This window comes from Acidovorax sp. LjRoot194 (assembly GCF_964253015.1).
Taxonomy (GTDB): domain Bacteria; phylum Pseudomonadota; class Gammaproteobacteria; order Burkholderiales; family Burkholderiaceae_C; genus Acidovorax.
Genome location: NZ_CAXUQB020000001.1, coordinates 1236652 through 1294322 on the forward strand (window position 1 = coordinate 1236652; position 57671 = coordinate 1294322).

Consider the following 57671-nt stretch of genomic DNA (forward strand, 5'->3'; position numbering starts at 1 on the left):
CGCCGACCCGCGCCGCGACCCCGCGGCGCAGTTCGTGCACGAGGCGAAGGCCGGGGACCTGGCGCTGGAGGCCATGGCCGGCGGCGCGGGCTCCAGCATTGGCCGGGGCGGCATGATCACCAAGATTCTCGCGGCCAAGCGGGCGGCAGGCTCGGGCGCCTCCACCGTCATCGCGTGGGGCCGCGAGCCCGACGTGCTGGTGCGGCTCGTTAGCGGCGATGCCCTGGGCACGCTGCTGGTGGCGCAGACGCAAAAGAAGCAGGCCCGCAAGCAATGGATGGCCGACCACCTGCAGATGCGCGGCGCCGTGGTGGTGGACGCCGGTGCGGCCGCCAAGGTGCGCGACGAGGGCAAGAGCCTGCTGCCCATCGGCATGGTGTCGGTAGAAGGCCACTTCTCGCGCGGAGACGTCATTGCCGTGCGCGACGCGTCCGGCGTGGAGATCGCTCGGGGGCTGGCCAACTACGCCGCGGCCGAGGCACGCTTGCTGTGCCGCAAGCCGTCGAGCGAGTTCGAGAAGCTGCTGGGCTATGTGGCCGAAGCGGAAATGGTGCACCGCGACAACCTAGTGCTGGCGGCCGCCCCGCTCGCTCGCTGATTCTGATCCTGCGCCGCTCTGGCGTACCTGATCGCCCAACTGGCACCCTGCGGTCGCGAACCGTGTTGGATTTGCGACGGTGCTGACACTGAGGCTCCAAGGCCCCGAGATATTGATATCTGGCAGTTCTGAGGCGCTGAAGGTGTACGCGAACGCGGTGCAACTACCCTGCTGCTAGCCCCACCAACAAAAATGCCTGCATGGATATGCAGGCATTTTTTGTTTCAGCTTACCGCTTCACCAAAGTGCAGCAGTCCGCGCAGCAATCAATCAGTCACCGCGGTGCCGTAGTCACCGGACCCGGCGGTAGCGCATCCAGCTCCGCCGGCATGCTGTTTTGCGGGTCCGGGTCGAAACTCGCCCCAGGCGGCAGTTCCATGCCCGGGTTGAGCAGCATCGAGCCCGTGCGAAACATCGCCCCCGCATGCTCGCCCTCGCGGGTGCGCATGCCGCTGCGCAGATACCGGTTGCGCTGTTCGTGGCGCGGCAGGTAGCGGGCCAGTTCCGTCAGCGCCATTTCGTAGACGCCGCGTTTGAACTCGACCACCACATCCAGTGGCACCCAATAGTCGTTCCAGCGCCAGGCGTCGAACTCCGGGTGGTTGGTTGCACGCAGGTTCAAGTCCCAGTCGTGGCCCATCAGTTGCAGCAGGTACCAGATTTGTTTCTGCCCTTTGTAGTGTCCGCGCGCATCGCGGCGTATGTACCGGTCAGGCACCTCGTAGCGCAACCAGTCCCGGGTGCGGGCCACCACGCGCACGTGATTGGGCAATAATCCCACCTCTTCGTGCAGTTCTCGAAACATGGCCTGCTCGGGGGTTTCGCCCCGGTCAATGCCGCCCTGCGGGAACTGCCAGCTGTGGGTGCGTATGCGCTTGCCCCAGAACACCTGGTTCTTCTGGTTGAGCAGGATGATGCCGACGTTCGGCCGAAAGCCGTCCCGGTCAAGCATAATCAAACCCCAATTTTTAAACTGTGTCCATTATGCACGGCGCCTAGCGTGCGGCAAGTGGGCTGCTCCCTTCTGCCCGAAATCGATCCGATGAAAGCCTCCCAGTTCTTTATTTCCACCTTGAAGGAAGCTCCGGCGGATGCCGAAGTGGTCAGCCACAAGCTCATGACGCGGGCGGGCATGATCAAGAAGCTCGGCGCGGGTATCTACAACTACATGCCGATGGGCCTTCGGGTGATCCGCAAGGTCGAGGCGATCGTGCGCGAAGAGATGAACCGCGCGGGCGCCGTGGAGCTGACCATGCCGGTGGTGCAGCCTGCCGAGTTCTGGCAGGAGACGGGCCGGTTCGACAAGATGGGCCCCGAGCTGCTGCGCATCCAGGACCGCCATGGCCGCGACTTCGTCGTGCAGCCCACCAGCGAAGAAGTGGTCACTGACATCGCCCGCCAGGAGCTCAAGAGCTACAAGCAGTTGCCCAAGAACTTCTACCAGATCCAGACCAAGTTCCGGGACGAGCGCCGTCCGCGCTTCGGCCTGATGCGTGGGCGTGAATTCATCATGAAGGACGCCTACAGCTTCGACAAGGACCAGACAGCCGCCAAGGCCAGCTACCAGGTCATGGCCAAGGCCTACCGTCAGATCTTCGACCGCTTCGGCCTGACCTACCGTGCCGTGGCCGCCGACAGCGGCGCCATCGGGGGTGACCTGTCCGAAGAGTTCCAGGTGATCGCCGCCACCGGCGAAGACGCCATCGTCTACTGCCCCGCCAGCGACTACGCGGCCAACATGGAAAAGGCCGAGGCGCTGGCGCCTGCCGGCCCCCGCCCCGCGCCTGCCAAGGCGATGGAAAAGACGCCCACGCCCGGCAAGGCCACCTGCGCTGACGTGGCCGAGCTGCTGGGTGTGCCGCTCAAGACCACGGTGAAGTCGCTGGTGCTGGCCACCGACGAAACCAACGACGCCGGCGAGATCGTCAAGAGCCAGGTCTGGCTGCTGCTGCTGCGCGGCGACCACGACATGAACGAGATCAAGGTCTCCAAGGTGCCGGGGCTGGAGGCCAACTTCCGCTTCGCCACGCTCACCGAGATCGAAGAGCACTTCGGCTGCAAGCCCGGCTACCTGGGTCCCATCGGTTTGAAGAAGCCCTTGAAGATCGTGGCAGACCGCGATGTCGCTGTCATGGCCGACTGGATCTGCGGCGCCAACGAGGTGGACTTCCACATCACCGGCGTGAACTGGGGCCGCGACCTGCCCGAGCCCGACGCCATTGCCGACATCCGCAACGTCGTGGCGGGCGACCTGTCGCCCGACGGCAAGGGCGAGCTGGCCATCGAGCGCGGCATCGAGGTGGGCCACGTGTTCTACCTGGGCACCAAGTACAGCAAGGGCATGAACGCCACGTTTCTGGGCGACGACGGCAAGCCGGCGTTCTTCGAGATGGGCTGCTACGGCATCGGCGTCACGCGCCTGCCTGCGGCGGCCATCGAGCAGAACCACGACGAGCGCGGCATCATCTGGCCCGACGCGATTGCGCCGTTCACCCTGGTCATCTGCCCCGTGGGCATGGACCGCAGCGAGGCCGTCAAGGCCACGGCCGAACAGCTTTATGCCGACCTGCTGGCGGCCGGTGTGGACGTGATCCTGGACGACCGCGGCGAGCGCCCCGGCGCCATGTTCGCCGACTGGGAATTGATCGGTGTGCCGCACCGCGTGACCATCGGGGACAAGAGCCTCAAGGAAGGCGTGGTCGAGTACCAGCACCGCCGCGATACGGCGGCCACCAAGGTGGCTGTGGCAGACATACTGGCCCACGTGAAGGGCCGCATGGCTCCATGAACCCGCGTTGGGTTGTCGATGCTGACGGCCTGCGCACCCCTGCAGAGGGGCTGTCGCAGGGCTTGTGCCAGGACGTGCCTCAAAACGTGTCTCAGAGCGTGCCGCAGGGTCTGTCGCGCCGTGGCTGGCTGATGGCGGCCTCGTCCCTGGCGGCGCCGGCAGGATGGCTGGCGGCGCCACAGGTGGCGCATGCGGGCGGGCAGCTGGAAGAGCCGCTCATGGACTCGGTGCGCAGCGCGCTCAGCTCGGCCATCGCCAACCACGCGCCGCCTGAGCCCGAGTTCTTCACCACCGAGGCCCGCATCCACTACCTGCGCTGGCTGGGCACCATGAGCGACCGGCTGCGCCGCCGCAAGCCTGAGTGGGAGATCCGCCGCGATTTTCTGCAGACCGTCTGGTACGAGTCCAAACGCGCGGGCCTGGATGTGTCGCTGGTGCTGGGCCTGGTGCAGGTCGAGAGCGCGTTTCGCAAGTTTGCCGTGTCCAGCGTGGGCGCGCGTGGCTACATGCAGGTCATGCCGTTCTGGACGCGCGTGATCGGCGACGGCGATGCCGGCAAGCTGTTCCACATGCAGACCAACCTGCGCTTTGGCTGCGTGATCCTGCGCCACTACGTGGACCGCGAGCGCGGCGACCTGTTCATGGCCCTGGGCCGCTACAACGGCAGCCGTGGGCGCTCGCCGTACCCGGATGCGGTGTTCGGCGCGCAGCGCAATTGGCTGTTCGGCGAAAAGCCGCAGCTGCCTGCGGGTTGAGCATCTGTGGAAAGTGGCCGGTGGTGGAGCTGGTTTATCGGGCTGGTGGACCCCGGACGATGATCGTTGGTCGTTGATCGTTGACAGCGGACTCACTACAAACTGGTTGCTATCGTATTTGTAGCTGCTGGCGCTTGCCTATCAAGCGGTAGCGGTCGATTTGATATCAATCCGGTCTGCCCAGCCGACTTGCGCACACCACGCCACACCCAAGGCCACCACGGTAGGACCGCACAAGCCTGCCGAGAACTACCTCACCGCCGCCGTCGATCCGCCATCCGCCTTGGCCGCGACCGGCGTTGCTGCCGGTGCCGACGCCAGGCTGGCATCGGCCTGCGGCACCCCCAGGCGCGACACCATCACCTGATCGATGCGGTAGCTGTCCACGTCCAACACTTCAAACTTGTAGCCGCCCCAGCTCACGCTGTCGGTGCGGCGCGGCACGCGGCGCAGCATCACCATCAAGAAGCCGGCCAGCGTCTCGTATTCGTCGGCATGGGGCAGCTCGTCGAGCGACAGCGCGTGCAGCACGTCCTGCACCGGCGTCACGCCGTCGATGAGCCACGAGTTTTCATCGCGGCGCACGATCTGCTCCTCGTCCGCCGGGCCCACCACCAGGTCGCCCATCACCGTGCTCATCACATCATTGAGGGTGACCACGCCCACCACCAGGCTGTACTCATTCACGATCAGCGCGAAATCCTCGTGCACCTGGCGGAACTGCTCCAGCACCTCGGACAGCGTGAGCCGGTCAGGCACGATGAGCACCTTGCGCACCAGGCTGTCGTCCGCCAGCGAGATGGGCTGGTTGTTCAGCACGCGCTGGAACAGGTCCTTCGCGTCCACATAGCCCACCACATGGTCGATGTCGCCCTCGCACACCGGGTAGGTCGAAAACGGCTCGGCCGCAATGCGCAGGCGGATGACGGAGTCGGGTTCGTCGCGCAGAAAAAACGCGATGCGGTCGCGCGGCGACATGGCGCTCGAGACCATGCGGGTATCGAGCTCGAACACATTGGTGATGACCTGCTGCTCGCGCGCCGCCAGCACCCCCGCGCGGGCGCCTGCTTCCATCATGGCCAGGATGTCGTCGGAGGTGATGCGATCATCCCGCAGCGACGACAGGCCCAGCACCCGAAACAGCGCATCCGCGCTGCGGCTGTACAGCCACACCACCGGGCGCAGCAGCGTCATGCACCACGCCATGGGCTGCGCCAGGCGCACCACCATGCGCTCCGGCTCGGCCATGCCCAGGCGCTTGGGGAACAGGTCGGCAAACAGGATGAACAGCGATGTGATGACCGCGAACGACGCCAGGAACCCGGTGGTCTGCGCCGTCTTGTCCGAGAACCACAGCTCGAAGAGTGCGGTGAAGTGCGGGCTCAGTGCCCCCTCGCCGACGATACCGCCCAGGATGGCCACCGCGTTCTGCCCCACCTGCACCACCGTGAAGTAGTCGCCCGGCTGCTCCTGCATGCGCAGCACGCGGTCGGCCCGCGAATCTCCTTCGTCCGCCATCTGCCGCAGCCGCAGCCGGCGTGCGGCCGCCAGCGAAATTTCGGCCATGGAAAAGAAGGCGCTGGCTGCAATCAGCAGCCCGATCACGAAGAGGCTTTGGGACAGGGTCATGGGAGGGAAAGGGTGGCGCACGGCTCGGCGCTGCGGCCATCCGAGTGTATCTGCGCGCCCTGCAGGCGAAAACCCGTAGCTGCGCACGCAGCGCACGCCGCGAACGCATCGACTGCAGCACGCTCAGTAGCGCACGTGTGCGGCTTCACCCAGGCCCCTATAGAGCACGCACCCGTCTGCGGCCGCGCGGCCCTGCAGCGCGGCCGCAGCGCGTTCAGTGCCTCCGCCTGCTACTGCATGAACCCGATGCGGTTGCGTGAGGCGGCGGCCCGGGGCATGTCGGCGACCTCGACCGTGGAGCGGCGGTCCAGCCGGGCGTTGCCAAAGCCGGTCATCAGCGCGCGGCGCATTTCGCGCGGCGGCATCTGGGCCAGGTGGTCCAGTACGTCGGCCTGTGGTTCGGGGTCGAGCAGCCGGCCCCAGTCGTGGCCGTTGCGGATGCCGGCGTACAGGATATTTGCGATGGTGCGCGCCTGGTCCAGCGTGGGGGCCTCCACCTCGAACACATTCATGCGGTTCAGGATGGGGTCCGGGATGCCGCGCGTGTCGTTGGCGGTGGTGATCCAGATCACCTGGCTGGCATCGATGGCCACCTCGGCGAACTCGTCGGTAAAGCTCTGGGCCGTGTCGTGCTCCAGCAGACTGTACAGCGCGCCCAGCGGGTCGTACTGCGCGTCTGCGGCGGCCTTGTCGATTTCGTCCACCACGATGACGGGGTTGGCGTATTCGCCCTCCACCAGGGCTTCGAACACCTTGCCGGGGCGGGCACCCTTCCACTGCGCGGACGAGCCCGACAGCAGCCAGCCTGCGGTCATGGAGCTCATCGGCAGCAGGTTCATGCCCGTGCCCAGCAGCGCGGCCAAGTGGCGCGCAAAGTGCGTCTTGCCGATGCCGGGCGGGCCCAGCAGCAGCATGGGCGTGACCTCCAGGCCGTCGCTGCTGTCCTGGGCCAGTGCAACGTGACGCCGCACATCGTCCAGCACTTCGGTGAAGTTGGGCAGCTGCTCGTACAGGCTGGCCATGTCGGGCACGCCCGACGGCTTGACTTGAAAGCGCTCGGGTCCGCGCTCCAGCATGCGTTCGTACACGGTGCGCAGGGTTTCGTACTCGCGCTGGTTGCCGGACTCCTGCAGCCGTGCGAGCTTGCGCTCGACGTCGCCGGGGTGGAACACATTGCGCATCTGGGCCACCGGCAAGCGCAGGGCGGGTGGCTGGGGAACAAGGCTATGGCTGGTCATTGCATGCTCCTTCGTGATGTGGGTCACGCAATCATTCAAGCACACAACATGCCCGCCGCAGCACCGGATAAGCCCCTGATCGGTGCGCTTGTTACCAGCGCTGTTGTTGCCACGCAAAAACCGGGCAGCCCTTGCAGTGATTGGCCAAGCAAAAAGCCGCCCGAAGGCGGCCTGTGCCGGCAGTGCGCAAGGGCATGCCGCGGTGGTGGCCGGTGCGGCGCCGAAGAAGGCGCCGCCGGGGTTGTCAGCCCTCGGTGCCCAGCACCTGCTTGAGCTCGCCCGACTCGTACATCTCCATCATGATGTCCGAGCCGCCGATGAACTCGCCCTTGACGTACAGCTGCGGGATGGTGGGCCAGTTGCTGTATTCCTTGATGCCCTGGCGGATTTCCTCGTCTTCCAGCACGTTCACCGTGATCAGGCTCTTGGTGTCCACGCCGCTGGCTTTGAGGATCTGGATGGCCCGGCCGGAGAAGCCGCACATGGGGAAGCTGGCGTTGCCCTTCATGAAGAGCAGGACCTCGCTGGATTTGACGAGGGCGTCGATGCGTTGTTGGGTGTCGCTCATGGGATGTCCGTTAGGTTGAGGCGCAGATGGGCTGCATTATCCCAGTTTGACGGCGGAGTCGCGCGCCCGCGTCAGCCTGCCAACTTTCGCAGTGCGGTTTCCATTTTGGCCACTGCCGCCGCTTCGGTCTCCAGCTTCTTGAGCAGCACGTTGACCTTGTCCAGGCTGGCCTGCGTCGTGGCCTGCACGTTGGAGCCCACGAACGACACTTCCTTGGGGTTTTGCTCCACGTAGGTCACCAGCTCCATGGTGGCGGCCAGCATGCCCTGGGTGGCCGGCAGCAACTGCAGCATCAGCGCGGCCAGCTGCGTGACGAGCTTGTCGAACGCCGCGTCGTACACCACCCGCAGGTCGTCCGGCTGGGTCAGCGCCTTCTTCGCCGCGTTCGCGCGGTCCAGGCGCGCCTGCACTTCCTGCTGCGCCTGGGGCAGGTGCGCCAGCAGTTCGTTGACCTGGGTGCGCTTGGCAATCAACTGCGGCAGCGTGCGCGTGTTCTGCAGCGCGGTCATCATGCGCGTCAGCGGGGCCTCGTTCATCTCCTGGTTGAAGGCGGTGATGATGTCGTAGTGCGCCGCGTACGCACCGAACGCCTTGCGTTGCTGCTCGTTCAGCTTGGGCACGGCCGCGCGCTGGGTGTTGAGCACGCGGGTCTGCAGGAATTCGATGAACGCCTTGCGCTCGCCGGGCTCGGCGCTGCACCCGTTCAAGGTCAGGGCGGCACCCAGGGAGAGGGCGCCCAGTCGGGTCAGGGCTGCGCGGCGGGAGGCGATGTCAAGCATGGTGTCTCGCAAATGAAACCGGCCCGGAATGCGGGCCGCAGAATGTATGGGAAGGTGGCTGGGAGTGCCGTCAGGCAAGCAGGCACTCGGTGCGGTGGCGTAGCCCCGGCATCCAGTACCCCTTCGGTGCGAATGAGGCAGCACGAAGTTGCGATGTGGGGGCCGGTGATTATTGAATCGACCGCGCCCGGTGGGCGGACCTCGTTTGTAACCATTGGTGGCCGGCGGTGGCCGGCGGTGGCTGGACGGGGTTATGGGCGGCAGGCAGGGCCGCGCTCCATCCACGGCCGCCGCCAGGCCTCCCCCGTCACTACATCCAGCGCCCGCCCGAGCAGCGCTCGATGCCCGCCAGGTCCTGCCGGCTGCTGACCGCGGCGAAGCCCGCTGCGCGCAGCAGATCGCGCACTACCTCGGCCTGGTCATACCCGTGCTCCAGCAGCAGCCAGCCACCCGCCACCAGATGCGCTGGCGCCTGGGTCACGATGGTCCGGATGTCCTCCAGCCCGTCTGCGCCGCTGGCCAGGGCCTGCAGGGGCTCGTGGGTCAGGGCGGCCAGGTGCGGGTCCTCTGCGGCGATGTAGGGCGGGTTGGAGACGATGGCGTCGAACACCACGCTGTCCAGGCCGGCCATCCAGTTGCCCTGCCGGAAGTGCACGGGCAGGCCCAGCCGGGTGGCGTTGGCCTGCGCCACGGCCAGGGCGTCGCTGCTGGCGTCCACCGCCAGCACCTGGGCGGTGGGGCGTTGGCTTTGCAGGGCCAGAGCGATGGCGCCGCTGCCCGTGCCCAGGTCCGCCAGCCGCGGTGCGGTCAGTGGGGCGATCAGCTCCAGGGCCCAGTCCACCAGCGTTTCGGTGTCGGGGCGCGGGTCCAGCACCCGGGCGTCCACCTGCAGCGCCAGGCCGTAGAACTCCTTGCGGCCGGTGAGGTACGCCACGGGCTCGCCCGCCACGCGGCGCTGGCACAGGGCGATGAATTGCGCCTGCACGGCGTCATCGAGCCCATCGGTGTCGTGCGCCAGCAGCCAGGCGCGGCCGGCATCGGGGCGGCCCAGCGCGTGCAGCAGCAGCAGTTGGGCGTCGATGCGGGCTAGGCCCAGGGTGTGGGCTTGGGCCAGGGCCTGGGCCAGGGTGGGTGTGTTCACGATGGTGTTGATCGATGCTGGCGACGGAAAGCTATTCGGGCTGGACTTTTCAACGCAAACTGGCCGTTCGGGCTGAGCCTGTCGAAGCCTCGCGCCGCGCTTGGACAAGCTCAGCGGAACGGATGGATGAAGAAGGATGCAGAGCGTGGAATCCCATCCAGGCAGAGTGTCTGGATGCGTGTCGATCAGACAGCACTCAGCTCCAGCTCTTCCAGTTGCTCGGCCTCGCGCGCATGGGCCAGGGCCTGCAGCACGTCGGCCAGGTCGCCTTCCATCACGTACAGCAGCTTGTACAGCGTGAGGTTGATGCGGTGGTCCGTCAGCCGCCCCTGCGGAAAGTTGTACGTGCGGATGCGGTCGCTGCGGTCGCCGCTGCCGATCAGGCCCTTGCGCAGCGCGGCCTCCTTGGCGGCGCGCTCGCTGCGGTCCTTTTCTTGAATCCGCGCCTGCAGCACCTGCAGCGCCTTGGCCTTGTTGGCGTGCTGGCTGCGGCCGTCCTGGCACTCGGCCACGATGCCGGTGGGCAAGTGCACCACGCGCACGGCCGAATCCGTCTTGTTGATGTGCTGGCCGCCCGCGCCCGATGCGCGGAAGGTGTCGATGCGCAGGTCGGCCGGGTTGAGCTTGATGGCCTCGTGCTCGTCCGGCTCGGGCATCACGGCCACGGTGCAGGCGCTGGTGTGGATGCGGCCCTGCGTCTCGGTGGCGGGCACGCGCTGCACGCGGTGGCCGCCGGATTCGAACTTGAGCGCGCCGTATACGTGGTCCCCCTCGATGCGCAGCACGATCTCCTTGTAGCCACCCAGCTCGGCCGCGTTCTCGCTCACCACCTCCACCTTCCAGCCCACGTTGGCGGCGTAGCGGGTGTACATGCGCGTGAGGTCACCCGCGAACAGGGCCGACTCGTCGCCGCCCGTGCCCGCGCGGATTTCGACGAAGGCGTTGCGCGCGTCGTCCGGGTCCTTGGGCAACAGCAGGCGCTGCAGTTCGTCTTCGAGCTGCAGCAGTTCGGCTTCGGCCCCGGTGATTTCTTCCTGTGCCATCTCGGCCATGTCGGGGTCGGCCAGCATCTCGCGGGCGCCGGCCAGGTCGGCCTCGCGCTGCTGGTAGCGGGCGTAGCGGCCGGCAATCTGCGTGACTTCGGCATGCTCGCGCGAGATGGTGCGGTACTGCGCCATGTCGCTCATGATGTCCTCGCGCGAGAGCAGGAAGTCGAGTTCGCCCAGGCGCTGCGCATAGCGCTCCAGCTGGCTTCGGAGAAAGGGTTTCATGCGAGGAAGGTAAAAATGGGTTTGCTACTGATTTTGTAGCTGCTGGCGCTTGTCTATCAAGCGCTGAGGGCCGATTGGACTTGCAATCGGGGCGGGCTGTGCAGCGGGCGAGCGCCGCTACAACCCGTGGGGCGGCTTGGCTTGCGAGCGCAGGAACAGGCGCGAGACGGTCTGGGCCGTCTGGGCGCGCACCTCGGCGTCACCCGCCCGCAGCTCGGCCAGGGTGCCGTGCAGCATCTTTTGCGTGAGGCCGCGCGACAGCGCCTCCAGCACGGCGTCCACGTCCTCGCCCTTGGCCAGCAGCTTCTTGGCGCGTGCGATCTCCAGCGCGCGCCATTCGTCGGTCTGGGCGTTGAGCTGCTGGATCAGCGGCACCACGCCACCGGCCTCGCCCACGGGGCTGCGCAGCTCCATCCAGTGCATGAAGCTCTGCACGCCCGCGTCGATGATGGCTTCGGCCTGGGCCACGGCGGCCTGGCGGTTGGCCTGCGCCGTCTGCACCACGCTGGCCAGGTCGTCCACGGTGTACAGGTACACGTCGCCCAGGGCCTTGACCTCGGGCTCGATGTCGCGCGGCACGGCCAGGTCGACCATGAACATGGGGCGGTGGCGGCGCTTCTTGAGGGCGCGCTCCACGGCGCCCAGGCCGATGATGGGCAGGCTGCTGGCAGTGCAGCTGATGACGGCGTCGAACTCGTGCAGGCGCTCGGGCAGGTCGGCCAGGCGCATCACCTCGCCGCCGAAGCGGGTGGCGAGCTTTTCGCCGCGCTCGAGCGTGCGATTGGCAATGGCGATCTGCTTGGGGTTCTTGGCCGCGAAGTGCGTGGCGCACAGCTCGATCATCTCGCCCGCGCCCACGAACAGCACGCGGATCTTGGAGAGGTCTTCGAACAGCTGGCTGGCCAGCCGCACCGACGCGGCCGCCATGCTGATGCTGTGCGCGCCGATCTCGGTGCTGGTGCGCACCTCCTTCGCGACGGCAAAGCTGCGCTGGAACAGCTGGTTGAGCGTGGTGCCCAACGCGCCGGCGGTTTCGGCGGCGCGCACGGCGTCCTTCATCTGGCCCAGGATCTGCGCCTCGCCCAGCACCATCGAGTCGAGCCCGCTGGCCACGCGGAAGGCGTGGCGCGCGACCAGGCTGTCTTCCAGCGTGTAGGAGTGCGATCGCAGCAGTGCGGGGCTCACGCCGCCGCTTTGCGCCAGCCAGCCCAGCGTGTGGTCCAGCGCCGGGCCGGGCGTGGAGGTGGCGCAATAAATTTCGGTGCGGTTGCAGGTGGAGATGATGGCGGTCTCCACCCCCGGATGGCGGCTGGTGCCGCCCAGCGACTGGCGCAGGCCCTGCAGCGTGGGCTCGATCTGATCGAGCGCGAACGCGAACCTGCCGCGCAGGTCGAGGGGCGCGGTGGTGTGGTTGATCCCGAGGGCCCAGACTGCCATAGCCGCCAATTATAAAATTGTTGGCTGGTGTAAGCAGCGTTGCTTGCCAAAGCCTTGATTTGGGTCAATTCCATGGGTCCTCTCGACATCTTCAACCACACCCTCAATTTCATGGCGCCCGCCGCTGCGCTGGCGCTGGTGCTGGTGTTGTCTGGCCGGTTTTTCGGCGCCCCGGGCGGTGCGGCACTGGCGCGCTGGCGCCAGTTCGCCGTGGTTTTTGGGGTCGGCCTTGTGGTGCTGGGCGGCGGCCTGCTGGTGTGGGGCCGCGACGGAAAAATGCTGACCTATGCCGCTCTGGTGGTGGGTTGCGCGACCACGCAGTGGGTGCTGCTGCGCGGCTGGCGCTAAGGGCGCTCGCCAGGGGATGCGGTCAGCCCAGCTTGTGCCGTGCCTGCAGCAGTCCCAGGCCCAGTGCGATGAAGGTTGCGCCCACGAAGCGGTTGAACAGCTTGGCGTGCGCCACGACGTGGCCCTTCACCAGCGCGATCAGCGCCACGTAGAACGCGTGCGAGACCAGCGCCCAGATGGCGAAAGTCGTGGTCAACAGCAGGTACTGCATCCACAGCGGCTCGCCGGGCACGATGAACTGCGGAAACAGGGCCGAGAAGAACAGGATGGCCTTGGGGTTGGTCAGCGACACGCCCAGGCCTTGTGTCAGCAGTTGCCAGTTCTTGCGCTCTCGCCGCTCCACAGGCGCCAGGCCCGCATCGTTGCCGATCAGCGGGTCCTTGCTGCGCCAGCGCTTGATACCCAGCCAGATCAGGTACATCGCACCGACCACTTTCATGACCAGAAACGCATCCGCCGACAGGCTCAGAATGGTCCCCATGCCGATCATCGCCAGCCCCGACACGGCGAAGATCCCGATCACGCTGCCCAGTGAGCTGAACACCGTCCGCCTTGGCCCGACGTCGACCGAGTTCGATACCGCCAGCAGCACGGCCGGGCCGGGCGTAAAACACATCAGCAGCGAGACGCCGCAAAACAGGAGCCAGTGGGCGAAGGTCATGGTGAGGGTGTTTCAGTGGCTGCGGACAGAGCGGTTTTTGGGGACGAGCGGGCAGCCCTTGCAACGGGTCGCTTGCGGGTAACACCCCGTGCCAGCCCCTGAAAGCCAGCCTAAGCTGCAAGCTTTCTGTTCAGCAACCCCAATAAGGAGATCTTCGCATGCGCCTGCGCACCTGCCTGGCTGTCGCCGCCCTGGCCTTTTTGTCGTCCGCAGCCGCCCTGGCCCAGGGCTTCCCGTCCAAGCCGATCCGCATCGTTGTGGGCTTTCCGGCGGGCGGGCCCCTCGACCAGCACGCGCGGTTGCTCACCGACAAGCTGCAGGCCGTGCTGGGCCAGCCGGTGCTGGTCGACTACAAGGCCGGCGCGGGCGGCACGGTGGGCGCGCAGGACGTGATGAAGGCCCCGCCGGACGGCCACACGCTCATGCTGGCCAACACCGGCGTGATGGTGATCAACCCGGCGCTGTACAGCCGCCTGCCGTACGCCACGCTCAAGGACTTCACGCCCATCGCGCGCACCGCCATGCAGCCGCTGGCGCTGCTGGTCAACACCAACGTGCCCGCCAAGAACCTGCAGGAGTTCATGGCGTACGCCAAGTCGCGCCCGGGGCAGGTCAACTTCGGCTCGGCGGGCAATGGCGGCATCAGCCACCTGGTGCCCGAGATGTTCAAGACCGCCACGGGCCTCTTCATGGTGCACATCCCGTACCGCGGCAGCGCACCCGCGTTCACCGACCTGATCGGCGGCCAGGTGCAGTTCATGGCCGAGAGCATTCCGCAGGCCGCCTCGTACCACAAGCAGGGCAAGGTGCGCGCCCTGGCCGTGACCAGCCGCGAGCGCAACCCCGCGCTGCCCGAGGTGCCCACGGTGATCGAAAGCGGCATCAAGGGCTTCGAGGTCGTGGGCTTCTACGGCTTTCTCGCCCCGGCCGGCACGCCCAAGGACGTGGTGGCCAAGCTCAGCGATGCATTCGGCCAGGTGATGCAGTCCCCGGACGTGAAGAACCGCATGGTGAGCCAGGGCGCCGACCCGGCATTTCTGGGCTCGGAGGACTTTGCGAAGTTCCTGGCGAGTGAAATGCCGCGCTGGGCGGATGCGGTGAAGAAGTCCGGGGCGAAGCTGGATTAGGCAGAGGCCGTGGGGTCGTGCGCCCGCATGCGCATCCCCATCCCCATCCCCATCCCCATCCCCATCCCCATCCGTCCACGCTGAGCCTGTCGAAGCGCCGCGCAAGGCTTCGACAAGCTCAGCCCGAACGGTGGGTGAGAAGGTTGGTGGGCTGGCGTATTGGCAGTCAGGTCTGGAGGCTGTGCGCGGCTACCACCCCACCCAACCTCTCAACCATCCCATCACCCACCACCCGTTCACGCTGAGCTTGTCGAAGCGCAGCGCCAGGCCTCAGCAAGCCCAGCCCCGCCAGCGTGTGATGTTGATGAAAAAAGCCTTCTACCGCGCACACAGCAAGCGCAATTAGCTATGAATAACGTAGCACCTACCCCGGCGCACCCTGCTGCGGCTGCGGCACGCTGACCGTCGACAACGGGCCTGCAGCCGCCACCGGCGCATACGGCGCCACCGCCGTCGTGGCCGGTGGCGACAGCGCCAGCCCTGCGTCGCGCAGCGCGGCGAGGATGGTGAACAGCAGATCGCTGCGCACGCCGCCCGCGTTGCGCGGGTTGCTCACATAGCCGATGGCCAGAAAGGTCAGCGTGCCGTTCAGGATGCCTTCGAGCTGCACGATGGGCTCGGGGTTGTCCAGCACGCCCTCGTGCTCTTCAAAGGCTTTGAGGATCAGGTCGCGCATGCGCGCGGCGTCCGTGTCCAGCGGGGCGGGCAGGCGCAGCAGCACCCGGCCCGGCGCGCCGGCCAGCGTCATGTTGCGCACGGTCTTGGTGATGAACTCCGAGTTGGGCACGATGACGGTGGAGCGGTCGCCCAGCTGGATCTCGGTGGCGCGCACGTTCACGCGGCGCACGTCGCCTTCGGTCTCGCCCAGCACCACCCAGTCGCCTACCTTCACCGGGCGCTCGGCCAGCAGGATCAGGCCCGAGATGAAGTTCTGCACGATGGCCTGCAGTCCGAAGCCGATGCCCACCGACAGCGCGCTGGCCACCCACGCGATGCGCTCCACGCTGATGCCCAGGCCCGCCAGCGCCACCGCGATCACCAGCACGCCGCCCACGTAGCCCAGCAGCGTGACGATGGAGCTGCGCATGCCCGGCTCGAGCGAGGTGTTGGGAAAGTAGCGGTCGCTCAGCCAGCGCTTGAGCACGCGGATCATCAGCAGCCCCGCCACCACCACGGCCAGCGCGGTCAGCAGCGCCTGCGGCGCCAGCGTGATGTCGCCCACCTTGAGGCTGTGGTCCACGGTGCTGCCCCGGCGAAAGACCTCATCGAACCCGGTGCCGAACGGCGCCATGAGCGCGATCACCATGTAGAAGAACAGCGCCACGCGCAGCACGCCCGACACCAGCACGGAGGCTTGGTCGAGCAGCTTGGCATCGAGCCCCAGGCCCTTGTGCAGCCGCTCGCCGAAGCCGCCCTTGGACGACAGCACGGCCTCGCACACGTCGTCCGCCAGCTGGAACAAGAGGTAGGTGGTGGCGAACACCACGCCCGTCCACAGCATCTGCCGCGTGAGCGTGCCGGCCAGCGCGACATAGCCGAACACCACCAGCAGCACCGTGGCCAGCGTGGCCACGCCCGCCGCAGCCACCAAGAGGCCGACCCAGATCGGGCGGGGGGGCGCATCGGCAGGAGGGGCTGCGCCGTCGGCCGCGTGGCTGGCGTCCTGCTGCGCTGCATCCGCCGCCACAGGCCCGCCGGGGCTGGCGCGCAGGTGGCGCAGCGCCAGGGCCACGATGGCCGAGAGCAGCAGGGCCGTGGCCGCGTGCACGGTGACCTCGGCCGCCAGGCTCGCGCCCACGATGCCGTTGACCTCGTTCACCACGCCGCTGGCCGATGCCACGATGGCCACCGACCAGGGGTAGGGGCTCAGCCGCCGCGCCAGCTCGTCCGACAGGCCCGGCAGGCGCCAGGAGCTGCGCTTGCGCGCCAGCAACGCGTGCCCCAGCCCGACGATGAAGGCCGCGAACACCGCCTGCCGCACGGTGGCCTGCGCCAGCGCCCGCAGGCGGTCGTTGAAGTTGCCGTCCACCTCCAGCCCCGTCCAGGCCAGCTGGGCCGCCATACCGATGATGAGCACGTAGACCAGCACCGAGGTCGAGGCCAGCAGCGAGCGGCGCAGCCGCCCCGCCGGCAGCCGCGCGGGCGCCAGGCGCACCAGCACGCGCTCGGCCAGCCAGGTGCCGGCCACGGCCAGCAGCACGGCGCCGATGAGGCTCAGCCAGAAGACCGAGCGGTGGTCCGGGGCCAGGGCCACGGCGGTCGCGTCGCGCAGGTCGTTGCCCAGCAGCTGCAGCCGGGCCAGGTCGCCGGGTGCGGCGTTGCGCAGCGCGCGCCAGAAGGTGCTGCCCAGCGGCGAATCGGTGCGCGTGGTCAGGGCGGCCTGGAACTGCTCGCGCCGCTGGCGCAGCAGCTCGGTGCCGCGCTGCTCGGCATCCACGCTGATGAGGCGCGCGAGCTTGAGATCACCGTCCACCACCGCGCGCTGCTTGCCCAGGCTGGCGCGTTGCTCGGCCACGTCCGGGGCGTCGGGCGTGGCGCCTTTCTCGGGCGCGGGGCCCAGGCCCGACAGGCGCGAGTCGATGTCGGCCAGCTCTTCGGTGCGGCGGGTGGTCAGTTGCTCCGCCGCCTTGCCGATGGCGTTGACGTCGGACAGCAGCTTGCGCCCGTCGTCCTCTTCGCCCAGCTTTTGCGGTATGGCGTCGAGCTGCCGGCGCAGCTCGTCCACCGTGGGCAGCGGTACCTCTGCCGCGGCCGGTTTGCTGGCGGTGGTGGCGGCCGCGGGGGCGGCTTTGGTCTGTCCCTGCGCGTTGGCGGTGGTGGCGGCAGTGCCCATCGCGCCCGCCAGGCACAGCATGGCGATCAGGCGGGGCAGGCACCAGCGCCAAACAGCGGCCCGGCGGTGGTGGGCGGGTAACTCCCCGTGCGGCCGCGCAGGCTCGGTGGCCGCCGTCATTGTCGCGGTGGGTTGTGGGGTGGTGGCAGCGGCAGCGCGCGGGCGAAGGGTGGCCGCAGCGGCACGGCGCAGGAAAAGCAGTGGCATCCGCCGATTGTCGGCGGCAGGCGGTGCAGCGGGGTTAACAAACTGTAGGCCGCCGCCAAAGCTGCCCGTGGGCCATGGCCGCAGCGGGCCCGGCCACACCGTGGCGCCGAACGGGAAAAGCGATCAGCCCGCCGGGCTGAACAGGTCCACCCGGTCGGTGATGATGCCGTCGGTGCCCAGGTCGATCAGGCGCTGCGCGGCCCAGTCGTCGTTGACGGTGTAGCTCAGCGTGCGCAGGCCAGAGGCCTTTACCTGGGCCACGAGGGCGCGGTCCCACAGCGCGTGGTTGCACACGATGGCCACGCAGCCCAGGTCACGGGCCACGTCGAAGCAGCCGTCCCACAGCGTGTCGAGCAGCAGCGCGCGCGGGATGTGCGGCGCGGTGGCGCGGGCGCCGGCCAGGGCGTCGGGCTTGAAGGACGAGAACAGCGGCTGCACGGCCTGGCCCTGCCAGAGGCGGGCCGACAGTTCGCCGACCACCTGCCCGGTTTTATCTTCGAGCCCGGGCGTGGGCTTGATCTCGATGTTGAGGAAGTAGCCGTTGGCGATGCAGTAGCGGGCCAGGTTCTCCAGCGTGGGCAGCGGCTCGCCGGCGTGAGCGCGTGAATGCCAGCCGCCCGCATCGAGCTGGGCCAGCACGCTCCACGCCAGGTCGCCGCCGGTGCCGTGGCTGTTGGTGGTGCGCTGCAGCGTGGCATCGTGCATGAGGAACGGCACGCCGTCGGCGCTGAGCTTGGCATCGCACTCGAACATGCGGTAGCCGTGCTGCGCGCCCAGGCGGAAGGCCGCCAGCGTGTTCTCGGGTGCCAGCTTGCCGGCGCCTCGGTGGGCGATCCAGCGGGGGTAGGGCCAGGGGGTGGTCATCGTCGTAGGGGCGGGTGGTGGACGTGGCGGTCTGCGGTGGGCAGTGGGCGGTGGGGCGGGGCCTTGCGCGGGCGCCCGGACAGGGAGCGCTTCCTTTGCGGCAACCCCATGGGCCGCAAGGAGTAAAGGGCGGCTGAACGTCTGCGCGGCCACGAGGCAGGCCGCGCAGCCGCTCAGGAGCGCATCAGGGAATGCGTTTTCCGGTGGTGGCGTCGAACGCGTGCAGGCGGTCAGCGCGGGGCTGCACGTAGATCACCGAATCCGGGGCGGGCGAGTGCGTGCCTTCTTCCACCCGCACGATGATCTGCTCGCCGTTGATGCGGCCGTAGATCAGGCGTTCGGCGCCCAGCAGCTCCACGGTTTCGACCTTGATTTCCCAGCCGTCGCTGCGCACGTCCAGATGCTCGGGGCGGATGCCCAGGATGGTGCCGGGCGCGGCGCTGGGCGCGTTCTTGAGCAGGTTCATCGGCGGCGAGCCGATGAAGCTGGCCACGAAGGTCGAAGCGGGCGTGTGGTAGACCTCTTCGGGCGTGCCGAACTGCTCCATGTTGCCGGCGTTCATCACGATCATGCGTTCGGCCAGCGTCATGGCCTCGACCTGGTCGTGGGTCACGAACAGGCTGGTGATGCCCAGCTCGCGGTGCAGTTTCTGGATTTCGAGGCGCGTCTGGGCGCGCAGCTTGGCGTCCAGGTTGGACAGCGGCTCGTCGAACAGGAACACCTGGGGCTGGCGCACGATGGCGCGGCCCATGGCCACGCGCTGGCGCTGGCCGCCCGACAGCTCGCGCGGCTTGCGCTCAAGCAGGTGGCCCAGTTCCAGGATCTTGGCGGCCTTGTCCACGCGCGCCTTGATTTCGTCCTTGGGCACCTTGGCGATCTTCAGGCCATAGGCCATGTTCTCGAAGTTCGTCATGTGCGGGTACAGCGCGTAGTTTTGGAACACCATCGCGATGTCGCGCTGGGCGGGTTCCAGGTCGTTCACGACGCGGTCGCCGATGCGCAGCTCGCCGCCGGAGATTTCTTCCAGGCCCGCGACCATGCGCAGCAGGGTGGACTTGCCGCAGCCCGAGGGGCCGACGATCACGATGAATTCACCGTCCTTGACCTCGGCGTTCACGCCGTGGATGACTTGGTTGGCCTTGGGGCCGGTGCCGTAGCGCTTGACGATATTGCGAAGGGATATGGATGCCATTTTGCTATTGAATTTGTAGCTGCTAGCGCAGATGTATGAAGCGGTAGGGGCTGTTTTGTCTTTATTTTTCGGTGTCCACGAGGCCCTTGACGAACCAGCGCTGCATCACCACGACCACGAAGGCGGGGGGCAGCATGGCCAGCAGGGCGGTGGCCATCACGATGTTCCACTCGTTGCCCGCGTCGCCGCCGGCCAGCATGCGCTTGATGCCGATCACCACGGGGTACATGTCTTCGGACGTGGTCACGAGCAGCGGCCACAGGTACTGGTTCCAGCCGTAGATGAACTGGATCACGAACAGCGCAGCGATGGACGTGCGCGACAGCGGCACCAGGATGTCCTTGAAGAAGCGCATGGGGCCTGCGCCGTCCACGCGGGCGGCCTCGACCAGCTCGTCGGGCACCGTGAGGAAGAACTGCCGGAACAAAAACGTGGCCGTGGCCGACGCGATCAGCGGCACCGTGAGGCCCGCATAGCTGTTGAGCATGCCCAGGTCCGACACCACCTGGTAGGTCGGGCCGATGCGCACTTCCACCGGCAGCATCAGCGTGATGAAGATCAGCCAGAAGCAGATGCCCTTGAACGGGAAGCGGAAGTACACGATCGCGAACGCCGACAGCAGCGAGATCGCGATCTTGCCCACGGTGATGACCATGGCAGTGACGAAGCTCACCCACATCATGCGGGCGACAGGGGCGGTGGAGCCCGCGCCAGAGCCGCCGCCGAACAGGGCGTCGTGGTAGGTCTGCCAGAAGTTGCCGCCGGGCACCATGGGCATGGGCACCTGCACGATGTCCTGCGCGGTGTGGGTGGAGGCGACGAACGCCAGGTACAGCGGGAAGCCGACGATGATCACGCCCAGCACCATGATGAGGTGCGAGAACGCGGTGAGATAAGGACTGCGTTCAACCATTTCAGTACTGCACTTTCTTCTCGACGTAGCGGAATTGGATCACCGTGAGAACCACCACGATGGCCATCAGCACGACCGACTGCGCGGCCGAGCCGCCCATGTCCATGGCCTTGAAGCCGTCGTGGTACACCTTGTAGACCAGGATCGCGGTGTCGCGCCCCGGGCCGCCCTGCGTGGTCGAATCCACGATGGCGAAGGTGTCGAAGAATGCATACACCACGTTGATCACCAGCAGAAAGAACGTGGTGGGCGACAGCAGCGGGAACTGGATGCTCCAGAACCGGCGCCATGGGCCGGCACCATCAATCGAAGCCGCCTCGATCAGCGACTTGGGGATGGACTGCAACCCTGCCAGGAAGAACAGGAAGTTGTACGAGATCTGCTTCCACACCGCGGCGATCACGATCAGCGACATCGCGTGGTCGGAGTTGAGCATGTGGTTCCAGTTGAACCCCGACTGGCGCAGCATGTACGCCACCACGCCCAGCGAGGGCGAGAACATGAACATCCACAGCACGCCGGCCACGGCGGGTGCCACGGCGTAGGGCAGCAGCAGCGCCGTCTTGTAGACGAGCGCGCCCTTGATGATGCGGTCGGCAAAGATCGCCAGCATCAGCGACAGGCCGATGCCCACCACCGCCACCAGGATCGAGAAGAACGCCGTGGTCTTGAACGATGCGAGGTAGCCCGGGTCTTCGAACAGGTTCTTGAAGTTGTCGAAGCCCACCCATTCCGTGGACATGCCGAAGCTGTCCTGCATCTGGAACGATTGCACCAGGGCCTGGCCGGCTGGCCAGAAGAAGAAGACGCTGATGATGGCCAGCTGGGGTGCTATGAGCACCCAGGGCAGCCATGCGGAGCGAAAAAGAACGCGTTTTTCCATGTCCAGACTCTTAAAAATTCCCCCCGCGCTCCACCGCCGCTCTTGGGGGGCTGCCCTGTTACCGGGCAGATTCTTGCCGCGGGAAGCCCTGCCGGCAAAAAAGACAACCCGCCGCCCGGCAAACCGCTTGGGTTGGCAGGGGCGGCGGGCTTTCGATGCCACCCCGGCCACAGGGGCCGGAGGGCATCAGCATGCGCTCGATGAACGCTGACTTACAACGCTGCTTACTTGTTGGCACGCGCGAAGCGGGCCAGTTGCTCGTTGCCACGGGTCACGGCCGTGTCCAGCGCTTCCTTGGGCGACTTCTTGCCCGACCAGATCTGTTCGGTTTCCTCGTCGATGATGGTGCGGATCTGCACGAAGTTGCCCAGGCGGATGCCGCGCGACTTGTCGGTGGCCTTGCGGATCATCTGCGTCACGGCAACGTCGGTGCCGGGGTTCTTTTCATAGAAGCCCGATGCCTCGGTCAGCTTGTACGCCGCCGTGGTCACGGGCAGGTAGCCCGTGCGCTGGTGGCTGGCGGCCTGCACCTTGGTGTCGTTCAGGAAGTTCAGGAAGTCGGCGACGCCCTTGTACTCCTCGGCCTTCTTGCCGGACATCACCCACAGGCTGGCACCACCGATGGCGGTGTTCTGGGGCGCGCCCTTCACATCGTCGTAGTAGGGCAGGGCTGCGATGCCGTAGGCGAACTTGGCTTCCTTGGCGACGCGGGCGTACAGGCCCGACGAGCCGGTGATCATGGCGCACTCGCCCGATGGGAAGGACGCGTCAGGCGCGTTGCCGCGGCCCTTGTAGACGAAGCTGCCGTCCTTGGAGGCCTTGGCCAGGTTCTCGAAGTGGCGAACGTGCAGCGGGGTGTTGATTTCCAGCTTGGCGTCGTTGCCGTCGAAGCCGTTGTTCTTGGACGCGAACAGCGTGTTGTGCCACAGCGAGAAGCTCTCGAGTTGCGTCCAGCTGATCCAGCTGGTGGTGAACGGGCAGCTGTGGCCGCTGGCCTTGAGCTTTGTGGCGGCAGCGAAGACTTCAGGCCAGGTCTTGGGGGCCTTTTCAGGGTCCAGGCCAGCCTTCTTGAAGGCGTCCTTGTTGTAGTAGAAGATCGTGGTGGAGCTGTTGAGCGGGTAGCTCAGCATCTGGCCATTGGGCGCGGTGTAGTAGCCGGCCACTGCCGACACGTACTGGGTGGGGTCGAACTTGAAGCCGCCGTCGTTCAGCACCTTGGCGGCGGGCACGATGGCGCCCTTGCTGGACATCATGGTGGCGGTGCCCACTTCGAACACCTGGATGATGTGGGGTGCATTGCCCGCACGGAATGCGGCCACGGCACCTGTCATGGATTCGTCGTACGTGCCCTTGTAGGTGGGCACGACCTTGTACTTGGTCTGGCTGGCGTTGTACTGCTTGGCCAGGTCGTTGACCCAGTCACCGAGCGCTGCGCTCATCGAATGCCACCACTGAATCTCGACCGGGGCCTGAGCCTGGGCCTGTGCAGGCAGGCACGCCGACATGGCGATGGCAGCGCAGACCGCCAGATGCTTCGTTTGCATGAATATATCCTCTGAGAATGACGAAAAACACAAGGGCCGAATGCTATGCACCCCATGTGTCATTGATATGTCGTTGTCGCATGACCGCAGGCCGTGCAACAACCGGGAAACCCCTTGGGATGTCCGTCAGGGATGCGATTGTGACTCTTTTGTGACAATGTGCGACGCATTTGCCGAGGCTTGCAAGGTTTTGTGCGATGCACCATGCTGCGGGTCACGTTTCGGTGGCTCCCGCACCGGTTCGTTCGCGCCGCAAACGCGCCGAGTTTCTTTTCTCCTCACCCTTTCTTCTTATCGCCATGGCTACCAATTCGCTGGACAAGAACAAGATCAAATTTCTGCTGCTCGAGGGCATCCACGCTTCCGCCGTGGACGTGATCCGGGCTGCGGGCTACACCCAGATCGAAACCGTGTCCGGCGCGCTGCCCGATGAAGAACTCAAGCGCAAGATCGCCGACGTGCACTTCCTGGGCATCCGTTCGCGCACGCAGCTGACCGAAGAGGTGTTCTCCCATGCGCAAAAGCTGGTGGCGGTGGGCTGCTTTTGTATCGGCACCAACCAGGTCAACCTCAATGCGGCGCGTGAGCGCGGCATCGCGGTGTTCAACGCGCCGTATTCCAACACCCGCTCCGTGGCCGAGCTGGTGCTGGCCGAAGCCATCCTGCTGCTGCGCGGCATTCCCGAAAAGAACGCGGTGGCGCATCGCGGCGGCTGGCTCAAGTCGGCCGACAACGCGTATGAGATCCGCGGCAAGACCCTGGGCATCGTGGGCTACGGCTCCATCGGCACGCAGCTGTCGGTGCTGGCCGAGGCGCTGGGCATGCACGTCGCGTTCTTCGACGTGGTGAACAAGCTGCCCCTGGGCAACGCCCGCCAGGTGCACCACCTGCACGACCTGCTGGGCCAGAGCGACATCGTGAGCCTGCACGTGCCCGAGCTGCCATCGACCGAAGGCATGATCGGCCCGGCCGAGATCGCGGCCCTGAAGCCCGGCGCCATCCTCATCAACGCCGCCCGCGGCACGGTGGTGGATATCGACGCCCTGGCCGAAGCGCTCAAGGCCAAGAAGCTGCTGGGCGCGGCCATCGACGTGTTCCCGGTCGAGCCCCGCACCAACAAGGACGAGTTCCAGTCGCCCCTGCGCGGCCTGGACAACGTGATCCTCACCCCGCACGTCGGCGGCTCCACCATGGAAGCCCAGGCCAACATCGGCCTCGAAGTGGCCGAAAAGCTGGTGAAGTACAGCGACAACGGCACCAGCACCTCGTCCGTCAACTTCCCCGAGGTGGCGCTGCCCGCCCACCCGGGAAAGCACCGCCTGCTGCACATCCACCGCAACGTGCCGGGCGTGCTGTCCGAGATCAACCGCATCTTCTCGGACAACGAGATCAACATCTCCGCCCAGTACCTGCAGACCAACGAGAAGATCGGCTACGTGGTGATCGACATCGATGCCGCGTCGTCGGACCTGGCGCTGGACAAGCTCGCACAGGTCACCGGCACCCTCAGGAGCCGGGTGCTGTTCTAACGAACCTCAGGGCCGTTCGCCGGCCCATTCGGGGTCATTGCCGCTATCGGCCCAAGCCGCGCACCGAGCCTCCCGGTGCGCGGCTTTTTTGTGGGTTGTCGTCTTGACGCTCCATTAGCCCACTGTGCGAAAAGACGGCGCGCCGCACAAAGTTCTGAAAAACAGGCTCGATTGAATTTGTTACACATCCAGCCGGCAATCCTGACAGTACTAGAGGGCAATGAGCCCTCTTTTTCCAAGGAAACACCTGAAATCCCGGTGTTCGTCTAAAATTCACAGTTTGATACAACTCTTTACAGCAAGGGTTGTTGAACATTGTTTGCAAAGCGAGCCGCGCGGTAGGTCTGTCGCTGGCAACAATGGCGGCCACGCCGGCGCTCACCGCTGCCGGCACCGTGTTTTCTACCCGCTGTCTCCACTTTTCGTCTGTATGTTCGGGAACCCGTTTCCTTCCCTGCCCCTGCCCGTTCGCCCCGCGTTCCACGCCGCCGTGGCCGCTGGTGCGATGGCCTGCGCGTTGGCGTATGCGGACACGGCCACGCCCGTACCGGTGGCCGAGTCCTACGACGCCTTGGTCCGGCGCGCCAGGACCGGAGACACCACCCCGGTGCTCGACTACCTGCGGCAAAAGCGGCTGGACCGTGCCGATGCTGCGCGCCTGGTGGCCGACTGGATCGATATCGCCGGCTGGGCCCGGCTGGACCAGGAAGTGGTGGATGTGTACCGCCGCCATGGCGCGTCGCTCACGCTGCCGGTCAGTACCCTGGCGTCGGTGGCGCGCGCCCACCGCAACTTGCGGCAGTGGGACGACGCGCTGGCGCTGTATGCCCGCGCCTTGGCGCGCAGCCCGGATGACGCGGAGCTGCGCATGGGGGAGATCCACGTCCTGGCGGATGCGGGGCGCGATGCGGATGCGCGCACCAAGGCCGAAGCGCTGGTGGCCGAGACCCCCATGGTGGCGCGCCGCCGCCTGGCCCTGGCCTATGTGCACACGGCGGCGCGGCGCTTTCATGCGGCGCTGGCCGAGGCGAGCCGCGCGCGCTCGCTGGCACCCGACGATGCCGAAGTGCAGATGGCCTATGCCGACGCACTGCAGTCCGCCGGCCTGCCGGTGCAGGCGCAGGCCCTGGTGGACGCACAGCCCGCGCTCATGGGCGCGGCGCAGCAGCGCAGGCTGCAGGCCGACATCGGCGCGGAAATGGTGCGCCTGTCGTTCGCACCGGTGCGCAGCGAGAGTGAGCGCTTCGCAGTGGCCGACAAGGCCCTGGCGTTCTACGAGCAGGTGTTTGCCCGGTGGAGCGCCGACCCGCAGGCCGTGCGCGACCTGCAGCGCATGCGCATCGACCGCATCGGGGCGCTGACCGTGCGCAGCCGCATGGACACGGCGGTCGCCGAGTACGAGGCCCTGCGGCGCGATGGCGTGCCGGTGCCGGACTACGCCCTGCGCTGGGTGGCCGGCGCCTATCTGTACCTGCGGCAGGCGCAGGCCGCGCGCCTGCTGTATGCCGAGTTGCTCGAGCGCAGCCAGGCGGATCCGTCGGTCAGCTCCGGCGATGCCTCGGGCCTGTTCTATTCGCTGGTCGAGTCCGAGGCCATGGACGCCGCCGTGTCCCTGGCGGACGGCACGCAAAAGGCGTTTGCCGCCACCCCCGCAGGCCGCGCCGTCTGGGCCTCTGCGGCCATGGAGGCAGCGCAGGCGCACAGCTTTTCCGACGACACGCCCGAGGCGCAGCTGCGCCTCGAACGCATGGTGCAGCAGGCGCCGGGTCACCTCGGTGCGCGCATCGCGCTGGCGGGCGTCTACCGGGGCCGCGCCTGGCCGCGCCGGGCCGAGCAGGAGCTGAAACTGGTCGAAGCCATGGAGCCGCGCGCGCTGTCGCTGGAGCTGCAGCAGGGCTTCACCGCGATGGACTTGCAGGAGTGGAAGCAGGCGGACGCGCTGGCCGATGACGTGCTCGAACGCTATCCCGAAAACCTCCAGGTGCAGCGGCTGGACCGGGCGCGCCGGGTGTTTCGCATGCCCGAGCTGCGGGTGTCGGGCTACCGCGGCCTGTCGTCCAGCCCCAATCCCTCCACCGGCAACGGCGACTACGGCACCGACACCGTGCTCTACAGCGCGCCGGTGCAGGACGACTGGCGCCTGTTCGCCGGCTTCGGCTTTGGCAGCGGCGACTTCCGCGAAGGCCGCGGCGTGCACCGCAGCTACCGCGCTGGCGGCGAATGGCGGGTGCGCGACAACACCGTGGAGGGCGAAATCTCCACCCACAACTTCGGCTACGGGCAGCGCACCGGCCTGCGGCTGGAGGGGCGCCACGATCTCAGCGACCAGTGGCAGATCAGCGGCGCCGCGGAGCGCCTGTCGCGCGACACGCCGCTGCGCGCGCTGCGCAGCGACATCACCGCCGACAGCGTGACCGCCGCACTGCGCTGGCGCGCCAACGAGCGGCGCGACTGGAACGTGAGCGTGGGTGGGCTGGACTACTCGGACGGCAACCGCCGCCTGTCCGTCGGCGTGGCCGGCCGCGAGCGCATCTACACCCGCTACGGCGTGTACGCAGACCTGGTGATGGAGCTCTCGCACTCGCGCAACAGCCGGCCCGGCGGGCCGTACTTCGCGCCCGAGTCCGATGTCTTCCTGCTGCCCACGCTCGACGTGGCGCACGTGCTGTACCGCCACTACCAGCTGGAATGGCGCCAGCGCCTGCAGCTCGGCGTGGGGGCGTACGCCCAGCGCGGCTACGGCGTGGGCGAGGTCGCCACGCTGGGCTACGGGCAGCGCCTGCGCGTGAACGACACCCTGGAAATGGGGCTTTCCTTTTCCATCACCCGTCGCCCTTATGACGGCGTGGACGAGCGCATCCTGCGCACCGCGTTCGATCTTCTCTACAGGTTCTGAGAATGTTTCCGACAGTCTTCTCGCTCATCCGTCGCAGGGCCCGCATGCTGTGCGTGCTCGCATCCATGGCCGCATGCATGCTGGTGCTGCCGGCCTTGGCCGCAGACGCGCAGCCGTTCGTGCCCCCCAAGGCCCGGACCCTGCCCGAGGCGGAGCGCCCCTGGCCCGTCAACAGCTTCGTGACCGTGGCCTACCACGACGTGCAGGACGGCGAGGCCGATGCGCGCTACCTGGCCGTGCGCACCGACCGCCTCGTCGCGCACTTTGCGTGGCTGCGGCAAAACGGCTACCAGCCGGTGTCGGTGGACCAGATACTGGCCGCACGCGACGGCGGCAAGCCCCTGCCGGCCAAAGCCGTGCTGCTGACCTTCGACGACGGATACCGCAGCTTCTATGACCGCGTGTTCCCCCTGCTCAAGGCCACCGGCTGGCCTGCGGTGCTGGCGCCCGTGGGGGAGTGGCTGGACGCGCCGGCCGACCAGCCGGTGGACTTCGGCGGCCTGCAGACGCCCCGCGAGCGCTTTGCCACCTGGGCCCAGGTGGGCGAGATGGCGGCATCGGGCCTGGTGGAAGTCGGTGCGCACACCGACCACCTGCACCACGGCATCGTGGCCAACCCCCAGGGCAACACGCAGCCCGCCGCCGCCACGCGCCGGTATGACCCGGCCACCGCGTCGTATGAGAACGACGAGGCCTTCCTGCGGCGCCTCGAGGCAGACGTGGCGGCCATCACCACCAAGATCCGCGATGTGACCGGCAAGGCCCCCCGGGTCTGGGTATGGCCGTATGGCGCCGCCAACGGCAGCGCACTGGCCGTCGTCAAGCGCCACGGCTACCAGATGGCGATGACGCTGGACGAGGGCATCGGCAGCACCGCAAGCCTGTTCAACACGCCGCGCGTGCTGGTCACCGGGGACCCGTCGGTCGATCAGTTCGCCTCCGCCGTCATCGCCACGCAGGAGCACCGGGTGCTGCGCGTGGCCCACGTCGACCTGGACTACCTCTACGACGCCGACCCCGCGCAGCAGGCACGCAACTTCGACCACCTGGTGCAGCGCGTGCAGGACCTGGGCGTGAACACGGTGTTCCTGCAGGCGTTTTCCGATGCGCAGGGCGACGGCACCGTGCACTCGGTGTACTTTCCCAACCGCTGGCTGCCCGTGCGCGCCGACCTGTTCAACCGCGTGGCGTGGCAGCTGCGCACCCGCACCCGCGTGGCGGTGTACGCCTGGATGCCGGTGCTGGCCTTCGACCTGGACGCCGCGCTGCCCCGGGTGCAGCGGGTCAACGACAAGGGCGAGGCCACGCCGGACACGGGCCAGTACCGCCGCATGTCGCCGTTCGATCCCACGGTGCGCTCGCGCATCGCCGACCTGTATGAAGACCTGGCCCGTTCGGCCTGGTTCGACGGCGTGCTGTTCCACGACGATGCGTTGCTGTCCGACTTCGAGGACGCGAGCGCACCCGCGCTGGCGGCCTACCGCGCGGCGGGCCTGCCCGGCACCATCGCCGAGCTGCGCGCCGACCCCGCCACGTTGCGGCGCTGGACGCAGTTCAAGACTCGCGCGCTGACGGACTTCACGCTGGAGCTGGCAGGGCGTGTGCGCGCCATCCGCGGCCCGCAGGTCAAGACCGCGCGCAACATCTTCGCCATGCCCATGCTCAAGCCGGAGAGCGAAGCCTGGTTCGCGCAGAACCTGGACGACTTCCTCGCCTCGTACGACTGGACCGCGCCCATGGCCATGCCGTTCATGGAGAACGTTCCCGACGCCGATGCGGATGCCTGGCTGGACACGGTGGTGGATTCCATCCGCCGGCGACCCGGAGCGATGGACCGCACGGTCTTCGAGCTGCAGGCGGTGGACTGGCGCAACAGCCAGCCCGTGCCCGGCCAGCGGCTGGCGGGCTGGATGCGGCGGCTGCAGATGCGCGGCGCGCGCAGCTTCGGCTACTACCCCGACAACTTCATCACGGGCGTGCCGAGCGTGGAGCAGGTGCGGCCGGCCCTGTCCAACAGCGGGGCGTTGCAGCCATGAGGAGCCGCGTGCTTGCGCTGCTGGCGCTGTCGCTCATCGTCTGCGGTCCGCTGGCGCTGCAGATGCTGCTGTCCAGCGACGCGGTGCTGGACTTCGTGTTCCTCTACCCGCTGTTCATGTCGGGCATCTGGATCGCGGGCGGCCTGTACTACTGGATGCACTGGGAGCGCCACTGGGCCTGGGGGCCGGACGTGCCCGCGCCCGCGCTCAAGGGCGAGCCGCTGGTGTCCATCCTGGTGCCCTGCTACAACGAAGGCGACAACGCCGCCGAGACCCTGGGCGCGGCCCTGGCGCAGCGCTACCCGAACATCGAGGTCATCGCCATCAATGACGGTTCGCGCGACAACACGGGCGAGGTGCTCGATGCGCTGGCCGCGCAGCACCCGCGCCTGCGGGTGATCCACCTGGCGCAGAACCAGGGCAAGGCCATCGGCCTGCAGATGGGCGCCGCCGCCGCGCGCAGCGAGTACCTGGTGTGCATCGACGGCGATGCGCTGCTCGACCGCGACGCGGTCGCCTACCTGGTGGCGCCGCTCATCGACAACCCGCGCGTGGGCGCGGTGACCGGCAACCCGCGCATCCGCACCCGCTCCACCCTGGTGGGGCGCATCCAGGTGGGCGAGTTTTCTTCCATCATCGGGCTCATCAAGCGCACGCAGCGCGTGTACGGCCAGGTGTTCACCGTCTCGGGCGTGGTGGCGGCGTTCCGCCGGCGGGCGCTGGACGACGTGGGCTACTGGAGCCCGGACATGATCACCGAGGACATCGACATCAGCTGGAAGCTGCAAAAGCGCCACTGGTCCATCTTCTTCGAGCCGCGTGCGCTGTGCTGGATCCTGATGCCCGAGACGCTGCGCGGCCTGTGGAAACAGCGCCTGCGCTGGGCGCAGGGCGGTGCCGAGGTGTTCCTCAAGAACCTGCGCGGCATGTGGAACTGGCGCAACCGCCGCATGTGGCTGTTGATGCTGGAGTTCTGCATGTCCACGGGCTGGGCCTTCATGTTCGCGGTCACGGTGGTGCTGTACCTGCTGGGCAAGTTCGTCCACCTGCCGGGCAACCTGTTCGTGCCGCGGCTCATGCCGCCGTCGTTCACCGGGCTCGTGCTGACGGTGACCTGCCTGCTGCAGTTCACGGTGAGCGTGTCCATCGACCGGCGCTACGAATCGGGCATGCGCAGCACGCTGTACTGGATGATCTGGTACCCCGTGGTCTTCTGGCTGCTGAGCCTGTTCACCACCCTCGTGAGCTTTCCCAAGGTCATGCTCAAGACCCAGCGCGCGCGGGCCCGCTGGGTCAGCCCCGACCGCGGCATCGCCCGGCCTGCACCGCCATGAACGGCCCGCTCATCCACACCCGCCAGGGCCGGCTGCCCCGCCTGGTCGACGCGGCCGTGACCCTGGTGGCCTGGGCCGGCTTCCTGTTCCTGTTCTACCGGGGCGTCGCGGCCATGGTGCAGTCGCCGACGCTCGATCTGACAGCGCGGTTCGATGCGCTGCGCTCCACGGTGGACACCTTGCTGTGGTACGGGGTCATCGCGGCCTTCAACGCCGCGGTGCTGGCCGGCTGGGCGCTGTACAACCAGATCCGCCGCAAGGTGGAGCGGCGCAGCGTGATCCCGGCGCTCGACGACAGCCAGCTGTCCGCCAGCTTCCATCTGACGCCGGAGCTTCTGCAGGCCATGCGCTCGAACCAGGTGATCGTGGTGCACAACGACGAGCACGGCGGCATTGCCGACGTCATGCCGCGGTGCGTTCCCGGCGCGTGGACGTCGTCTGCCACCGAGCAGACCATGGGTGCGACGGCGGTGGAAGCCAACCGGATTCCATGGCGCCAGACGGCGTGAATGCGGCAGGCAGCGGGGTGGCATAAAATCGCGGGCTCCCACGGTCCAGCGCATAGCGCTTCCCCAGGTCTACTTCATGAACGCCTTTACTGCGGTCGCCGCCCTGCACACCCAGGCCGCGGAACCTGCGCGCCTACGCGAGATTCCCTATAACTACACCTCGTTCTCCGACAGGGAGATCGTGATCCGCCTGCTGGGGTCTCCGGCCTGGGACCTGCTGGACCAGCTGCGCAAGGAGCGCCGCACCGGCCGGTCGGCCCGCATGCTGTACGAGGTGCTGGGCGATATCTGGGTGGTGCAGCGCAACCCCTACCTGCAGGACGACCTGCTGGACAACCCGGCCCGCCGCAAGCTGCTGGTGGACGCGCTGCAGCACCGCCTGGGCGAGGTCGACAAGCGCCGCACCCCCGCCGACGATGCCGGGCGCGACCGCCTGGTGGGCGAGCTGGTGGTGGCCGCGCGCCGTGCGGTGGCCGAATTCAACGCCACCTTCGAGCAGGCCGCGCAGCTGCGCCGCCAGATCCAGAAGACCCTGGGCCGCCTCACGGCCAAGGACAACATCAAGTTCGACGGCCTCTCGCGCGTGAGCCACGTGACCGACGCCACCGACTGGCGCGTCGAGTACCCGTTCGTGGTGCTCACGCCCGACACCGAGGTCGAGATGGCGGGCCTGGTCAAGGGCTGCATCGAACTGGGCCTGACCATCATCCCGCGCGGGGGCGGCACCGGCTACACCGGCGGCGCGATTCCGCTGACGTGGAAGAGCGTGGTCATCAACACCGAAAAGCTCGAAGCCATGACCGAGGTGGAGATGCGCCGCCTGCCGGGCATGGACAGCGAAGTCGGCACCGTGTGGACCGAGGCCGGCGTGGTCACCCAGCGCGTGGCCGACGCGGCCGAGCGCGCGGGCTTCGTGTTCGCGGTGGACCCCACCAGCGCCGAGGCCAGCTGCATCGGCGGCAACATCGCCATGAACGCGGGCGGCAAGAAGGCCGTGCTGTGGGGCACGGCGCTCGATAACCTGGCCAGCTGGCGCATGGTCACGCCCGACGCCCAGTGGCTCGAAGTGACCCGCCTGGACCACAACATGGGCAAGATCCACGACGTGGAGACGGCCACCTTCGAGCTGCAGTACTTCGAGGCCGACGGCAAGACGCCCGTGCGCACCGAGCGCCTGGCCATCCCGGGCAAGACCTTCCGCAAGGAGGGCCTGGGCAAGGACGTGACGGACAAGTTCCTGTCGGGCCTGCCCGGCATCCAGAAAGAGGGCTGCGACGGCCTCATCACCAGCGCGCGCTGGGTGGTGCACCGCATGCCCGAGCACACGCGCACCGTCTGCATGGAGTTCTTCGGCAACGCCAAGGACGCGGTGCCCAGCATCGTCGAGATCAAGGACTACATGTTCGCCGAGCAAAAGCGCTCGGGCGTGCTGCTCGCCGGCCTGGAACACCTGGACGACCGCTACCTGAAGGCCGTGGGCTACGCCACCAAGAGCAAGAAGGGCAATGGCGGCCTGCCCAAGATGGTGCTGATCGGCGACATCGCGGGCGACAACGCCGACGAGGTGGCGCGCGTGACCAGCGAAGTGGTGCGCATCGCCAACTCGCGCAGCGGCGAAGGCTTCATCGCCATCAGCGCCGACGCGCGCAAGAAGTTCTGGGCCGACCGCAAGAAGACGGCTGCCATCAGCCGCCACACCAACGCCTTCAAGATCAACGAAGACGTGGTGATTCCGCTGCCGCGCATGGCCGAGTACACCGACGGCATCGAGCGCATCAACATCGAGTTGAGCCTGCGCAACAAGATCAAGCTGTGCGATGCGCTGACCGAGTTCTTCGAGCGCGGCAACCTGCCGCTGGGCAAACACGACGCGGACGACGAAGTGCCATCGCCCGAGCTGCTGCAGGAGCGCGTGGCCCAGGCCATCGCCCTGGTGCAAGAGGTGCGTGCGCTGTGGCAAGGCTGGCTGAACGACGTGGAAGTGCTGTTCCCGCAGCTGCAGGACCACACGCTGCGCGCGAGCTGGAAGACCCAGCTGCGTGCGCCGCTCTCGGGCATCTTCACCGGCGCGGCGTTCAAGCCCATCCTTCAGGAAGTCACCGCCATCCACCAGCGCGTGCTCAAGGGCCGCGTCTGGGTGGCCCTGCACATGCACGCGGGCGACGGCAACGTGCACACCAACCTGCCGGTCAACAGCGACGACTACGAGATGCTGCAGACCGCCCACGAGGCGGTGGAGCGCATCATGGTGCTGGCGCGCAGCCTGGACGGCGTGATCTCGGGCGAGCACGGCATCGGCATCACCAAACTCGAGTTCCTGACCGACGAAGAGCTGCTTCCGTTCGCGCAGTACAAACAGCGGGTGGACCCGGAAGGCCGGTTCAACAAGGGCAAGTTGCTACGAAATCAGGAGCTGCCAGCGCTTGCTGGACAAGCGGCAGGGGCCGATTTGGCTTCAAACCCCGTGCGCCACGCCGACCTGACCAACGCCTACACGCCGAGCTTCGGCCTCATGGGGCACGAGTCGCTGATCATGCAGCAGAGCGACATCGGTGCGATCGCTGATTCGGTCAAGGACTGCCTGCGCTGCGGCAAGTGCAAGCCCGTGTGCGCCACCCACGTGCCGCGCGCCAACCTGCTGTACAGCCCGCGCAACAAGATCCTGGCGACCTCGCTGCTGGTCGAGGCTTTTCTGTACGAAGAGCAGACGCGCCGCGGCGTGTCGATCAAGCACTGGCAGGAGTTCGAGGACGTGGCCGACCACTGCACGGTGTGCCACAAGTGCGAGAGCCCCTGCCCGGTGAAGATCGACTTCGGCGACGTCACCATGAACATGCGCAACCTGCTGCGCAAGATGGGCAAGAAGAGCTTCCGTCCGGGCAATGCGCTGGCGATGACCATGCTCAACGCGACCAACCCGGATACCATCAAGTTCATGCGCTCGGCCATGGTGGACGTGGGCTTCAAGGCGCAGCGCATGGCCGTGGACCTGCTGCGCAAGGTGGGCCGCAAGCAGACCGCCAAGCCGCCCGCCACGGTGGGCACTGCGCCCGTCAAGGAGCAGGTGGTCCACTTCATCAACAAGAAGCTGCCCGGTGGCCTGCCCAAGAAGACGGCGCGCGCGCTGCTCGACATCGAGAACAAGGACTATGTGCCCATCATCCGCAACCCGGCCACCACCACGGCCGAGACGGAGGCGGTGTTCTACTTCCCTGGCTGCGGCTCCGAGCGCCTGTTCTCGCAGGTCGGCCTGGCCACCCAGGCCATGCTGTGGCATGCGGGTGTGCAGACGGTGCTGCCGCCGGGCTACCTGTGCTGCGGCTACCCGCAGCGCGGCAGCGGCCAGTTCGACAAGGCCGAGAAGATGATCACGGACAACCGTGTGCTCTTCCACCGTGTGGCCAACACGCTCAACTACTTGGACATCAAGACCGTGGTGGTCAGCTGCGGCACCTGCTACGACCAGCTGCAGGGCTACGAGTTCGGCAAGATCTTCCCGGGCAGCCGCATCATCGACATTCACGAGTATTTGCTGGAGAAGGGCATCACGCTGCAGGGCAAGGGCGCCTACCTGTACCACGAGCCCTGCCACAACCCGATGAAGCTCGGCGACTCGATGAAGACCGTGAAGGCGCTGGTGGGCGAGCAGGTCTTGAAGAGCGAGCGCTGCTGCGGCGAATCGGGCACGCTGGGCGTGACCCGGCCGGATGTGTCGACCCAGGTGCGTTTCCGCAAGGAAGAAGAAATCCGCAAGGGCGAAGCCAAGCTGCGCGAGGTCATGAAGGCCACCGGTGCGGGGCCGGGCGCCGTGGCCGCTCAGGACAACGTGAAGATCCTCACCAGCTGCCCGAGCTGCCTGCAGGGCCTGAACCGCTACCAGGACGATCTGCAGAACGGTTTGCTCGAAGCCGACTACATCGTGGTCGAGATGGCCCGCGAGATCCTGGGCGACAACTGGATGCCCGAGTACGTGCAGCGCGCCAACGGCGGCGGCATCGAGCGGGTACTGGTCTAGATGGCCACCGGCACTGCCTGCCCTCTGTGCGCGGAAGACGGCGGTGCGCTGGTCTGGCGTGGTGCAAACCTGCGCGTGATCCGTGCCGACGAAGCCGGCTTCCCGGCGTTCTACCGCGTGGTGTGGAACGCGCACGTGGCCGAGTTCTCCGACCTGTCGGCTGCCGAGCGAAGCCACTGCATGGAGGCGGTGACGCGGGTGGAGCAGGCGCTGCGCCAGCATCTGGCGCCCACCAAGGTCAACATCGCGGCGCTGGGCAACATGGTGCCGCACCTGCACTGGCACGTGATTGCCCGGTTCGACTGGGACAGCCACTTTCCGTCGCCCGTGTGGGCCGCGGCCCAGCGGCCAAGCCCGGCCGAGCGGGAAGACGCGGTGCGGCAACGGCTGCCGCAGCTGGAGGCCTCCCTGCTGCCCGTGCTGGAATCGCTGCAGCTGCCTTGAGGCGGGCCCTCGTTGACCCTGTCCCCCACAGGCATCGCTGCGGGCGCTCACAATCCACCACACTGTTTTCTCACAGGGGATATCCATGGCAGGTTTGAAAGCGGGTGCGCCCACACCGCAAGCGATCACGGTGCACGAGGCATCTCGGGTGCTGGAGGTCGGGTTTTCTGACGGCGCCACGTTCCGCATTCCGTTCGAGCTGATGCGCGTGTACTCGCCCTCGGCCGAAGTGCAGGGCCACGGCCCCGGGCAGGAAGTGCTGCAGACCGGCAAGCGCGAGGTGGCGCTGGTCAACCTGGAGCCGGTGGGCAACTACGCGGTCAAGCCCACGTTCTCGGATGGCCACGACAGCGGCATCTTCAGCTGGGACTACCTCTACGAACTGGGGCAACAGCAGGACGCGCTGTGGACGCAGTACACCGAGCGCCTGGCTGCAGCCGGCGTGGACCGCGACGCGCCGATGGCGCCCGCGGGTGGGGCAGGCGGCCATGCCTGCGGCGGCCACTGACGGGCAGCGTGCAAGCCCTTGTTGACTGATGTGCTATTGAAAGAGGAGCTGCTGGCGCAATATAGGCAAGCGGTAGCGGCTGTTTTCTCTTCGATGGCGTTGTCCTAATTGCGACACAAGCCCCATTTCAGTGCGGGGTTGTCGCTGTACCTCTGGCGCTCGCGCGCCTAGCATGAAACTTATGAGCACCACACACTTTGGTTTTCAGTCGGTCGACGAGCAGGAAAAGGCGCGCCGTGTGCGCGGCGTGTTCGACTCGGTCGCCTCCAAATACGATGTGATGAACGACCTGATGTCGGCCGGCCTGCACCGCGCCTGGAAGGCCTACACAGTGATGGTGGCCAACCTGCGCGAAGGCAGCCAGGTGCTGGACATCGCGGGCGGCACGGGCGACTTGGCGCTGGCGTTTTCCAAGAAGGTGGGCGCCACCGGCCGTGTGGTGCATACCGACATCAACGAAGCCATGCTGCGCGTGGGGCGCGACCGCCTCATCGATGCGGGCGTGGTGCTGCCCACGATGGTGTGCGACGCCGAGAAGCTGCCGTTTCCGGATGCGCATTTCGACGTGGTGAGCGTGGCCTTCGGCCTGCGCAACATGACGCACAAGGACCAGGCGATTGCCGAGATGTGCCGCGTGCTCAAGCCCGGCGGCAAGCTGTTGGTGCTCGAATTCTCCAAGGTGGCCAAGCCGCTGGAGAAGGCGTACGACTGGTATTCGTTCAAGGTGTTGCCTCAGCTGGGCAAGCTGGTGGCCGGTGACGACGCGAGTTACCGGTACCTGGCTGAATCGATCCGCATGCATCCGGGCCAGGAAGAACTCAAAAGCCTCATGCAAAAAAATGGCTTTGGGCATGTGGACTATCACAACATGACAGGGGGCATCGTCGCCTTGCATGTTGGAATCAAGTGCTGAGTGGTTCACTCAGCGATTAACGGAGACGGAGAACTCATGATGAAACTTTGGTCTGTGGTGTTGGTAGCGATGCTGGCGTTTGCGCACGCGGACGCCGACGCCCGGCGTATGGGCGGTGGCAAGTCGGTGGGCAAGCAGTCCGGCAACGTGACGCAGCGCGAGTCGGCCACGCCACCCGCGACGCCTGGCGCACCGGCGCAGAACGCGACCAACGCAGCGGCTGCCAAGCCGGCTGCAGCGGGCGCTGCACCTGCCGCTGCGGCGGCCAAGAAGCCCTGGGGCGCCATGCTCGGTGGCCTGGCCGCCGGTCTGGGCCTGGCCTGGCTGGCGCATTCCCTGGGCATGGGTGCCGGGTTTGCCAATATCTTGATGATTGCGTTGCTCGCCGTGGCCGCTTTTGCCATCTTCAAGATGGTGATGCGCGCGCGCAATGGTGGCGGTGCCAGCAACGGCGGTGCAGCCGCTGGCGGCGCGCCGTTTGCCTTCCAGGGTGCAGGTGCGGGTGCCGGGGCTTCCACCCCTGCGGCCGCTCAGGTGCCACCGCAGTACAGCCCGAACAACGTGGGCAACGACGCGTCTGCTCGCCCTTGGGAGCGCAGCAGCATGGCGTTCGATGCCTCGCGGGCCGCACAGCAGGGTGGTGCGGGCACGGGCGTTGTCATCGGTTCGGGCCTGTCGGGTTCGCAGAACTGGGGCGTGCCGGCCGACTTCGACACCGACGGCTTCCTGTCCGCCGCCAAGCGCAACTTCGTCACGCTGCAGGCCGCCTGGGACCGCTCGGACATCAACACGCTCAGGTCCATGATGACCGACAGCATGCTCGATGAGATCCGCACCCAGCTGACCGAGCGCGAAGCGCACCGTGGCGTGCAGCCCAACCACACCGATGTGGTCATGATCGAAGCCCAGCTGCTGGGTATCGAGGACCTGGGCGAGGCCTACATGGCCAGCGTCGAGTTCTCCGGCATGATCCGCGAAGAGCCATCGGCAGGCCCGAGCCCCTTCCGCGAAGTGTGGAACATGACCAAGCCCAAGGCTGGCAGCAGCGGCTGGCTGGTGGCCGGCGTGCAGGCCCTGCAGTAATTAAGGGCATCGCCCCTCTTGGGGGCTCGCCCAGTTCAGGGAATAATCGGGGACTATGGCAACACCACAGTCCCCTTTTCCTTTTCTGAACGGCCTTTTCGAGCGCGTCGCGGCCGGCCCGCAACCCCCGCAATGGCTGGTGCATGAGGTTCAGCAGCGTGTGGTGCTGTTCCTCAACCACGTGCTGATGCAGGAAAAGGAGGCCATGGACCGCCTGGTGCGCCAAAAGGGCCGCATCGCCCGCGTTCAGTGGCGCGCTTACTCGATGGCCCTGGTGATCACGCCGGCCGGGCTGTTCAACGTGGCGCCCGAGGCCGCAACCCCCGACCTGCGGCTCGAAGTGACCGAGACTTCGCCCTTCGCGCTGGCCCAGACGGCGCTGCGCGGCGACAAGCCCACCATCCGCATCGAAGGCGACGTGCAGCTCGCCGCCGAGATCAACTGGCTGGTCGACCACGTGCGCTGGGATGTCGAGGAAGACCTCGCCCGCGTCATTGGCGATGCCCCGGCCCACACCGTGGCCCAGGTGGCGCGCAAGGCAGCCCAGGCTCTGCGCCAGTTCGTAGGCGCGCGCATGGCACCCTCGGCGGCTGACGCGGCCGTGGTTCCGGTGCCTGTGCCGCCCGTGCCGCCCGTGCACGACGTGCCCGCCAGCGGCCCAGACCGGTCCGGCGCATGAAGCAGTTCGTGAGGGGGGGCGCCATCCTGTGGGTGGTGTTCCGGTACGGCCTGGACGGCCTGTTGCTCGACAGTTTTCAAAAACCCTGGCTGCGCGCGGTGTCGCGCGTGCTGTCGGTGGGGCGCAATCTGGACGCACCGCGCGGCCAGCGCCTGCGCGAGGCGCTGGAGCAGCTGGGCCCCATCTTCGTGAAGTTCGGCCAGGTACTGTCCACCCGGCGCGACCTGCTGCCGCCCGATGTGGCCGACGAACTGGCCCGGCTGCAGGACCGCGTTCCGCCCTTCGATCCGGATATCGCGGTGGCCACCATCGAGCGCGCCTACCGCCGCCCCATCGGCGAGGTCTTCACCTCGTTCGACCGCGTGCCCGTGGCCAGCGCATCGATTGCGCAGGTGCACTTCGCCACGCTGCGCGACCGCCACGGCATCGAGCGCGAGGTGGCCGTCAAGGTGCTGCGCCCGGGCATGCTGCCCGTGATCGAAAAAGACCTGGGCCTCATGCGCATGATGGCCGGCTGGGTGGAAGGCCTGTCGGCCGACGGCAAGCGTCTGAAACCCCGCGAGGTGGTGGCCGAGTTCGACAACTACCTGCACGACGAGCTGGACCTGGTGCGCGAGGCGGCCAACGCCGCGCAACTGCGCCGCAACATGCAGGGCCTGGACCTGGTGCTGATCCCCGAGATCTTCTGGGACTTCTGCCACGCCGAGGTCATGGTGATGCAGCGCATGAACGGCGTGCCCATCAGCCAGATCGGCCGTCTGCGCGATGCGGGCGTGGACATCCCCAAGCTGGCCCGCGACGGCGTCACGATCTTCTTCACCCAGGTGTTCCGCGACGGGTTCTTTCACGCCGACATGCACCCGGGCAACATCCAGGTCAGTCTGGACCCCGCCACCTTCGGCCGCTACATCTCGCTCGATTTCGGCATCGTCGGTACGCTGACCGAATCGGACAAGGAATACCTGGCGCAGAACTTCGTGGCGTTCTTTCGCCGCGACTACAAGCGCGTGGCCGAGCTGCACATCGAAAGCGGCTGGGTGCCGCCCGAGACGCGGGTCAACGACCTGGAGTCGGCCATCCGCGCGGTGTGCGAGCCGTACTTCGACCGGCCGCTCAAGGAAATCTCGCTGGGCATGGTGCTGATGCGCCTGTTCCAGACGTCGCGCCGCTTTCATGTCGAAATCCAGCCGCAACTGGTGCTGCTGCAAAAGACGCTGCTCAACATCGAAGGCCTGGGCCGCGAGCTGGACCCCAACCTCGATCTGTGGAGCACCGCCAAGCCCTTCCTGGAGAAGTGGATGCTCGAGCAGATGGGCCCGCAGCGCCTGTGGCGCGAACTGCGCGCCGAGGCGCCGCACTACGCCAAGCTGCTGCCGGAGCTGCCGCGGCTGGTGTACGACTACCTGCGCCACAAGCCGCAGGACCACCGGCGCGAACTGATGGAGCTGCTGGCCGAGCAAAAGCGCACTAACAAGCTGCTGCACGCCATCATTTATGTGGGCGTGGGTTTCATCGCGGGCTTCCTGTTCTTCATGCTGGTACAACAGTTGCAAGTGCTGTACCGGTTCCGGGTGTTCTAGTCCCCACGTTTCTCGGCTTTCCCGGTTTCCCCCTTTTTCCGGTTTTATGACCTTCCACTTCGCGACATTGAGGAGCATGCCGTGCTGCTGACCCTGGTTATCGTTTACCTGCTGATCACCATCGGCATCGGCCTGCTCGCAGCCCGGCGCGTGAACAACGCCGCAGACTTTGCCATTGCAGGGCGGCATTTGCCGCTGTACATGATCATCACCACGACGTTCGCGACGTGGTTCGGTTCGGAGACGGTGCTGGGCATTCCGGCCAAGTTCATCGAAGGGGGCCTCGGCAACGTGGTGGAAGACCCGTTCGGCGCGGGCTTCTGCCTGATCCTGGTGGGGCTGTTCTTTGCGGGCAAGCTCTACCGCATGACGCTCTTGACCATCAGCGACTACTACCGCGAGCGCTACGGCCGCACGGTCGAAGTCGTCTGCTCGCTCATCATCATGCTGAGCTACCTGGGATGGGTGTCGGCGCAGGTCACGGCGTTGGGGCTGGTGTTCAACCTGCTGTCGGGCGACGCGATCAGCATTCCGGTGGGCATGGCGATCGGCGTGGTGTCCATCCTGGCGTACACGCTGTTCGGCGGCATGTGGTCGGTGGCGGTCACCGACTTCATCCAGATGATCATCCTGGTGGTGGGCCTGGCCGTGATCGCGGTGTTCGCTGGCAACATGGCCGGCGGGGCCGACAAGGTGATCGAGTTCGCATCCAGCCGCGAGCTGTTCCGCTTCCTGCCCGAGCCCAAGTTCCACGACGTGGTGTTCTTCATCGCGGCGGGCATCACCATGATGTTCGGCTCCATCCCGCAGCAGGACGTGTTCCAGCGCGTGATGTCGGCCAACAATATCAAGGCCGCCACGCGCGGCCCGGTGATCGGCGGCATCTGCTACATCCTGTTCGCCTTCGTGCCCATGTTCCTCGTGGCCAGCGCGCTGATCATCATGCCCGGCGAGACTGCGGCGCTGCTCAAGGAAGACCCCCAGAAGGTACTGCCCACGCTGGTGATGGCCAAGATGCCGTTCATCATGCAGGTGCTGTTCTTCGGCGCGCTGCTGTCGGCGCTCAAGTCCACCGCGTCGGCCACCTTGCTGGCACCCAGCGTGACTTTCACCGAAAACATCTGGCGCCAGTTCAAGCCCCACAGCACCGATGCGGAGCGCCTGCGCACCATGCGCATCACCACGCTGGTCTTCAGCGCCTGCGTGCTGGCCTATGCCATCTACATGCAGGGCACTTCCATCTATGAACTGGTGTCGGGCGCCTATCAGGTGCCGCTGGTCGGTGCCTTCGTGCCCCTGGTGTTCGGCCTGTACTGGAAGCGCGCCACCACGCAGGGCGCCATCGCGGCCATCGTGCTGGGCCTGGGCACCTGGCTGCTGTTCCTGGCCACGCCTGTGGGTGCCGTTTTCCCGGCACAACTGGCCGGGCTGCTGGCGGCGCTGGCGGGCATGCTGGTGGGCTCGCTCGCCCCGCAGGGCATCCGCAACAGCCACTCGCCGCACCACCCGCTGGTCGGCGCAGACTAAAGCGCGCCGGACCCTGTGCGTCGGGGCGCGTGCATTGCCGCAGGCGCCCTGCACGACGCCTCTGGAGGGTAGGGGTATGGCGCCGCCTATAATTGAGGGTTTTGCACTTTCCCTCCACACTCTGACATGCCTATTTACGCCTACAAATGCGGCTCCTGCGGCCATGCCAAGGATGTGCTGCAAAAAATCGCCGACACCCCCCTCACCGTGTGCCCTGCCTGCGGTGCCGAGGCATTCTCCAAGCAGGTGACGGCTGCGGGCTTTCAGCTCAAGGGCTCGGGCTGGTATGTGACGGATTTCCGGGGTGGCAACAGTGGCGGCGGTGCCAGTGCTGCGCCAGGCGCCGACGGCAAGACGGAGTCCAAGTCCGATTCCAAGTCCGATTCGGCAGCACCCGCCAGCTCTGGCGACGCCCCCAAGAAAGAATCGACGGCTGCCAGCACCACGCCTGCCAGCACCGGCGGCTCCTCCACCTCTTCCACGAGCTGATCGAGCGCCCACATGTCTGCTATGCGCAAATGGCTGCTGACCGGCCTCCTGGTGATCGTGCCCGGGGTCATCACGGCGTGGGTGCTCCACTGGATCGTGAGCACGCTCGACCAGACCCTGCAGATCCTGCCCGTCGCGTGGCATCCGGACAAGGTGCTGGGCTTTCACATACCCGGCTTCGGGGTGGTGCTCACGCTGCTGATCCTGCTGGTGGTGGGCGCGGTGGCCAGCAATTTTGCGGGCCGCAAGCTGGTGCAGTGGGGCGATGCGCTGGTGCACCGCATACCGGTAGTGCGCTCCATCTATTCCAGCGTCAAGCAGGTGTCGGACACGCTGTTCTCCGAAAGCGGCAACGCCTTTCGCACCGCGGTACTGGTGCAGTGGCCGCGCGAGGGCGTGTGGACCGTGGCCTTCGTCACCGGTGCGCCCAACGGCGAAATCGCCGCCTACCTGCGTGACGAATTCGTGAGCGTGTACGTGCCCACCACGCCCAACCCCACGGGCGGCTATTTCGTGATGCTGCGCAAGAGCGACTGCGTCGAGCTCGACATGAGCGTGGACTCAGCCCTCAAATACATCGTTTCCATGGGCGTGGTCGCTCCGGCGGACCCCACGCTCGTTTCTCCGGGTAAGTGAATCCCTTTTAATGCGCCCCTCGGGCGCCGGAAGTTTCTGCCATGGCCATGCGTTCCCACTATTGCGGTCTTGTGACCGAAGCCCTGATGGGCCAAACCGTCACCCTGTCGGGCTGGGTGAACCGTCGCCGCGACCATGGCGGCGTGATCTTCATCGACCTGCGCGACCGCGAAGGCTACGTGCAGGTGGTGTGCGACCCGGACCGTGCCGACATGTTCAAGACCGCCGAAGACGTGCGCAACGAGTTCTGCGTGCAGGTGGTGGGCCTGGTGCGCCCCCGTCCCGACGGCACCACCAACGACAAGCTCAAGAGCGGCCAGATCGAAGTGCTGTGCCACGAACTGAAGGTGCTGAACCCCTCAGTCACGCCTCCGTTCCAGATGGACGACGAGAACCTGTCGGAGACCACGCGCCTCACGCACCGCGTGATGGACCTGCGCCGCCCGCACATGCAGCGCAACATGATGCTGCGCTACAAGACCTCCATCCAGGTGCGCAACTTCCTGGACAAGGAAGGCTTCATCGACATCGAGACGCCCATGCTGGGCAAGAGCACGCCCGAAGGCGCGCGCGACTACCTGGTGCCGAGCCGCGTGCACGACGGCCAGTTCTTCGCGCTGCCCCAGTCGCCCCAGCTGTACAAGCAGATGCTGATGGTGGCCGGCTACGACCGCTACTACCAGATCACCAAGTGCTTCCGCGACGAAGACCTGCGCGCTGACCGCCAGCCCGAGTTCACGCAGATCGACTGCGAAACCTCGTTCCTGGGCGAGGAAGAAATCCGCGCGCTGTTCCAGCGCATGATCACCGAGGTGTTCCAACAGCAACTGGGCGTGGACCTGGGCGAATTCCCCATCATGACGTACCAGGACGCGGCCTTCCGCTTCGGCTCCGACAAGCCCGACCTGCGCGTGAAGCTCGAGTTCACTGAGCTGACCGAAGTGATGAAGGACGTGGACTTCAAGGTGTTCTCGGCCCCCGCCACCACCAAGGGCGGCCGTGTGGTGGCCCTGCGCGTGCCCGGCGGCTCACAAATCTCGCGCGGCGAGATCGATGCCTACACCGAGTTCGTCAAGATCTACGGCGCCAAGGGCCTGGCCTGGATCAAGGTCAACGAAGTGGCCAACGGCCGCGAAGGCCTGCAGTCGCCCATCGTGAAGAACCTGCACGATGCGGCCATTGCCGAGATCCTGAAGCGCACCGGCGCGCAGGACGGCGACCTGCTCTTCTTCGGTGCCGACAAGGAAAAGATCGTCAACGACTCCATCGGCGCGCTGCGCCTGAAGGTCGGCCACAGCGACTTCGGCAAGAAGAACGGCCTGTTCGAAAGCCGCTGGGCGCCGCTGTGGGTGGTGGACTTCCCGATGTTCGAGCATGACGAAGAGAACGACCGCTGGGCTGCCGTGCACCACCCCTTCACGTCGCCCAAGGATGGCCACGAGGACCTGATGGACACGGACCCCGGCAAGTGCATCGCCAAGGCCTACGACATGGTGCTCAACGGTTGGGAGCTGGGTGGCGGTTCGGTGCGTATCCACCGTGCCGATGTGCAAAAGAAGGTGTTCGACGCCCTGAAGATCACGCCCGAAGACGCACAGGCCAAGTTCGGTTACCTGCTGGACGCGCTGCAATACGGCGCGCCCCCGCACGGTGGCCTGGCCTTCGGCCTGGACCGCCTGATCACGCTGATGACCGGCGCCGAGTCGATCCGCGACGTGATCGCCTTCCCCAAGACCCAGCGCGCACAGGACCTGCTCACGCAGGCACCTTCGCCCGTGGATGAAAAGCAGCTGCGCGAGCTGCACATCCGCCTGCGCAACGTGGACGCCGTCAAGGCGGCCTGAGCCCGGTAGAACGGCTTCACCCCTGTCATTGACATGACCGGGCATGCCTGAGACAAAAGCGGTAGCGGCCCCAGGGCTGGTACCGCTTTTTTCATGGTGCTGCCCTTGTCGCATCTGCTTTTCTTTTGAACCGAACCGAGGCTTGTTCATGCGTGCTTCCCTGAAAACCCCCCTGGCCCTGGGCATGGTGCTCGTGGCACTGCTGCTGGCAGGCTGCGGCGAAAAGAAGACCGAGCTGGGCGAGGGCGGCTCGGTCGTGTCCGGCTCGGCGGGGCCTGCCGGTGCGCAGGGTGCCGACAAGGCGCTCACCACCTGCCCGCAGCCTGTGGCCACGCTGGCCCTGGCCGAGAACCCGAACGGCTACACCGTGTCCAGCAGCTACAACCTGCCGGCGTCACCCGTGCCGCTGATCCGGCTCATCGCCCAGCAAAGCGGCTGCTTTCGGGTGGTGGACCGCGCGGCCGGCCTGCGCGGCACCATCAAGGAGCAAGAGCTCAAGGACGCCGGCGTGCTGCGTCAGAACTCCACGGTGGCCAAGGGCAAGGGCTACGAGGCGCAATACACGCTGACCCCCAGCCTCACCTTCAGCGAGCAGGACGCGGGCCGCAGCATTGCCGGTGTGATCGCGATGATCCCCGTGCTGCGCGACATCGCGGGCCTGGCGGGTCTGGCCGAGCAGGTCAAATTCAAGGAAGCGCAGACAGCCTTGCTGCTCACCGACAACGAAACCACCGAGCAGGTGGCCGCCGCCACCGGTGCGGCACGCACCACCGACCTGGGCGCGGCCGGCCTGCTGTGGGGCCGCATGGGGGGCGCGGGTGGCGCGGGCTGGAGCAACACGAACGAAGGCAAGGTCATCGCTGCCGCCTTCTTCGACTCGCACAACAAGCTGGTGACCCAGGTGCAACTGCTGCAGGCCAAGGAGCTGCCGCCGCCGGTGGCGACGCGCAAGCCGTAGCGGGTGGGGGTGTTGGGGTAGCGCGGGTGTCGGGCCCTTCGCCGGCGCCTGCGCAGCGCAGAGACCGCACGATCTGCGGCCGTGCAACATGTCTGTTTGTGCTTTGCCGGGCAGGCCGCACAATGTTTGGCCAGGCGCTGTCGCACCCTTCGCACAAAGGACTTTCTCGTGTCCCAATCGCTGAACTCCCCCGAACAATGGTTGCGGTACATGCCCGCGGCGCAGCACCAGCGCCAGGAGCTGCGGCTGGTCGAAAACGCCTGGGACCAGTTGTCCTTGCTGTCGTCGTTATCGCTGCTGTCGACCAAGGCATCGTCCGGGGGCGACCTGGCCCAGGCGCGGCGCGACTTTGCCGCGCTGTCCACCGACCTGATGCGCAGCCTGGCCAGCGAGGCCCTCAAGAACCGCACCGATGACCTTGTGGCCCGGGCCCAGGTCTGCATCGACGTGCTGGTGCGCAACCTGTTCGAGCGCACGGCGGACATCGGTTTTTTCGCCACTGATGGCGGCGTGGCCGAGTACCTCTGCGACCCGGCGCCCGAGCTGCGCCCGGCCATCGAATCGCGGCTGCACGAATACGCCAGCAAGTACACGGTGTACGACAACATCTTTCTCTTCGACACCGCTGTGCAGCAGTGCGCCAGCCTGCATGCCGTGCCGCACGCGGGCGGCGGTTTGCAGAAGGATGCCGACCACGCTTTCCTGCAGTCCGTGTTGCGCGGCGATGTGCCGTACGTGGAGCACCACGCGGTGCACGGGTTTTGCGGCAGCGCCGAGCCCACCCTGGTGTACGCCCAGCGCGTGCTGTCTGGCGGCAGGCCGGTGGGCGTGATGTGCCTGGCGTTCAAGCTGGCCGACGAAATGCCCGCCATTTTCGGCTCGGTGCAGCCCGACGGTGCGCAGGGCGGCGATGTGGTGCTGGCGCTGCTGGATGCGCAGGGCAGGGTGCTGGTATCGGGCGATACGCTGCAGCTGCCCGTGGGCTGGCTGCTCCCTCAGGCCTCTGGTGCAGGTGTGCAGCTGGTGCGCCACGCCAGCCGGCGCTACCTGATGGCCGTGTGCGACACGCAGGGCTTTCAGGGCTACCGCGGCCCCGGCTGGCGCGGGGTGGCGCTGCTGCCGCTGGACCTGGCGTTTGACGAACCAACGCAGGACGACCGCAGTGCGCTGGCAGGCCCCTTGCCCGGCGAACTGGCAGGCCAGGCCGAGCTGCTGTCGCACGAGCTGCGCGAGATTCCGCGGCGCTCGGCCGCCATCCAGTCGGCGCTGGAGCGCTCGGTATGGAACGGCCTGCTGGAGCTCAACCAGCTGGGCAATGGCAGTGACGCGGCAGACGCCGCGCCGCGCGAGCTGCTGTTCGCCAAGACCCTGCTGTCCGAGATCGGCGCCACGGCCCGCAAGACGGCCCAGGCCTTTTCTGGCGCGTTGCAGGATCTGTACGGCGTGGTCATGCAGTCGCTGCTGCGCGACGCGCAAAGCCGTGCGTCCCTGGCCATGCAGATCCTGGACCGCAATCTGTACGAGCGCGCCAACGACTGCCGCTGGTGGGCGCTGACCCCGCAGTTCGCGCGCACGCTCGAGGCCGGCGCCGTGGGCTGCGACAAGGCCGCGGCAGTGCTGGCGGAGATCAACGGCCTGTACACCGTGTATGCCTGCCTGGTGCTGTTCGCGGCCGATGGGCGCGTGATGGCCGTGTCGCAGCCCAGCCAGGCGCATTGGGTGGGTACGGTGCTGGACGAAGACTGGGTGCGCCAGAGCCTGCGGCTGCGCGGCAGCCAGGGCTACACCGTCAGCCGCTACGAAGACAGCCGCTTCTATGACCAGGGCCCGACCTTCGTCTACGCCGCTGCGGTGCGCGGTGAACAGCGGCCTGGTGCGACGGGGCCCACCGGCAGCGCGCCCGTGCTGGGTGGCATTGCCGTGGTGTGGGACGCTGCCAACCAGCTGCAGTCCATTCTGGACGACTGCGGCGTGGGCGCGACCCAGCGCGACGCGCTGGCTTTTGTCGATGCGGCAGGCCGTGTGCTGCGCGCCGGCGGCGATGTGCAGGCTGTCATGGCACCCGATGCCGTGGCCGCCAGCCGCCAGGGCGGGCGCACCGCGGCGCTGGCGGGCCACCTGTACGGTGTGGGCCTGGCGCGCGGGCAGGGCTACCGGGATTTTCGCGTGAGCGATGGCTACGACCATGGGCTCAGCTGCCTGGTGCTGCGCCACCTGTGCGAACGCCGCCCGGCGTCACCTGCAGCGCTGCTGCTGGCCACGCCGGCCGCTGCGGCGCGCATTGCGGTGGAGCACCGCGTGCAGATGGCGACCTTCCTGGTGGGATCGCACTGGCTGGGCGTGGATGCTGCGCACGTGGTGACGGCGGCGCCCGATGCGACGGTGCTCAATGCGGGCGGGGCGCGTGCGCCGTTCCTGGGGCTGGCGCAGATCGGCGAGCGGGTCTATTCGGTGGTGGACCTGCGCAGCGTGGTGGTGGCGGGGCCAGAGGGCGTGGCGGCCTCGCGCACGACGGACCCCCACCGGCAGATGGTGCTGGTGCGGGTGCCGGCACCCGAGGGCGGCAGAGCGCGCGAATTCATCCTGCGGGTCGATGCCCTGGGCGCCATGCTGGACCTGGACCGGCGCGACGTCCGGCCTGTAGCCATGGCGGGTGGGGCGGGCTCGGGCGTGTCCCTCATCGATGCCGTGGTGCCTGTGCCCACTGCCGGCGACAGCGCGGGGCGCGGCATGCTGTGCCGCATCTCCGCGCAGTGGCTGGAGCAGTGCGCGCTGGGCGCCCTGGGCGACGAGCCCGCGCAGGATGTGGACGCCCTGCTGGCCGCGGCGTGATGGCGGTGGCATCTGAGGGGGCGGCGGCGCAGCGGCCGTTCAAGATCCCGGAATCGGTGCTGGTGGTGATCCATACGGCAGCACTCGACGTGCTGCTCATCGAGCGTGCGGACGGCATGGAGCACTGGCAGTCCGTCACAGGCAGCAAGGACCGCCTGGACGAACCCTGGGCAGAGACGGCAGCGCGCGAGGTGGGCGAGGAAACCGGCATCGACGTGAGCGCCCCGGGCAGCGTGCTCACCGACTGGTGCCTGGAGAACGTGTATGAGATCTGGCCGCAGTGGCGCCACCGCTACGCGCCTGGTGTGGTGTTCAACCGCGAGCGCGTCTTCGGGCTGTGCGTGCCCGAGCACACGCCGGTGGTGCTGAGCCCGCGCGAGCATGTGGCCTCTGCATGGCTGCCGTGGCGCGATGCGGCAGACCGCTGCTTTTCAGCCTCCAACGCCGAAGCCTGCCTGCTGCTGCCGCGCTTTGTGTAGTGTGGCCGCTGGGCAGGGCGTGCATGCCTGCACGGGGTGCGTCATGGTGGCCGCAGGCGCAGGGGGTCCGACGGGTCCACCAGGTCTTCCGGCGCGGCGGCAAAGGTCAGGCTGTCCCGCGGTGCCGCCGCGATGCGCGAGGGCTCGTCCGCGTTGCCGCGGGTGCGCAGCACCACGCCGCCGGGGCGGCGGTCGTTGTCCTGCCCCAAGGTGGCGCGTGACGGGGCTGTGCCCACGCGCACGCGCAGCGCGTCGATGGCGTCCTGCAGCGGGTCGGGCTCGGCCATGCGGGCGCGGTGGCGCAGCAGCACCTGTTGGGACATGTCCAGCAGCTTGGAGTTGAGCGTCTGCTCGGCATGCTGCATCAGCTGCGCCACAGCCCCGGCCGGGTCGCCGGCCAGGCTCTGGGCCATGGCGGTTTCGGCAGTCTTGTTCACTTGCTGCAGGCAATCGCGCACGATCTCGCTGTAGGGGGCGTGCACGTTGCAGGCGTTGGCCAGCAGCTCCGTCAGGCCGCGCGTGTTGGCGTAGCGCATGCCCAGCGCGCGCACCCAGCGCTCGCTGTCGGCCAGGTCGATGGACGTGACCGCCAGCACGGCCAGCAGGCTGCCCAGGTTGCAGGCGGCCTCAAAGTCGAACGTGCTGGAGGTGATCTCGGTTGCCATGCTGCGCACGGACTCCACCGCCTGCGAGAACTGCCGCTGCTGGATGAGCTGCAGTGTGCGCGCCACGCTGGCAAAGCGCTGGATGCGCACGCTCGACGGGTGGCGCTCCAGGATGCGGCCGAAGTCGGCCATGCAGCGCTCGATGCCCTTGCGGTCGTTCTCCGCAAAGTACGCGAACGTGAGCAGCACCAGCGACTGGAAGTCGAACAGCTTGGAGTCGATGCCCAGGATGGCCGCCCGCGCCAGCACCTTGGTCGCAGTCTCGCGGTCGCCCATGTAGTACGACATCATCCCCAGCTTCTGCAGCCGCACCACCGAGTCGGGCGTGAGGCCGCTGGCCGTGCGGTAGGTCTCGATGGCCTGCGAGAAGTTGCCCAGCTCCACCTGCGCGCGGCCCAGTACGTCGTAGGCGTCGGCAAAGGAGGCATCGTCGCCGATCAGCTCCTGCAGCGTGGTGACGGCTCGCGCCGCCTGGCCGGACTCGATCTGCGCCCGCGCCACGCCAAGCTTGGCCCAGGGCAGGGCGCGGGCGGCGATCACGGCCTCGAACAGCGTGCGCGCCTCGTCGTGGCGCGACAGCCGCAGCAGCAGCTCTGAGCCGATGCGCGCCGCGTACAGCCAGTAGGGCTTGCGTGCCTCGAAGCGCTCCACGCACAGGCGCGCGGCGCTTTCGAAATCCTCCGCCTCGATGGCGTCGAAGATGGGTTTGAGGTGCACTTTGCGCAGGCGCGCCAGACTCAGGCGCTCGAAGAGGGCGCTCGGGGTGAAGGGCTTGAGCAAATAGCCGTCGAGCGCCGACTCCGCAGCCTCTGCCACGGCGGCGTAGGATGCCTCGGCCGTGACCATGAAGAACACCGTGGAAAAGGGCAGCAGCTGGGCGCGCCGCAGGTCGTCCAGCAGGGTCTGGCCCGAATACCCGGCCTCGCCGAAGTACTGGTCGCACAGCACGTAGTCGAACACGGTGTGCTCCAGCCGACTGCGCGCGTCCTGCACGCGGCTGCATTGCACGATGCGGTTGACTCCGTACTCGCGCAGCTGGCCCACCAGGATGCTGCGCGATGTGGCATTGCTGTCGACAATCAGCGCCAGAACCGGGGCAGCGGCGGAGGAATCGTTTTCGGTAGCCAAGGTGTGTACCGAACCGCCGTGGCGGGAAGTTGTATGCAACCAAGTGTAAGGCGCGTCCGGTGGCCACGGTGTCGGACAAACCCGCAGCGTATGCGGCATGCGACACAATCGGGCCATGGAACACGACGACATTCTGCGGGTGGCCACCTACAACATTCACAAAGGCGTTCAGGGCATGGGCCCGGCGCGCCGGCTGGAGATCCATAACCTGGGCCTGGCGGTGGAACAGCTCGATGCCGACATCGTGTGCCTGCAGGAGGTGCGCAAGCTGCACCGCCGCGAGGCGACGTACTTCCAGCGCTGGCCCGACCTGCCCCAGGCCGAGTATCTGGCGCCCGAAGGCTACGAGGCGGTGTACCGCACCAATGCCATCACCAAGCACGGCGAACACGGCAACGCGCTGCTGTCCCGCTGGCCGGTGATCGGGCACCAGCACGAGGACATTTCCGACCACCGCTTCGAGCAGCGGGGTCTGCTGCACGTGGAGGTGGACGCGCACGGCCGCCGCCTGCATGTGATCGTGGTGCACCTGGGGCTCATTCCGGGCAGCCGCATCCGCCAGATCGAGCGGCTGCAGCGCTTCATCGAGCGCGAGGTGCCGCCCGGCGCGCCGGTGGTCGTGGCCGGCGACTTCAATGACTGGGGACTGCAGATCAAGCGCATGCTGGCGGGGTTTGCGCTGTACGAGTTCGATGCGCCGCGCGCCTTCACCTACCCTGCGCGGCTGCCGCTGGCCCAGCTGGACCACGTCTACGTGCGCGGGCTCACCCCGCTGTCGCTGCACGTGCCGCGGGGCCGCATCTGGTGGCGCATGTCCGACCACCTTCCGCTCATCGCTGAATTCAGGCTGTGAAAGCCGCCCCCCTGAGTCACTTCGCGCCTTCCCCCGCAGGGGGACGCCACCCGTGGCCTGGCGAAGCCAGCTCTACGGTGGCACTGGCGTGGGTCGCGCCACGTTCCATGATTGCTGGCGATCCGTTGCACGGTAGAGGGGTGCGATGAGCAAGAAGCTGATGTTTCGGGCCAAAAGAACTGAGTTTTCTGACGACCACCGGGTGCGCCTGCTGCAGGGGGCCGAGGAGCTTTTCCCCGCGCTGGTCCAAGCCATGGATGCTGCGCTGTCGGACATCCAGTTCGAGACCTACATCTTCGATTTCACCGGTGCGGGCGCCGATGTGGCCCAGGCGTTGATGCGGGCCGCAGCGCGCGGTGTGCGCACCCAACTGGTGGTGGACGGCGTAGGCACCGGCGCCCTGCCGCCCGAGTGGGCCGAGCGCCTGGCGAACGCTGGCGTGCAGTACCGCGTGTACTCGCCGCTGGGGCCCTTGGGCTTGCTGCTGCCGCACCGCTGGCGCCGGCTGCACCGCAAGCTGTGTGTGGTGGACGGCTGTACTGTGTTTTGCGGCGGCATCAACGTGCTGGATGATTTTCACGACCCCAACTACGGCCGTCTGGACGCCCCGCGCTTCGACTTTGCGGTGCAGGCCACCGGCAGCCTGGTGACCAGCGCCAGCGAGACCATGGACCAGCTGTGGTGGCGCATGCAGGCTGTGCGCGACGCGCGCGAGCGCCGCCTGCCCGAGGCGCTGCAGGCCCTGCGCGCCGCCAGTGCCGCCCGGCACGCGGCCGAGGCGGCGGACGACGCCACGCCGCCCATGCGCGCCGCGCTGGTGCTGCGCGACAACGTGCGCAACCGCAGCCGCATCGAAAAAGCCTACCGCCGCGCCATCGGCTCTGCGCGGCACGAGGTCATCATCGCCAACGCCTACTTCATGCCCGGCGGCAAGCTGCGCCGCGCGCTGGTGATGGCTGCGCGCCGCGGCGTGCGCGTGCGGCTGCTGCTGCAGGGGCGGTATGAATACTTCATGCAGTACCACGCGGCGCGGCCGGTGTACGGTGCGCTGCTGGATGCGGGCGTGGAAATCCACGAATACGCGCCGAGCTTTCTGCACGCCAAGGTGGCGGTGGTCGATGCCATGGGCGAGCGGCCCTGGGCCACGGTGGGCTCGTCCAACCTCGACCCCCTGAGCCTGCTGCTGGCGCGCGAGGCCAACGTGGTGGTGGAAGACGCCGCCTTTGCCGCCGACCTGCGCCAGCGCCTGGTGGACGCCATGCAGCACGCCGGCCGCCGCATGGACCCGGCGCGCTACGCGGGCCGCCCGCTGCGCCAGCGGGTGCTGGACCGCATCGCGTTCGGCCTGATGCGCCTGGCGCTGTGGATCACCGGAAAAAGTTATTGAAGCCTGTTGAGCCCCCTGAGCGGCTGCGCCGCTTCCCCCTCAGGGGGACGCCACCGGTGGCCCGGCGAAGCCGGTTCCACGGTGGCACTGGTGTGGGGGCGCGCCGGTTGCAGAGTTCGCGGGGAAGGCAATGTCCAGGAAGGGGTTCGGTACCTGTCTGTATGGAATGCTATGAATTTAATAGCTTCTAGCGCTTGCCTATCAAGCGGTAGAGGCCAAAACCCCTTGAAATCTGAGGTGTGTCATTCGCTGTTACGATTCTGGCCATGTCCAGCCCCACTGCCGCCGATATGACGCCCACCCCGCCGGATGAAGGCACGCCTGTTTCCGTCAAGATCCGGGAGCGCCTCGCGGCGGCCCGCAAGCGCTTTCATGCCAACGACAACATCTCCGAGTTCATCGAGCCCGGCGAGCTGGAGAAGCTGCTCGACGAGGTCGAGACCAAGATGCAGGGCGTGCTCGACAGCCTGGTGATCAACACCGACGGCGACCACAACACCAACAACACCGCGCGGCGCGTGGCCAAGATGTACCTGAACGAGGTGTTCAAGGGCCGCTACGTGGCGCAGCCGCCCATCACCGAGTTTCCCAACGCCGAGCACCTGAACGAGCTGATGATCGTCGGGCCCATCACCGTGCGCAGCGCGTGCAGCCACCACTTCTGCCCGGTCATCGGCAAGATCTGGATCGGCGTGATGCCCAACGAGCACACCAACGTGATCGGCCTGTCCAAATACGCGCGCCTGGTCGACTGGGTCATGGGCCGCCCCCAGATCCAGGAAGAAGCCGTGGTGCAGCTGGCCGACCTGATCATGGAAAAGACCCAGCCCGACGGCCTGGCCATCGTGATGGAGGCCAGCCACTTCTGCATGTCCTGGCGCGGTGTGCGCGAGATGGACAGCAAGATGATCAACTCGGTGATGCGTGGCGTGTTCCTCAAGGACCCGGCGCTGCGCCGCGAATTCCTCTCCCTCATCCCCGGAAAGAACTGACCCATGCTCGTACGCCTGCTCTACGCCAGCCGCGCTGTGGACACCTCTCCCGCAGCCATTGAAGCCATCCTCACGCAATCGCGCCAGCACAACCCGGGCTGCGGCATCACCGGCGTGCTGTGCTACGGCGGCGGTGTGTTCCTGCAGGCCATCGAAGGTGGGCGCTCCGCGGTGAGCGACCTGTACGGCCACATCCAGAAGGATGCGCGCCACAAGAACGTGGAGCTGCTGCACTACGAAGAGATCGCCGAGCGCCGCTTCGGCGGCTGGACCATGGGGCAGGTGAACCTGTCCAAGATCAACCATTCGATCCTGCTCAAGTACTCCGAAAAGCCCGAACTCGACCCGTATGCGGTGTCGGGCAAGGTGTCGTTCGCGCTGCTCGAAGAGCTGATGGCGACCGCTTCGATCATCGGCAGAGCTTAGGAACACCCCACTGAGTCGCTGCGCGCCTTCCCCCCGCTCTCGCATTGCTGCGCAATGCGGGCAGGGGGACGCCACCAGTGCGGCGGGGCGGCCCTTGCACGGTGGCTGCTGGCTGGGATCGTGCCAGTTGCATGCGCCGTGCGGGTGGCATGGCACTTCTCCTCACTGATTGTTCGCGCGCCACACGGCCGCAGTTCCAGACGGTGCTGCGGCTTTTTGCATTCATGTCCCTCGCTCCCTCTGACCCGTGACCCTCACCGCCTTCGCCCTCATCATCCTCGCCGGCCTCATCCATGCGTGCTGGAACATCGCCGCCAAGAAGGCGGGGGGCGATGCGCGGTTTGCGTTCTTCACCTCGGCGATCATGATGGTCTTCTGGGCGCCGCTGGGCTGGTGGCTGGGGCGCGATGTGGTGCCGCTGTGGGGCGTGGTGGAGTGGGGCTTCGTGGTGGCCAGCGGGCTGCTGCACGTGGCGTACTACGTGATCCTGCTGCGGGGCTACCGCGTGGCCGACCTCACGGTGGTCTACCCGCTCGCGCGGGGCTCGGGGCCGCTGCTGTCCTCGCTGGTGGCCATCACGGTGCTGGGCGAGCGCATCTCCGCGCTGGGTGCCGTGGGCATCCTGGGCGTGGTGGGGGGCGTGTTCCTCATCGCGGGCGGCCCGGGCCTGCTGCGCGCGGCGCACGACCCCGCGGCGCGCGAACGCGTGCACAAGGGCATTGCCTACGGGCTGCTCACCGGGGCCTTCATCGCCAGCTATACGGTGGTGGACGGCTATGCGGTCAAGATACTGCTGATGTCCCCCATCCTCGTCGACTACATGGGCAACTTCGTGCGCGTGGGCTTGCTCGCGCCGGTGGTGCTGCGCGATGTGCGCACCGCCCGCACGCTGTGGCTTGCGCAGTGGCGCTTTGCGCTGCTGGTGGCGGTGGTGAGCCCCGTGGCCTATGTGCTGGTGCTGTACGCCATGCGCGAGGCGCCCATGTCCCACGTGGCGCCGGCGCGCGAGGTGTCCATGCTGTTCGCCGCCCTCATCGGCGGGCATCTGCTGGGTGAGGGCGACCGGGCGGCGCGCATTTGCGGCGCGCTGTGCATTGCAGCCGGGGTGACGGCCCTGGCGCTGGGGTAGGCCCATGGCGCCAGACGTCACCGCTCCGATGCTGCTGGGCTGCGATTTTTCCAGCAGCCCCAGCCGCCGCAAGCCCATCGTGCTGGCCCTCGGGCAGCGCCAGGGAGCGCGGGTGCAGCTGCAGGCGCTGCAGCGCTTCGACACGCTCACGGCCTTTGGTCAATGGCTTGCGGAGCCCGGCACATCCCATCACGGAAGTCAGGACGGATCGCATGGCGGCTGGGTCGGCGGGTTCGACCTGCCTTTCGGCCTGCCGCGCGAGCTGGTGGAAACCTTGGGCTGGCCCACCGACTGGCTCGCCTGCATGCAGCACTACCGCAGCCTGGGCCGCGAGCAGATCCGCACGCAGTTCGCGGCGTTCTGCGACGCGCGCCCCGTGGGCGGCAAGTTTGCACACCGCGCCACCGATGGGCCCGCAGGCTCCAGCCCGTCGATGAAATGGGTGAACCCGCCTGTGGCCTACATGCTGCACGCAGGGGTGCCGCTCCTGATCGATGCCGGTGTGCACCTGCCGGGCCTGCACGCGGGCGACCCGTCGCGCGTGGCGCTGGAGGCCTACCCCGGCCTGCTCGCGCGTGAGGTGCTGCAGCGGCGCAGCTACAAGAGCGACGACCGCGCCAAGCAAACGCCCGACCGGCTCATCGCCCGCAAGGACCTCGTGAACGCGCTGGAGATCGGCCAGACCCGGCTGGGCCTGCGCCTGAAGCTCAGCCACGCGCAGCGCGATGCCTTGGTGGATGACGCCAGCGGCGACAGCCTGGACGCCGTGCTGTGCCTGGTGCAGGCCGCGTGGGCCCAGCAGCGCCATACCGAGGGCGATGCGCTCTACGGCCTGCCTGCGGGGCTGGATGCGCTGGAGGGTTGGATCGTGACGGCGCCTGCCGTGCCCGCGGCAGGCTGAGTCGCGGAGCCACATCGGCAGGGCCGAGGGGCGAGGCCGTACGCCTCAGCCGCCCGGCAGCGTGACGGTCACTTCAGACCCGCTGGCCTGCACCCGCACGCCCAGGGGTTGCGCCAGTTGCAGCAGCGCGGCCAGGTCCAGGGCCGGGGGCTGTGCCAGGCCGGCCGAACGCGCCGCGGTATCCGCGTCCATCAGCCGCGTGGCGGTGGATGCGCCCCGGGCCTGCACGCGCACGCTGAAGGGGCCGGCTGGCGCCACGGTGATCTGGGCAGGCACCGGGCTCGATTGTTCCGCCAGGTGGTAGATGGCGCCCAGCACCACGTACAGCAGGGTGTGGGGCACCTGGGTGTCGTCGTCCCAGCCCGGCAGGTCCGCAGGCAGCGGCTCCATCTCGGTACCGCTGACCATCAGCGCGGGGCGGGCCAGCTCGATGGCTTCGTCCACCAGGGCGCGCACCTTGTGGCGGTCGTTGATCTGCAGGTCCCACAGCCGCAGGCGGCGGATGTGGTGGGCGATCTCGCCCAGTTGTTCCTCGATCTGCTCCACGCGCTCCACCGCCTGCTCGGGCGTCATGTCGCCCTTGGCCAGGCGGCGCTTGAGCAGCATGGTGCCCATGCGCATCACCGACAGCGGGCCGGCCACGTCGTGGCGCAGCACCGGGATGGCGCGCATCAGGATGGCGTGCTGCAGGCCGGCATCGGTCAGCGCGTCGGAAGACGGGCCCGGTGCGGAAGGGGGGCGTTTTTTGGTGGCCAAAGCGGGTGGGGGTGTGGGGTGTGTCGGAACTGTCAGTGAGGATCAGGCGGCGGGCGGCTGCAGCGCTGCGGCGCACTGGGCGAGCACGTTGTCGAAGGCGTCGAAATCGAGCGGCTTGCCCAGGATGAAGTCGAACTGCCCTGTCTCCGTACCCACGCTGACGCCCGATGCCATGCCGGTGATGGCGATCGCAAAACACCGGCCTGCACCGTGGTCAGCCACCGTGGCCCGTAGCAACGGGAGCAGTTCGGAGCCCTGCATGTCCGGGAGGTTCTGGTCCACCAGGAAAATCTGCGCCGGCTTCTCGCGCGCCAGGGCCAGTGCCTGTGCGGCCGTGGCTGCAGTGCGGATCGCATGGCCTTCCATC

General features: G+C 67.3%; 48 protein-coding genes (2 of these 48 only partly in view). 30 read left to right on the forward strand and 18 right to left on the reverse strand.

The genetic code is table 11. The annotated features are described in order from the left end of the window. Positions 1-598, forward strand: partial view of a glutamate 5-kinase gene (proB, locus tag ACSQ3N_RS05725; RefSeq protein WP_436145793.1) — the 3' portion only. 554 nt of this gene lie to the left of the window's left edge; the window shows 598 of its 1152 coding nt (coding positions 555-1152); the start codon falls outside the window, past its left edge; the stop codon is at positions 596-598. Positions 599-872: 274 nt separating this feature from the next. On the opposite strand, the gene ACSQ3N_RS05730 is transcribed toward proB, so the two are convergent. Continuing rightward, complete coding sequence (locus ACSQ3N_RS05730) at positions 873-1550, reverse strand: RNA pyrophosphohydrolase (protein ID WP_056161269.1); 678 nt, start codon at positions 1548-1550, stop codon at positions 873-875. A gap of 90 nt (positions 1551-1640) precedes the next feature. Here ACSQ3N_RS05730 and ACSQ3N_RS05735 point away from each other — a divergent pair, with 90 nt between their 5' ends. Together ACSQ3N_RS05735 and ACSQ3N_RS05740 are read left to right on the forward strand one after the other, a co-directional pair. Then, entirely contained in the window at positions 1641-3386 is a 1746-nt protein-coding gene (locus tag ACSQ3N_RS05735; protein WP_436145794.1) for a proline--tRNA ligase, read from the forward strand. Between the two features lie 131 nt (positions 3387-3517). After that, entirely contained in the window at positions 3518-4141 is a 624-nt protein-coding gene (locus tag ACSQ3N_RS05740) for a lytic transglycosylase domain-containing protein (protein ID WP_235507234.1), read from the forward strand. Between the two features lie 249 nt (positions 4142-4390). On the opposite strand, the gene ACSQ3N_RS05745 is transcribed toward ACSQ3N_RS05740, so the two are convergent. From ACSQ3N_RS05745 to hemA, 7 genes are all read right to left on the reverse strand, one after another. Continuing rightward, a complete protein-coding gene (locus ACSQ3N_RS05745; RefSeq protein WP_056161274.1) occupies positions 4391-5770 on the reverse strand; it encodes a hemolysin family protein in 1380 nt (459 codons plus the stop codon). Positions 5771-6000: 230 nt separating this feature from the next. After that, positions 6001-7008, reverse strand: coding sequence for an AAA family ATPase (locus ACSQ3N_RS05750; protein ID WP_436145795.1), 1008 nt, complete (start codon positions 7006-7008; stop codon positions 6001-6003). A 244-nt stretch (positions 7009-7252) separates the two neighbouring features. Further along, positions 7253-7576: a Grx4 family monothiol glutaredoxin gene (grxD, locus tag ACSQ3N_RS05755; protein WP_436145796.1), complete on the reverse strand. Its 324-nt coding sequence runs from the start codon at positions 7574-7576 to the stop codon at positions 7253-7255. 71 nt (positions 7577-7647) lie between these two features. Continuing rightward, entirely contained in the window at positions 7648-8355 is a 708-nt protein-coding gene (locus tag ACSQ3N_RS05760) for a DUF3053 family protein (RefSeq protein ID WP_436145797.1), read from the reverse strand. 310 nt (positions 8356-8665) lie between these two features. Further along, entirely contained in the window at positions 8666-9496 is an 831-nt protein-coding gene (gene prmC, locus ACSQ3N_RS05765) for a peptide chain release factor N(5)-glutamine methyltransferase (RefSeq protein ID WP_436145798.1), read from the reverse strand. 185 nt (positions 9497-9681) lie between these two features. After that, the gene (gene prfA / locus ACSQ3N_RS05770; protein WP_056415509.1) at positions 9682-10767 is read right to left on the reverse strand and encodes a peptide chain release factor 1; all 1086 of its coding nucleotides are present in this window, start codon (positions 10765-10767) and stop codon (positions 9682-9684) included. A 117-nt stretch (positions 10768-10884) separates the two neighbouring features. Next, positions 10885-12204: a glutamyl-tRNA reductase gene (gene hemA / locus ACSQ3N_RS05775; protein WP_436145799.1), complete on the reverse strand. Its 1320-nt coding sequence runs from the start codon at positions 12202-12204 to the stop codon at positions 10885-10887. 72 nt (positions 12205-12276) lie between these two features. On the opposite strand from hemA, the gene ACSQ3N_RS05780 reads away from it, so the two are divergent. After that, a complete protein-coding gene (locus ACSQ3N_RS05780; RefSeq protein ID WP_436145800.1) occupies positions 12277-12552 on the forward strand; it encodes a hypothetical protein in 276 nt (91 codons plus the stop codon). A gap of 22 nt (positions 12553-12574) precedes the next feature. On the opposite strand, the gene ACSQ3N_RS05785 is transcribed toward ACSQ3N_RS05780, so the two are convergent. Continuing rightward, positions 12575-13213 carry a LysE family translocator gene (locus ACSQ3N_RS05785; protein WP_436145801.1) on the reverse strand — a complete coding sequence of 213 codons (639 nt, stop codon included), beginning with the start codon at positions 13211-13213 and terminating at the stop codon, positions 12575-12577. A 158-nt stretch (positions 13214-13371) separates the two neighbouring features. Between ACSQ3N_RS05785 and ACSQ3N_RS05790 the strand changes: the two genes are divergently transcribed. Continuing rightward, complete coding sequence (locus ACSQ3N_RS05790; protein ID WP_056161293.1) at positions 13372-14340, forward strand: Bug family tripartite tricarboxylate transporter substrate binding protein; 969 nt, start codon at positions 13372-13374, stop codon at positions 14338-14340. 364 nt (positions 14341-14704) lie between these two features. On the opposite strand, the gene ACSQ3N_RS05795 is transcribed toward ACSQ3N_RS05790, so the two are convergent. The 6 genes from ACSQ3N_RS05795 to ugpB form a co-directional block, all read right to left on the reverse strand. Next, on the reverse strand, positions 14705-17194 hold the full coding sequence (locus ACSQ3N_RS05795; RefSeq protein WP_436147925.1) for a DUF3772 domain-containing protein: 2490 nt from the start codon (positions 17192-17194) through the stop codon (positions 14705-14707). Between the two features lie 309 nt (positions 17195-17503). Continuing rightward, complete coding sequence (gene ugpQ, locus ACSQ3N_RS05800; RefSeq protein WP_436145802.1) at positions 17504-18244, reverse strand: glycerophosphodiester phosphodiesterase; 741 nt, start codon at positions 18242-18244, stop codon at positions 17504-17506. Between the two features lie 184 nt (positions 18245-18428). Continuing rightward, a complete protein-coding gene (locus ACSQ3N_RS05805) occupies positions 18429-19436 on the reverse strand; it encodes a sn-glycerol-3-phosphate import ATP-binding protein UgpC (RefSeq protein ID WP_436145803.1) in 1008 nt (335 codons plus the stop codon). 61 nt (positions 19437-19497) lie between these two features. Continuing rightward, positions 19498-20349, reverse strand: a complete 852-nt coding sequence (gene ugpE / locus ACSQ3N_RS05810; RefSeq protein ID WP_056161299.1) for a sn-glycerol-3-phosphate ABC transporter permease UgpE — start codon at positions 20347-20349, stop codon at positions 19498-19500. 1 nt (position 20350) lies between these two features. After that, the gene (ugpA, locus tag ACSQ3N_RS05815) at positions 20351-21232 is read right to left on the reverse strand and encodes a sn-glycerol-3-phosphate ABC transporter permease UgpA (protein WP_436145804.1); all 882 of its coding nucleotides are present in this window, start codon (positions 21230-21232) and stop codon (positions 20351-20353) included. Between the two features lie 224 nt (positions 21233-21456). Further along, positions 21457-22776, reverse strand: coding sequence for a sn-glycerol-3-phosphate ABC transporter substrate-binding protein UgpB (ugpB, locus tag ACSQ3N_RS05820; RefSeq protein ID WP_056161302.1), 1320 nt, complete (start codon positions 22774-22776; stop codon positions 21457-21459). A 299-nt stretch (positions 22777-23075) separates the two neighbouring features. Between ugpB and serA the strand changes: the two genes are divergently transcribed. From serA to nudB, 19 genes are all read left to right on the forward strand, one after another. Next, positions 23076-24305, forward strand: a complete 1230-nt coding sequence (serA, locus tag ACSQ3N_RS05825; RefSeq protein ID WP_056161304.1) for a phosphoglycerate dehydrogenase — start codon at positions 23076-23078, stop codon at positions 24303-24305. A 430-nt stretch (positions 24306-24735) separates the two neighbouring features. Continuing rightward, complete coding sequence (gene pgaA / locus ACSQ3N_RS05830; protein WP_056161306.1) at positions 24736-27201, forward strand: poly-beta-1,6 N-acetyl-D-glucosamine export porin PgaA; 2466 nt, start codon at positions 24736-24738, stop codon at positions 27199-27201. A gap of 2 nt (positions 27202-27203) precedes the next feature. Next, positions 27204-29237, forward strand: a complete 2034-nt coding sequence (gene pgaB, locus ACSQ3N_RS05835) for a poly-beta-1,6-N-acetyl-D-glucosamine N-deacetylase PgaB (protein WP_056161307.1) — start codon at positions 27204-27206, stop codon at positions 29235-29237. Continuing rightward, on the forward strand, positions 29234-30571 hold the full coding sequence (gene pgaC, locus ACSQ3N_RS05840; RefSeq protein WP_056161309.1) for a poly-beta-1,6-N-acetyl-D-glucosamine synthase: 1338 nt from the start codon (positions 29234-29236) through the stop codon (positions 30569-30571). The genes pgaB and pgaC overlap by 4 nt, the downstream gene beginning before the upstream one ends. Next, positions 30568-31080, forward strand: coding sequence for a poly-beta-1,6-N-acetyl-D-glucosamine biosynthesis protein PgaD (pgaD, locus tag ACSQ3N_RS05845; RefSeq protein ID WP_056161310.1), 513 nt, complete (start codon positions 30568-30570; stop codon positions 31078-31080). The genes pgaC and pgaD overlap by 4 nt, the downstream gene beginning before the upstream one ends. A 76-nt stretch (positions 31081-31156) precedes the next feature. Next, the gene (locus ACSQ3N_RS05850) at positions 31157-35095 is read left to right on the forward strand and encodes a DUF3683 domain-containing protein (protein WP_056161312.1); all 3939 of its coding nucleotides are present in this window, start codon (positions 31157-31159) and stop codon (positions 35093-35095) included. Beyond that, positions 35096-35539: an HIT family protein gene (locus ACSQ3N_RS05855; protein WP_436145805.1), complete on the forward strand. Its 444-nt coding sequence runs from the start codon at positions 35096-35098 to the stop codon at positions 35537-35539. Positions 35540-35624: 85 nt separating this feature from the next. Continuing rightward, positions 35625-36047, forward strand: a complete 423-nt coding sequence (locus ACSQ3N_RS05860; RefSeq protein ID WP_436145806.1) for a gamma-butyrobetaine hydroxylase-like domain-containing protein — start codon at positions 35625-35627, stop codon at positions 36045-36047. A 181-nt stretch (positions 36048-36228) separates the two neighbouring features. Next, positions 36229-36960, forward strand: coding sequence for a bifunctional demethylmenaquinone methyltransferase/2-methoxy-6-polyprenyl-1,4-benzoquinol methylase UbiE (gene ubiE, locus ACSQ3N_RS05865; RefSeq protein ID WP_396503550.1), 732 nt, complete (start codon positions 36229-36231; stop codon positions 36958-36960). 36 nt (positions 36961-36996) lie between these two features. Next, positions 36997-38043: a Tim44 domain-containing protein gene (locus ACSQ3N_RS05870; RefSeq protein ID WP_056161320.1), complete on the forward strand. Its 1047-nt coding sequence runs from the start codon at positions 36997-36999 to the stop codon at positions 38041-38043. Positions 38044-38098: 55 nt separating this feature from the next. Beyond that, positions 38099-38722, forward strand: coding sequence for a ubiquinone biosynthesis accessory factor UbiJ (locus ACSQ3N_RS05875; RefSeq protein WP_056161321.1), 624 nt, complete (start codon positions 38099-38101; stop codon positions 38720-38722). Further along, a complete protein-coding gene (gene ubiB / locus ACSQ3N_RS05880) occupies positions 38719-40302 on the forward strand; it encodes a ubiquinone biosynthesis regulatory protein kinase UbiB (RefSeq protein WP_056161323.1) in 1584 nt (527 codons plus the stop codon). The genes ACSQ3N_RS05875 and ubiB overlap by 4 nt, the downstream gene beginning before the upstream one ends. A gap of 81 nt (positions 40303-40383) precedes the next feature. Further along, positions 40384-41829 (forward strand): sodium:solute symporter family protein, encoded by a 1446-nt coding sequence (locus ACSQ3N_RS05885; RefSeq protein WP_436145807.1) that lies wholly within the window; start codon positions 40384-40386, stop codon positions 41827-41829. A gap of 126 nt (positions 41830-41955) precedes the next feature. Further along, complete coding sequence (locus tag ACSQ3N_RS05890) at positions 41956-42318, forward strand: FmdB family zinc ribbon protein (protein WP_436145808.1); 363 nt, start codon at positions 41956-41958, stop codon at positions 42316-42318. Positions 42319-42330: 12 nt separating this feature from the next. Then, positions 42331-42954 carry a DUF502 domain-containing protein gene (locus tag ACSQ3N_RS05895; RefSeq protein ID WP_436145809.1) on the forward strand — a complete coding sequence of 208 codons (624 nt, stop codon included), beginning with the start codon at positions 42331-42333 and terminating at the stop codon, positions 42952-42954. A gap of 41 nt (positions 42955-42995) precedes the next feature. Beyond that, positions 42996-44798: an aspartate--tRNA ligase gene (aspS, locus tag ACSQ3N_RS05900; protein WP_436145810.1), complete on the forward strand. Its 1803-nt coding sequence runs from the start codon at positions 42996-42998 to the stop codon at positions 44796-44798. A gap of 148 nt (positions 44799-44946) precedes the next feature. Beyond that, positions 44947-45756, forward strand: a complete 810-nt coding sequence (locus ACSQ3N_RS05905) for a curli production assembly/transport component CsgG (RefSeq protein WP_436145811.1) — start codon at positions 44947-44949, stop codon at positions 45754-45756. A gap of 168 nt (positions 45757-45924) precedes the next feature. Next, a complete protein-coding gene (locus tag ACSQ3N_RS05910) occupies positions 45925-48588 on the forward strand; it encodes a chemotaxis protein CheW (RefSeq protein ID WP_436145812.1) in 2664 nt (887 codons plus the stop codon). Continuing rightward, the gene (nudB, locus tag ACSQ3N_RS05915; RefSeq protein WP_436145813.1) at positions 48588-49067 is read left to right on the forward strand and encodes a dihydroneopterin triphosphate diphosphatase; all 480 of its coding nucleotides are present in this window, start codon (positions 48588-48590) and stop codon (positions 49065-49067) included. The genes ACSQ3N_RS05910 and nudB overlap by 1 nt, the downstream gene beginning before the upstream one ends. Positions 49068-49108: 41 nt before the next feature. Here nudB and ACSQ3N_RS05920 read toward each other — a convergent pair whose 3' ends face one another. After that, complete coding sequence (locus ACSQ3N_RS05920) at positions 49109-50860, reverse strand: response regulator (protein WP_436145814.1); 1752 nt, start codon at positions 50858-50860, stop codon at positions 49109-49111. A gap of 115 nt (positions 50861-50975) precedes the next feature. On the opposite strand from ACSQ3N_RS05920, the gene ACSQ3N_RS05925 reads away from it, so the two are divergent. From ACSQ3N_RS05925 to ACSQ3N_RS05950, 6 genes are all read left to right on the forward strand, one after another. Continuing rightward, positions 50976-51713 (forward strand): endonuclease/exonuclease/phosphatase family protein, encoded by a 738-nt coding sequence (locus tag ACSQ3N_RS05925; RefSeq protein WP_436145815.1) that lies wholly within the window; start codon positions 50976-50978, stop codon positions 51711-51713. 145 nt (positions 51714-51858) lie between these two features. Then, on the forward strand, positions 51859-53100 hold the full coding sequence (gene clsB / locus ACSQ3N_RS05930) for a cardiolipin synthase ClsB (RefSeq protein ID WP_436145816.1): 1242 nt from the start codon (positions 51859-51861) through the stop codon (positions 53098-53100). A 266-nt stretch (positions 53101-53366) separates the two neighbouring features. Continuing rightward, a complete protein-coding gene (gene folE, locus ACSQ3N_RS05935) occupies positions 53367-54092 on the forward strand; it encodes a GTP cyclohydrolase I (protein WP_056415581.1) in 726 nt (241 codons plus the stop codon). A gap of 3 nt (positions 54093-54095) precedes the next feature. Beyond that, positions 54096-54518 (forward strand): BLUF domain-containing protein, encoded by a 423-nt coding sequence (locus ACSQ3N_RS05940; protein ID WP_056161345.1) that lies wholly within the window; start codon positions 54096-54098, stop codon positions 54516-54518. A 247-nt stretch (positions 54519-54765) separates the two neighbouring features. After that, on the forward strand, positions 54766-55647 hold the full coding sequence (locus ACSQ3N_RS05945) for a DMT family transporter (protein ID WP_056415583.1): 882 nt from the start codon (positions 54766-54768) through the stop codon (positions 55645-55647). Positions 55648-55651: 4 nt separating this feature from the next. After that, the gene (locus ACSQ3N_RS05950; protein WP_436145817.1) at positions 55652-56548 is read left to right on the forward strand and encodes a DUF429 domain-containing protein; all 897 of its coding nucleotides are present in this window, start codon (positions 55652-55654) and stop codon (positions 56546-56548) included. A 45-nt stretch (positions 56549-56593) separates the two neighbouring features. Here the strand turns inward: ACSQ3N_RS05950 and ACSQ3N_RS05955 are convergent, their stop codons facing one another. Together ACSQ3N_RS05955 and ACSQ3N_RS05960 are read right to left on the reverse strand one after the other, a co-directional pair. After that, entirely contained in the window at positions 56594-57304 is a 711-nt protein-coding gene (locus ACSQ3N_RS05955; RefSeq protein WP_436145818.1) for a hypothetical protein, read from the reverse strand. Positions 57305-57346: 42 nt separating this feature from the next. Further along, positions 57347-57671, reverse strand: partial view of a response regulator gene (locus tag ACSQ3N_RS05960; RefSeq protein WP_436145819.1) — the 3' portion only. 68 nt of this gene lie beyond the right edge of the window; 325 of the gene's 393 nt are visible here — the last part of the coding sequence; the start codon falls outside the window, past its right edge; its stop codon occupies positions 57347-57349.

Bases quoted from the DNA above. Each gene is read 5' to 3' on its own strand.
- ACSQ3N_RS05730 (WP_056161269.1), bottom strand. From the start codon at position 1,550: ATGCTTGACCGGGACGGCTTTCGGCCGAACGTCGGCATCATCCTGCTC.
- ACSQ3N_RS05735 (WP_436145794.1), top strand. From the start codon at position 1,641: ATGAAAGCCTCCCAGTTCTTTATTTCCACCTTGAAGGAAGCTCCGGCG.
- ACSQ3N_RS05740 (WP_235507234.1), top strand. From the start codon at position 3,518: ATGGCGGCCTCGTCCCTGGCGGCGCCGGCAGGATGGCTGGCGGCGCCA.
- ACSQ3N_RS05745 (WP_056161274.1), bottom strand. From the start codon at position 5,770: ATGACCCTGTCCCAAAGCCTCTTCGTGATCGGGCTGCTGATTGCAGCC.
- ACSQ3N_RS05750 (WP_436145795.1), bottom strand. From the start codon at position 7,008: ATGACCAGCCATAGCCTTGTTCCCCAGCCACCCGCCCTGCGCTTGCCG.
- grxD (WP_436145796.1), bottom strand. From the start codon at position 7,576: ATGAGCGACACCCAACAACGCATCGACGCCCTCGTCAAATCCAGCGAG.
- ACSQ3N_RS05760 (WP_436145797.1), bottom strand. From the start codon at position 8,355: ATGCTTGACATCGCCTCCCGCCGCGCAGCCCTGACCCGACTGGGCGCC.
- prfA (WP_056415509.1), bottom strand. From the start codon at position 10,767: ATGAAACCCTTTCTCCGAAGCCAGCTGGAGCGCTATGCGCAGCGCCTG.
- hemA (WP_436145799.1), bottom strand. From the start codon at position 12,204: ATGGCAGTCTGGGCCCTCGGGATCAACCACACCACCGCGCCCCTCGAC.
- ACSQ3N_RS05780 (WP_436145800.1), top strand. From the start codon at position 12,277: ATGGGTCCTCTCGACATCTTCAACCACACCCTCAATTTCATGGCGCCC.
- ACSQ3N_RS05785 (WP_436145801.1), bottom strand. From the start codon at position 13,213: ATGACCTTCGCCCACTGGCTCCTGTTTTGCGGCGTCTCGCTGCTGATG.
- ACSQ3N_RS05790 (WP_056161293.1), top strand. From the start codon at position 13,372: ATGCGCCTGCGCACCTGCCTGGCTGTCGCCGCCCTGGCCTTTTTGTCG.
- ACSQ3N_RS05795 (WP_436147925.1), bottom strand. From the start codon at position 17,194: ATGCTGTGCCTGGCGGGCGCGATGGGCACTGCCGCCACCACCGCCAAC.
- ugpQ (WP_436145802.1), bottom strand. From the start codon at position 18,244: ATGACCACCCCCTGGCCCTACCCCCGCTGGATCGCCCACCGAGGCGCC.
- ACSQ3N_RS05805 (WP_436145803.1), bottom strand. From the start codon at position 19,436: ATGGCATCCATATCCCTTCGCAATATCGTCAAGCGCTACGGCACCGGC.
- ugpE (WP_056161299.1), bottom strand. From the start codon at position 20,349: ATGGTTGAACGCAGTCCTTATCTCACCGCGTTCTCGCACCTCATCATG.
- ugpA (WP_436145804.1), bottom strand. From the start codon at position 21,232: ATGGAAAAACGCGTTCTTTTTCGCTCCGCATGGCTGCCCTGGGTGCTC.
- ugpB (WP_056161302.1), bottom strand. From the start codon at position 22,776: ATGCAAACGAAGCATCTGGCGGTCTGCGCTGCCATCGCCATGTCGGCG.
- serA (WP_056161304.1), top strand. From the start codon at position 23,076: ATGGCTACCAATTCGCTGGACAAGAACAAGATCAAATTTCTGCTGCTC.
- pgaA (WP_056161306.1), top strand. From the start codon at position 24,736: ATGTTCGGGAACCCGTTTCCTTCCCTGCCCCTGCCCGTTCGCCCCGCG.
- pgaB (WP_056161307.1), top strand. From the start codon at position 27,204: ATGTTTCCGACAGTCTTCTCGCTCATCCGTCGCAGGGCCCGCATGCTG.
- pgaC (WP_056161309.1), top strand. From the start codon at position 29,234: ATGAGGAGCCGCGTGCTTGCGCTGCTGGCGCTGTCGCTCATCGTCTGC.
- pgaD (WP_056161310.1), top strand. From the start codon at position 30,568: ATGAACGGCCCGCTCATCCACACCCGCCAGGGCCGGCTGCCCCGCCTG.
- ACSQ3N_RS05850 (WP_056161312.1), top strand. From the start codon at position 31,157: ATGAACGCCTTTACTGCGGTCGCCGCCCTGCACACCCAGGCCGCGGAA.
- ACSQ3N_RS05855 (WP_436145805.1), top strand. From the start codon at position 35,096: ATGGCCACCGGCACTGCCTGCCCTCTGTGCGCGGAAGACGGCGGTGCG.
- ACSQ3N_RS05860 (WP_436145806.1), top strand. From the start codon at position 35,625: ATGGCAGGTTTGAAAGCGGGTGCGCCCACACCGCAAGCGATCACGGTG.
- ubiE (WP_396503550.1), top strand. From the start codon at position 36,229: ATGAGCACCACACACTTTGGTTTTCAGTCGGTCGACGAGCAGGAAAAG.
- ACSQ3N_RS05870 (WP_056161320.1), top strand. From the start codon at position 36,997: ATGATGAAACTTTGGTCTGTGGTGTTGGTAGCGATGCTGGCGTTTGCG.
- ACSQ3N_RS05875 (WP_056161321.1), top strand. From the start codon at position 38,099: ATGGCAACACCACAGTCCCCTTTTCCTTTTCTGAACGGCCTTTTCGAG.
- ubiB (WP_056161323.1), top strand. From the start codon at position 38,719: ATGAAGCAGTTCGTGAGGGGGGGCGCCATCCTGTGGGTGGTGTTCCGG.
- ACSQ3N_RS05890 (WP_436145808.1), top strand. From the start codon at position 41,956: ATGCCTATTTACGCCTACAAATGCGGCTCCTGCGGCCATGCCAAGGAT.
- ACSQ3N_RS05895 (WP_436145809.1), top strand. From the start codon at position 42,331: ATGTCTGCTATGCGCAAATGGCTGCTGACCGGCCTCCTGGTGATCGTG.
- aspS (WP_436145810.1), top strand. From the start codon at position 42,996: ATGGCCATGCGTTCCCACTATTGCGGTCTTGTGACCGAAGCCCTGATG.
- ACSQ3N_RS05905 (WP_436145811.1), top strand. From the start codon at position 44,947: ATGCGTGCTTCCCTGAAAACCCCCCTGGCCCTGGGCATGGTGCTCGTG.
- nudB (WP_436145813.1), top strand. From the start codon at position 48,588: ATGGCGGTGGCATCTGAGGGGGCGGCGGCGCAGCGGCCGTTCAAGATC.
- ACSQ3N_RS05925 (WP_436145815.1), top strand. From the start codon at position 50,976: ATGGAACACGACGACATTCTGCGGGTGGCCACCTACAACATTCACAAA.
- clsB (WP_436145816.1), top strand. From the start codon at position 51,859: ATGAGCAAGAAGCTGATGTTTCGGGCCAAAAGAACTGAGTTTTCTGAC.
- folE (WP_056415581.1), top strand. From the start codon at position 53,367: ATGTCCAGCCCCACTGCCGCCGATATGACGCCCACCCCGCCGGATGAA.
- ACSQ3N_RS05940 (WP_056161345.1), top strand. From the start codon at position 54,096: ATGCTCGTACGCCTGCTCTACGCCAGCCGCGCTGTGGACACCTCTCCC.
- ACSQ3N_RS05950 (WP_436145817.1), top strand. From the start codon at position 55,652: ATGGCGCCAGACGTCACCGCTCCGATGCTGCTGGGCTGCGATTTTTCC.